Consider the following 57,278-nt stretch of genomic DNA (forward strand, 5'->3'; position numbering starts at 1 on the left):
CCCATCTCTGCGAAGCGACGCACGGTCGCGGCTCCAAACCCGCCCCCTCCACCAACAACAAGAGCGGCTCCGCCTTTTAGTTCCATTTCAAGCCCTTTCTTTCGTTTGTCCGGCCTATACTATGAATGGGATATAGTTCAATTATATTAACAAATCGGAAGCCTGCCGAGAATTTTAGAGGGTTCTATTTTAACGTTTATATCCGGCCGACCAAAATGAGAGGAAGTTTTGATACATAGCGAACAATTGAAAGGTGCATTCCATGCAGCTGGTTGTTCATGCCCGCTGACAGCTAGATAGCGTCGCGAAAGCATTTTCGTCCAAAAGCGATGCATTGACCTGGAAGATGCCGTCGCTCCTGAAAAAAAACGGCCGGAAGCGCGCCGCAGTCTGGCTGGCGTGTTGGGCTCGAACGATACTGCCCGCTTAGCCACTCGTATCAATTCGCCCTCTACGATAGGCGGTCTTGCGGACCTTCAGGCGATCGTGTTGGCGGATGCCTATCCGACATTCCTTATCTTGCCGAAATCGGAGTCGGCTGGCGTACTGCGGCAAAATCAATGCGCTGATGAGAAGCCAACGGCTCTCGTCGCACTTGTGGAAAGTGCTTGGGGTCTGAGGCATGTGGAAGCTGTCGCCGAGGCGACGCCAAGGCTGCGCGCGATCATTTTCGGTGCTGCGGGCATGGCCTCCGATCTAGGATGCGAGCGAGGAGGGGGGTTACTGCATGCCGCGCGATGCCACATTGCGATTGCATGTGCCGCCGGAGGCATTGCTGCAATCGATCCGCCTTCCTTTAACCTCAACGATCTTGAAGCGATGGCCGCAGAAGCCGACCGGGCCTGCAAATTGGGTTTTGCGGGAAAAGCCGCCATTCACCGAAGCCAAATTGCGCCCATAGATGCGAGCTTTCGACCGGATGCGAAGGCATTGGACCGTGCCCGCCGGATAGTGGAACTGGCAAAGAAGGGCGTAGGCGTAGATGATTGACGAAGCAATGGATAGATCGGCAAGGGCGCTGATGGCCAGATGGAGCTGACCAGCTCCGCTTGGTTATTTGTTCAGGCGCGAACGAAGGCCCGCCGGAGACGATCAGCGTCTCGCCGGTGATGAAGCTGGCGTCTTGTGAACAGAGGAACCGAGCTGCATTGGCGATGTCCGGTAGGCGGCCGAGGCGGTTTATTAACTGCACATCTTCGATATAGTGTCGCGTCAGCTCTTCGCCCATTTCCGCCATAGCGCGTTGCGAGTCTACGAGGCCAGGCGCGATACCCACGACGCGGATTCCATCGGCCGAAAATTCCCTTGCTAGAGCGACAGTAAGGCCATTCACGGTCTGCTTAGAGATGCCGTAGGCGCTCTCTGCCTTAAACCCCGCCATTGAGGATATGTTTACGATCACGCCCCCTTCGCGCCCACATGGACTCCCTGCATGCCTTGGCGCAGGAGACAATGCCAAGCCCATTCACCTGGAGCAGGCGGCACCATGCGTCGTACGCCGGTTCGCTCACACGCTTTGTGTAATGGGGTAGATGCAATCCGGCAATGTTGACCAGTATATCTATGCCGCCGAATTGCCGACAGGTCATTGTCACGGCCAGTTCGACACTTTCCGGCTCGCCGACGTCGCATGCTATGGCTGCGGCAGTTCTCCCTGCCTCGATAAGCACTCGGGCAGCTTTTTCACCCGCCATTGCATCCATGTCCGCGATCATTATCGTCGCGCCTCTGGCAGCAAGTGTCTCGGCAATGGCATAGCCTATTCCCGAGCCGGCCCCAGTTATGAACGCCACTTTGCCGTCGAAATCCATTCTCTTTCCGATTTATCGCGGGCACCGTCCTGTTCTCGGACGTCCTGATGCATCTCATTGGTGGCTGTTACAACCGGGAGACGCTGTGGATAGAGCGGGGCTCCATCTTCCTCCGCCAAAGCCTGCCAGTGCGACAGTTGCTCAGTCGAGCACAGGCCGAGACTCATGGCATGGCGCATAGTTCCGCAAAGCGAGATATCGACCAGCGCGCTCACCCCTTGAGACCAAAAATGCCAGGTCGCCAAGGCGGCATGAATGCCGGTCATAGGATCCGCTATGGCGTCACCGGCAAATAAAGCGGTGTCCCAGCCAAGCTTCATTGCATGCACCAGTCCGGCTTCGACAGCCGCGTCGTCACCAAAGGCCACACGCCGGTCATGAGGGGGCAGCCGACCATGGCCTGTAATGCCGATCCAAAGACCCCCTTGGGCGATGAACTGTTCCGCCAGTATACCGATCCGGCGTAATGCGTTGGGGCGGCTGGCCTCAATGATAATATCCGCTGAAAAGACCAGATCGCGCAGGCGTTCGCGATCCTGGAAATCAATCGTCCCCTGCTGCTTCATTCCGTTCAACAGGTTGAAAAAATCTTCATTGGCTAATCGGCCGCCGTCGGGTCGTGTCAAGCTCTCGACCTTCACAACTTCCGCTCCCATCATGGCGAGCAGCGATCCGGCCAAAGGCCCGGCCCAAAGCGAGGAAAAGTCGAGCACGCGCGGTGAGTGCGCCGGCTTGGCTCGGTATCTCCTACAAGACGCCGCGAACCACTGGTGGACACCGGTCACGGGTACGTCAGCGGCTATTGCCATGCCGAGTTCCACGCCACGGGCAAGCATGTCCGCTCGATAATGCCGGGCGAAAAGCGAGGAGAGGGCGGCCTCGTCAGTTTCGGGCTCGCAATGCAGCAGTGCAGGCAGAAGTTCGCGGTCGTCTTCGCGCGCCAGGTTTATGGCGATGCGGCCGTCGAGGCATTCGAATAGGTGGCAGCTACCATTCGCTGAGACTGCGCCCTTGCGCCGAAGCCGCAGGATACGGGCCCGTTCGCCCAGCAGCAGGGCACCCGACGTGGGGAGATCGGTTGCATCCGGCGCGATGAAGCCCAGCGCCATAAGAGCGCCATCGGCAGCAGCGGCCAGCGGGGCGGGATGGACGAGGCCTTTGCCGCCCGGTAAGCCAGTAATGGCCATCAGCCCGGCCCGGCGCCAGGCCAAAGCGGGGTGATCCGCTTCGCCGCTTACTGGAGCTTCAATACCCAGTGTGGAGAGCAGGCAGCGGGCATAATATGCCGCGAGTTTGTCTTCGTTACCGGGCAGGCATGGTTGAGAGGCCGTGTCCACCGGCGAATTCAATCATTGGCCAAGGCTTTGGCCATCTCAACCTTGAGAGTTCTACGCAGAACCTTGCCGGTGTCGTTATAAGGTAAGGCATCTCGAAAATCCCACGTTTCGGGCGTCTTGGTCGAACGCAGTCGCGCCTGAACCCATTGCTTCAGCTCGTCCTGACTTGCCGCTTTACCCGGCTTGAGTACGATGGCCGCTGCAACACGTTCACCCCATTGATTGTCAGGCAAACCAAGGATGGCGACATCGTCTATAGCTTCGTGCTCCCGCAGAACATCCTCGATCTCCCCAGGAGAAATATTCTCGCCGCCGCGCACGATCACGTCATCGAGGCGACCCTCGATGAACAGATAACCCGCTCCGTCGAGCCAGCCGGCATCGTTGGTCGGGAACCATCCGTCGGCAGTCAGCGCGGATCTGCCGAGATACTCACCCGAAACCTGTTCACCCCGGACAAAGACTTCGCCGGGTACTCCCGCCGCGCATACGATTCCTGCCTCGTCGCGAATTTCGAGTTCGAGAGTCGGTAACGGGCGGCCGACCGAGCTCAGGCGCCTGCGTACCATGGGGTCGTCGGATGCGATGGCGGCGCGATGATCGTCCGGGTCCAGAATGGCGATGGTCGAGCTGGTTTCGGTAAGTCCATACGCATTGACGAAATCGACTTCCGGCAGAATTTCAAGCGCCTTTTTGATGGTCGGAAGCGGCATTCGTCCGCCACCATAGGACAGGGCGCGCAGAGCGGGCAAGGCTTCCCCGCGTTCTTGCAGCACATCGAGAATGCGCCCCAGCATGGTCGGAACCACCATGGCATGGGTGACGCCTTGCTGCTTGGCCAGTTGGATCCAAGCTTCCGGCGTAAAAGTTGGCAAATAGGCGAGACGTCTACCGCCATAGATGTTGGTCAATGCAGCCGAGATGCCGGCGATATGATAGGGCGGTACGCTGATGAGTGTGGCGTCGCGCTCGCCCGCTCCCATATATTCCACAGTGGAGATGACATAGGAGGTGAGATTGGAATGGCGCAGGATCGCCGCTTTGGGTTCGCCTGTGGTGCCGCTGGTGAAAAGCAGGATCGCCGTGTCGTTCACTTCAGCGGAAGAGAATTGCGCATCGCTATGTTCGGACGCATGCAATGAAAATTGCTCGGGGGTGATCGCCATGATACCTTCAATCCCGGCGACACGCGGCATCATGTCCGCATCCACGACGGCCACAGCAGGCGCGGTTCGGGCCAGAAGGCGCCGCAAATCGTCGTCCGGGAGCCGATAATTAAGCGGAACGAAGGGCCGACCGGCAAGGCCGGACGAAAACAAGCAAAGCGGAAACGCCGGGCCGTTAAGCCCGATGTAGACGAGCTTGTCTCCTGCCTGCCGCATCAACCAGCTGGCGGAGCCTTTGGCACTCCGATGTAACTCATCCAATGTTACCGATCCGGCCGGACCTGCAATGGCGATGCGATCTGGAAAGGCGTCGGCCCCCATCTCGAGAAGAAGCGGCAATTCCATGTCGAACCCCTTGCCGTTAATCAGAACTTGGAAGTGCTTTGGCTTCTTTAACGGGCATGGGCCTACCATCGGCAGAAAGAGAGCCTTGACCCGCCTTCGTGACGAGAACCTCCAGAGCACTTTCCTCGTCGAAATACCGTTTGCCCGTCATCGTTCCGCCGGAATGGGCCGGAAGCAATTCCGCGGTCGTCAGCGTTTCGCCCGCAGGCACCATGGCGTGCCCCCCGCATTCTAGCGTAACGGACGTTTTGGGCGGACGAACGACTATGATTTCGGTGCTGCAAGATGCACTTTTCCAGCGCGATCCGGGTTTTAGTTCCATTGCAGTGTCTTCCCCTTGGGTAATTTCTTCGATTGTCTACAGCACATGTTGCGGTCGCTTCTAAACCGCTCTCGCTGATCGGGATAATGCATTCCAACTCTATAGCTCGTCTCGCGCAAAAGCGCGAATGACTTCATTCAGCGCCGGATCATGCATCTTGTCTCGATTGTAGCTGTCACCCACTTGTCTCATAGCAAAATCCTATATACAATTAAACGGTATATAAGGTGTGGACGAAGAAATTGAAGGCATTTTTTTCCCGAGGATGGTTCTCACTTTTTGTGGCGACCCGCCGCATTGTGGTCAGTGCGAGGCGCAAGGTAACTGAATATGATGGCTTTCTCGTCGTCGAGCAAAGGCATGGGGAGCGGAATTCGAATGAACTCTTGTGATGGGTCGGTTAGCGCCACAACTTCCGCCTCCGAGGAGGAGCTGGAGGCGATTCGGGTTAGCTCCAGGCGTGCGCTGGACGACGCGAACTGTCATGAGATGATGCGCAATCTGCTGGACAGGTCTGGCGAATTCGATCGCTCATTATGGTCTACTGCGGCAGAACTGGGTTGGCTGGGTATTGGCATCCCAGAGGAGGCGGGCGGTTTCGGCTTCGATATATCGGCCCAATGCGTGATCGCCGAAGAGCTTGGTTCCTCGCTTGGCTCCATACCCTATGCCGCGCATTGCGCGGCCACGGCGGCTCTGGCACGGTCGGGTATTTCGTCCTTTCGCGAACTGGTCGAAGCGGCAGCGAGCGGTGCAGCTTTGTTGACGGTGATGGCGACGACCGTCGGGTCCCCCGACAGGCTGCCAGTTGCCGGCGAAGGCTGTTTGACCGGCATTTGCAAGGCCGTTCCCGCAGGCGCATTTGCCGACCATCTGCTGGTGACTAGCTGTGACGATCAGCTGTTTTCGGTGGCGCTTAATCAAGGAGCTGTCAAACGACAGATCATTGAATCAATCGATAATTCACGCGGTTACGCCCACATTACGTTGAATTGCGCGCAGGCGACACTAGTAGGCGGCCGCTCTGCCGCTGAGCGTCTTACCGACGAGCTGGCGGTGTTGACAGTATTTGAGCAGGTGGGTGTGGCGCAGGCTTCGCTCGATGCCGCCCGCGACTATGCGCTGGAGCGTAGGGCTTTTGGCCAGCCAATCGGCGCCTTGCAGGCAATAAAGCACATGTTGGCCGATTTCTTTGTCCTGATCCAGGTCGCGCGCGGTGCGGGACTTGCCGCGCTGGAAGCACCTCCTAGTCGCTTTTCCTACGCCGTTGCCTGTGCACGACTGGCGGCGATGCGTGCGGCGGATTACTGCGCGCAGGAGTCGATCCAGCTGCATGGCGGCATTGGCGGTACCTGGGAGGCCGCGCCACACCTTTATCTGAAACGCGCCCGTTGCATGTCAGTCGACTTGGGAAATCAGGAGGCGTGGCGCCATCGTATTCTCTCGCTGGCGCAAGGAGCACGGGCAGCCGCGCGCGCCGAGGGCGGCGACAATTCCGACATCGCGGTCTATCGTACGAAGGCAAGAGCGTTTCTCGCCGAGCATGCAGGAAATTTCTCCGGGGATGCGCGTAAGGGGCTTACGGAGGAGGAAGATCTGGCGCTCGGCCGTAGATGGCAGGCGCTGAAGGCGGATCATGGTTATGCCGCGATTTCCATGCCGACCGAATATGGCGGGGGGGGCGGCACAGACATGCAAAAGATCGTCTTCAGTCAGGAAGAAGCGCAATACGACCTGCCGACGAGCTATTTTGCAATCACGATGGGCATGCCGGTCCCGATCATGATCGCCCATGCGAACGAAGATCAGAAACGTGAACTGATGCCTAAGGCGATCCGTGGCCAAGAGCTATGGTGTCAGCTTTTCTCAGAGCCGGCCGCCGGTTCGGACCTCGCCGCGCTTCGGTTGACGGCTCGGCGGGAAGGCAGCAATTGGGTATTGAACGGCCAGAAATTATGGACCAGTTGGGCGCAATATTGCGACTGGGGCATCATCGTGGCCCGGCACGACGCGACCTTGCCGAAGCACCAGGGCCTGACTTTTTTTTTCGTCAATATGAAGGCCCCGGGTGTGACCGTGAGGCCGGTTCGCATGCTCGCTCCCAATCATGTCAACGAAGTCTTTTTCGACGAGGTACTGGTGCCCGACAGCCAGCGTCTCGGCAGAGTCGGGGACGGCTTCAAGGTTGCGATACAGACACTGATGATAGAGCGTTATTCAGTCACTGACTCCTGGGGATACGGACCCGATCCTCTGATATTGCTTGGCGAAGGAAACGGGCTGTTTGGCAAGAACGCCGATCCCGATCTGCGCGATGCGACGGCACGCGTGCTTTATGAAGCCGAGGCACTGGGCGCGATTAATCGACGTGCTTTCAAAGCAATTGTAGAGGGGCAGGAACCTGGCCCGGAAGGATCTATCGCGAAGCTGGTCCTGATGGCGTCGCGACAGAAATTCGCGCGCGTTGCAATGGACGCGGCCGGCCCAGAATCGATCGAGCGCAAGCCTGGATGCCGAACCTACGAACGATTTACCGAATCCTGGCTATTAGTCCCGTTGAGCCGGATTGCAGGGGGAACCGATCAGATTCTGCGCAACACAATTGCCGAACGGATATTGGGCCTGCCTCAGGATTATCGCCCCGATAAAGGGATTCCGTTCAAGGATATACCGCGATGAACCTCGCGGCAGCCATTAGGCGGGGCGGGATATGCTAATAAACGCGCACAAGGCACCAAAGAAAGTCGGCGTGCTGACCGACGCTGCGGTCGACAAGCTGCGCGAGCGGCTTGGCGTTCAGTATAATCAAAATCGCGCAGTGCATAATATGGAGGTGACTTGGGACGGCTCCCGGCACTTCGCAAACGGGTATGGCGACGACAATCCGCTCTTTTGCAATCCTGTATATGGTCAGAGAACGCGATGGGGCGGGCTGGTTGCGCCGCCGACCTTCCATTACACCATGGGAGAACCCGATTCGGTTCCCCGCTCACCGGAAATCAGCGCGCTACTCAAAGGAGACCCGCTGGCGGGGCTGGGTTCTTACCAGGCGGTAATGGAGTTCGAGTGGTGGCGCCCCCTGATGATCGGCGATCGCATCCGGCGCCGTTGTGCCCTGATAGGTGTGGTGCCCCGGGACAAAAGCGAATTCAGCGGCCGCAGTGTCGCGGAAGTGCAAGCCTTTATCTATCGCAATCAGGACGATGAACTTGTGCATATTCGTCGGGGAACATGGATACGGGCCGAGCGCCATGCTTCAAAGGAAAAGAAGAAAAAATACGAGCTGCCTGAGCCATATTCCGACGAGCAGCTGGCGAAGATCGACGCCGCCTATGATGCGGAGACGATCCGCGGGGCCGAGATGCGTTACTTCGAGGATGTTGAAATCGGCAACGAGCTCGGAACGATTGTCCGCGGGCCGCTACGCACCTCCGACCTTATCGCTTGGCATATGGGATGGGGACTGCAGCTTACACCGCCCGGCGGCTTCAAGATTTCATACCAAATTCGCAAAAAGGCCGGCGGCATGTTCACGCGCAATGCGCTCAACATTCCCGATACGGTACAGCGTCTCCACTGGGAGAAGGAATGGGCGAACGAACTCGGCGTGCCGCTCAGCTATGACTACGGCGCGATGCGCGAAACCTTCCTCGCAAATCTCATTACCAACTGGATGGGCGATGACGGGTGGCTGTGGAAGATGAGCTGCGAGCATCGCAAGTTCGTCTACACCGGCGACACATATTGGATCAGCGGCGAGGTCGTCGAGAAGAAGCGGACCGATGTCGGCGCCGAAGTGCATCTGAAGATGCGGGTCGAAAATCAATGGGGCACCATGGTTTCTCCAGCTGACGCGATTGTATTGCTGCCGACGCGCGAGAAGCCGGTCGAGCTGCCGCGTCCGGCCGAAGAAGACATCGACAAGATGATCGAGCATGAGGTGGAGCGCTATCGGGCGCTCGACACCGGCGTGACCTTCGACAGCTAGGGAGAGGGCATAATATATGCAGATCGAACAGCTGCTCCAGGAAATTTCAAAGCTCGAACCCAAAGCGCCGGCTGTCGAATCGCAGAAGGTCTGGTGGACTTGGGGGCAACTTGACGAGCTTGTTCAAGCGCTCGTGAAGATGGTCGGCCGATCCGGGGTTCCCCAGGACGGCAGGGTCGGTCTGTTGCTACGTAATCGTGCTGGGCCGATTGCCGCGCTGCTGACGTGCGTTGTTTCGGGGCGCTGCGCGGTCGGGTTCAATCCGCTTATTCCTGCAGCAAAGCTTGCCAATGATATCGAGCGACAATGTCCAACTCTGCTGATCGGGCTCGACACGGATATGTCGGCCGAGGTTTGCGATGTTGCCGACGCTCTCGCCATTCCGACTATACGGCTTTCAGACGAGGTCGGCGTCATGCCCCAGTGGGGCAATCGATTTCGCAAACCGCCGCCCGCTTCACTTGAGAGGCTTGCACCCGAGACGATGTTCGAGATGTTGAGCAGCGGCACGACCGGCGCGCCGAAAAGAATTCCGCTGTTACGGAGCAATTTCAACAAAAGCCTTGAATCGGTGCAGTCGCTCGACCGCAAAAGAGGCGAAATGGGTTTGCGCTTGCGATCGGGTACGCGTCTCCAGACCGCACCGCTCACGCATATGAGCGGGTTATTCACTGTGCTCATGACGCTGGCCGAAGGGCGCAAGCTCGCGCTGATGGAGAAGTTTTCCGTTGGAGAATGGGTCGATGCGGTGGAGCGCACGCTACCCCGCGTGGTGAACCTTCCTCCCGCCGCTTTGCAGATGATCCTGGACGCGGATATTCCCAAAGAGCGGCTGTCCAGCCTGGTCGCAATTCGTTCAGGTACCGCACCGGTCGATCCCTCGCTGATCGACGAATTTCGCGAGCGTTACGGTCTGCCGGTGCTCGTCCAGTATGGCGCAACCGAATTTTCCGGTAGTGTTGCCGGTTGGGAAATCTCCGCCTTCCGCGAACTATATGACCAGAAGCGCGGGAGCGTCGGCAAGATCCAGCCCGGTATCGAGGCGCGCATTGTTGATGGCGACAGCCAAGCGCCGCTTCCTTTAGGTGAAAAGGGAATACTGGAGCTTCGCGGACGCCAAGTGGGCGATGCAACGGACTGGGTGCGCACGACAGATCTGGCGTCGCTTGATGAGGATTATTATCTGTGGGTCCATGGGCGTGCCGATGGCGCGATCAATCGGGGCGGCTTCAAGGTCCATCCCGACGAGGTCGTAGCGGCGTTGCAAAAGCACCCGGCAGTACGGGAGGCCGTTGTGGTAGGCATGGACGATGCGCGGTTGGGTACGGTTCCAGTCGCCGCGATCATAGCGGCGGCGGGAAAGGTGCCGCCGACAGCGGAGGAATTGAAAATATTCCTTTCGGAGATGTTATCACCATATCAAATGCCGGTGAAATACGTGTTTGTCGGGGACCTGCCGCGGACTCCGTCGATGAAGCCGGCCCTGCCTGCCGTCAAGGAAATGCTCACCGAGCATGCCACCTGAGATAGGTACTCGCTTCGTAAAGCAAATGAATTTCGAGGAATGAACCAGATGCGCAGAGCAGCTATTGTTTCCCCCATAAGGACGGCCGTCGGTAAGTTCATGGGGTCACTGTCTTCTCTGCAGGCGGGAGAACTGGGTGCTATTGTGATACGCGCGCTCATGGAACGGACGAAGCTGGACCCCGAGCGGATTGACGACGTCGTGTTCGCCCAGGGCTACGGCAACGGCGAAGCGCCGTGCATCGCACGCTGGTCGGCCCTGGCCGCCGATCTGCCGCTTTCGGTTCCGGGCGTTCAACTTGACCGGCGCTGTGGCAGCGGGCTTCAGGCGGTTATCGACGCGGCGATGCGCATTCAGACCGGTGCTGCCGATGTTGTGATCGCGGGCGGTGTGGAAAGCATGTCCAACGTCGAATATTATTCGATCGACCATCGGGGTGGGGCGCGTTCGGGCTCCACCACGATGCACGACCGGCTCACGCGTGGCCGAGTAATGTCTCAGCCGGTCTCGCGTTTTGGCGTGATCAGCGGCATGATCGAGACGGCCAACAACCTCGCCAGCGATTATGGCATCACACGCGAAGAGTGCGACGAATATGCGGCGCGCAGCCATCGCCGTGCAACCCAGGCGTGGAACGAGGGTAAGTTCGATGACGAGCTGATCCGTGTGGCGGTGCCCCAGCGGCGCGGCGATGCCGTCGTTGTCGTACGGGACGAGGGCATTCGCGAAGACGCCACGGCAGAATCGCTGGCCCATTTGCGCCCCATTGAAAAAGACGGTGTCGTTACGGCGGGCAATGCCAGCCAACAGAACGACGCGGGCGCCGTGTGTCTGGTGGTGGCCGAAGATAAGCTTGAAGAACTCGGTCTCGAACCGATCGCCTGGTTTCATAGCTGGGCCGCGGCCGGTTGCGATCCTTCGCGCATGGGCATCGGGCCGGTCCCGGCGGTCGAGCGGCTGTTCGCGCGGAGCGGGATGGGTTGGAAAGACATTGATCTCGTCGAACTGAACGAAGCGTTCGCTCCGCAGGTGCTTGCCTGCCTCAAGGGCTGGAACTGGAACGATCCCGACAAGCTCAATGTCAATGGTTCGGGCATATCGCTGGGGCATCCGATTGGCGCCACCGGTGGGCGTATATTGTGCAACCTTACTCGGGAGCTGGTCCGGCGCGAGGGGCGATATGGGCTGGAGACGATGTGCATCGGGGGCGGGCAGGGGCTAGCCGCCATATTCGAACGGGCGAGTTGATCGAGCTGGGGCTTGCGGCCTTCTGAAATGACGAGGTAATTATGGTCGAGGCTATTTTGACGAACGATGTAAGTGTTGCGGACCAGACGCGTCTTCCCGACTTGCTGAAAAAAGCTGCGGGCGCGGTTTCCGTGTTTGTCGCTGCTGTAACCTTGGACCTGAAGGGAGGGAGCGGCTGTTTCAGTCGCGAGAGGCTCGATGCGGAACAACATGTGGTGCATGGTTTTGCCTGGTACGCGACCTACGCTGCAATTCTCCACCAAACTGCGGAATGGGCCGCTCGGCTCTCCGATGCCGGAGAGTTCACGCCGACCGACAAAGCCCTTGTTCAGCTGCTTTTCGTAGAATATGCGGCGCAGCTTCGCGCCGGCATCTCCATGACCCAGAATGAAGTTATCCGGCCATTTCAGTTGACCCGCCGTGCAGAAACGCTCGCTTTACTGGATCATCCGGCGCTGGTTGAATTGGCGCGCCAAAGCGGCAACCAGGAGCTCTTGTCAGAAGTCGGCGCGTATCTGGTCGAGGCGCGGGCGCGCGCAACGCTTGAGACCGACGGCCTCGATGAAACCATGGCCATGGTGCGCGAACAATTTTTTGCCTTCTCGCGCGACAAGGTCGCTCCCTATGCGCATGATTGGCACCTAGCGGACAAACTGATCCCTATCGAGCTTGTCGAGGAGCTCTCCGCGATGGGGGTGTTCGGGATGACGGTTCCCGAGGAGTTTGGCGGACTGGGTATGGGAAAGATCGCCATGTGCGTGGTGTCCGAGGAGCTGTCGCGGGGCTGGATCGGCGTAGGTTCTCTAGGCACGCGCTCAGAGATTGCCGCGGAACTCATCCTAACGGGCGGCACGGATGAGCAGCGGGCGCATTTTCTCCCGAAGATTTCGAGTGGCGAAATTCTGCCTACTGCGGTTTTCACCGAACCTGACACCGGCTCTGATTTGGGTTCGTTGCGCACGCACGCGACTCAGGATGGCGACCACTATGTCGTCAACGGTAACAAGACCTGGATCACCCATGGCGCGCGGGCCGACCTGATGACGTTGCTGGTTCGCACCCACTCGGAAAGCAAGGATTATCGCGGGCTTTCGATGTTTTTGGCATCCAAACAGCGCGGCACCGATGACGATCCTTTTCCTTCGGAGGGAATGTCCGGTGGCGAGATCGAGGTGATCGGCTATCGCGGAATGAAGGAATATGAGATCGGCTTTGAGAACTTCTCCGTTCCCGCCGCAAACCTTCTCGGCGGCGTGGAAGGGCAGGGGTTCAAACACCTCATGGCCACGTTCGAGAGCGCCCGTATACAGACGGCCGCACGCGCCATCGGTGTGGGACAGGCGGCGCTCGACGTCGCACTGAGCTATGCGCTGGAGCGTAAGCAGTTTGGCCGTCCGATTTTTGAGTTCCCGCGCGTTCAGAACAAGCTGGCGATGGTCGCAGCCGAACTGCTGGGCGCACGCCAACTAACCTACCATGCCGCATGGAAGAAGGATCAAGGTAAGCGTTGCGACCTGGAAGCTGGGATGGCCAAGCTGCTCGGTGCGCGTGTGGCTTGGTCGGCGGCGGATAACGGGCTTCAGATCCATGGCGGCAACGGGTTTGCGATGGAATATCGGATCAGCCGTTTACTGGCGGACGCGCGCATTCTGAACATTTTCGAGGGCGCCGGCGAAATTCAGGCGCATGTTATCGCCCGGCGGTTGCTCGATGCTTGACTTTGCGCTCGCGGATTCTCCGTTCGGGGCAACGGCATTACCAATTATTGCGGCGCCGATGTTCCTTATTTCGGGGCCGGATCTGGTTGTCGCGGCATGTCGTTCGGGCATCATCGGCGCCTTCCCCGCCGCGAATGCGCGCACCCCGGAGCAGCTACAGTATTGGCTAGCGACTATTGAGGAGAGATTGGCCGGACGGGACGCAGCCAGCTACGCCGTGAACATCAACGTCTGGCCGGGCCGCTATCGCGATTTCGATGCCGTGGTCGCGGCGATGGAGAAAGCGCATGCGCCACTGGTCATCACTAGCGTCGGCGATCCGACCGATACGGTGCGGCGCGTCCATGGCTGGGGCGGCAAGGTGTTGCACGACGTAACGACGATACGTCATGCCGAAAAGGCGATCGCGGCGGGTGTGGACGGCCTCATCCTCATATGCGCAGGGGCGGGCGGGCATGCGGGCGCAGCGTCCCCGTTCAGCTTCCTTCGCGCGGTCCGCAAATTCTACGATGGACCTGTCGTGTTGGGTGGCGGCATCGGCGATGGCCATGGCGTTGCCGCCGCGATCGCGCTGGGTGCGGACATGGTGTATATGGGCACTCGCTTCATTGCTTCGGCGGAATCGATGGCCGGCGACGCGTACAAGCGCAGCGTCGTGGACGCCGAACTTTCGGACATTGTTTATACGAACGCAATTTCCGGTCTGCCTGCAAATTTTCTCAGCTCGTCCCTAGTCGCGGCGGGATTGAACCTGGCGCATATGCCTGACCTGGAATCCGGCGAACGAGCGCGTTTGCCCGCAGGCATTAAAGCGTGGAAAGATATTCTCAGCGCTGGCCATGCTTCTTCCCTCGTCGACAGCGTATTGCCGGTCGACGAAATCGTGCGCAGGATCGGGCGTGAGTTGGAGCAAGCGGTGGAAGGATTAAACGGAAAGATGGGTCGCAATCGGGTCCTTACGACCTGAAACATAAGGCCCATCATATTGAGCTGCTGCACGCTGGGCAGCTGCGAGTTGATATTGCGCCGGAAGCCCAGCTACTTGAATTCGTGACGGAGGAACTATGGTGAACGTTAATTTCGTGGCGGCAGACGGTAAGACCTGGACGGTAGAGGCCGACGAGGGAATGTCCGTTATGAAAATCGCTATGAAGAACAATATTCCCGGGATCGTCGCCGATTGCGGTGGCGAAATGTCATGTGCGACTTGTCACATCTATATCCCTGAACTGTGGCTGGATCAGGTTGGCTGCGCTTCCCGCGACGAAGTGGATATGCTGGAGATGGCCATAGATCCGCAGGATAATAGCCGTCTTTCCTGCCAAGTCATCGTGGACGACTCTCTGGATGGTTTGACGGTCGAAATACCCGCGACTCAGTTCTGAAAATCCGGCATTTGACGTTATACAAGCCCGATTGATTAAGCTGCCCCTTGCGCGAGATTTAGGCCTGCTTGTAAAGACGCGGTTTGCATGTAAATAGGTAGATAATTATAAGGAGTTCAGGATGAGTGGTGTGGGTTCGTTTGCGATAGACGGCGAAATCGGGATAATCTTTATCAATTCGCCGCCAGTCAACGCGCTCAGCGTCGACGTTCGAAAGGCGCTTTTTACAGGATTTGAAAGATATTTGTCCGACGATGCTGTGAAAGGTATCGTCGTCATGTGCGAAGGACGCACCTTCTTCGCCGGTGCTGACATCACCTCCTTTGGGCGACCCCCCGAGGAGCCCATACTGCGTACCCTCCTCGCCAAGGTCGAGGAGGGGCCCAAGCCGGTCCTCGCCGCCATCCATGGCTTCGCGCTGGGCGGCGGTTATGAATTGGCTCTCCATTGCCATTATCGCATTGCATTGCCGTCGGTTGAACTGGGATTGCCAGAAGTCAATTTGGGCCTTCTGCCCGGCGCGGGCGGAACACAGCGACTGCCTCGCGTCGTCGGACCGAAGCTCGCGCTCGATCTGATCACCAGCGGTCGCAGGGTTTCGGCCGAGGAGGCGGTAGAATTGGGTATGATTGATGGCTTGGCCAGGGAAGGCCATTTGCGTGAGGATGCGGTTGCATTCCTGCGTCAGGTGATCGTCGAGGGGAGGCCGCTTTGCCGCGTGCGCGATCGGCAGGAAAAGGTCGATCCTTTTAAAGGCGACCGCCAGCTGTTCGATGATTTCCGGGCGACGCACGCCCGGTCCTTCCGCGGTTTTACAGCGCCAGAAAACATCATCAAGGCAATTGAGGCCGCTGTAGAATTGCCGTTCGACGAGGGGATGGCGCGCGAATCGGAACTTTTCTTCGAGTTACGTGGATCGCCCAGAAGCGAAGCACTGCGCCATCTGTTCTTTGCCGAGCGTCAGGCGGCGAAGATTCCCGATGTGCCGAAGGATACGCCTTCTAGACCGATAAGGTCAGTCGGCGTGATCGGAGCGGGAACGATGGGTGGCGGGATCACCATGAACTTCCTGAATGCTGGAATCCCCGTGACTCTGGTGGAAATGAAGCAGGAAGCACTTGATCACGGTATTGCCGTTATCGGCAAGAATTATGAACGAACTGCGAAAAAAGGCCGTCTGACCGCGGAAGAACTCGAACAACGCATGGAGCTGCTCACGCCCGCCTTGGATTTGTCTGCGTTGTCAGATGTCGATCTTATAGTCGAAGCGGTGTTCGAGGACATTGCCGTCAAAAAGGATATTTTTGGCAAGCTGGACAAAATCGCTAAGCCGGGTGCTATCCTGGCGTCCAACACCTCCTATCTGGATCTCGATGAGATCGCGGCAGCCACTGGCCGTCCCGAAGACGTAGTCGGTCTGCACTTTTTCTCCCCGGCAAATGTGATGCGACTGTTGGAAGTCGTGCGCGGCGAAAAGACCTCCAAAGAGGTGATTGCAGCCGCAATGAAGCTCGGAAAGACGATAGGCAAAGTCGCGGTCCTTAGCCGGGTGTGCTATGGATTCATCGCCAATCGCATCATGTCCAAACGCGGCGAGCAATCTTATCGGCTGGTGCTTGAAGGCCCAAGCCCCGAACAGATTGACAAGGCAATCTATGACTATGGGTTCGCCATGGGGCCGTTCCAGATGGCGGATCTGGTGGGGCTTGACGTCATCAAAAGCTCGGAACGTAACCTCCGCGGCGACTTCGTGGCCGCCGGCCGTCTAGGTCAGAAGAACGGCAAAGGCTTCTATGATTATGATGAGAACCGGAAAATTTCCTCCTCGCCCGAGGCTGCACGTCTGATCACGGCCTTTGCGGACTATAAGCAGGCGAAGAACAAGGGTAAGAAAACGGAAGAAGACATTGTTGCCCGGCTATTATATCCGGTGGTCAATGAAGGTGCGAAGCTGCTGGAGGAAGGCATTGCATTGCGCGCTTCCGACATCGATATCGCAGCGGTGTTGGGGTATAACTGGCCGGCCTATATGGGGGGGCCGATGTTCTGGGCCGATACGGTCGGCCTCCCCAAAGTCGTTGAGGTCTTAAAAGCACTCGAGGCCGAGCACGGCGCGGCCTTCCGGCCGGCGAAGCTGCTCGAAGAAAAAGCGGAAAGAGGTGAGACCTTCTGTGAGTGAAATGTCGCACTATTTATAATTGATCCCAAAAGGAACGATTGATGGCCGAGGCCTATATTATCGATGCATGCCGCACACCGCGCGGAACCGGTAAGTCGGACAAGAGCAAGCTTGCCTCGCTGCATCCGCAGCAACTTGCCGCGACAGTCCTGCGTGCATTAGCAAAACGCACCAAAATCGATACCGCCGATATCGACGACGTAATCTGGTCGGTGGGTATCCCGCTTGGCAAACAGAGCAAGAACCTGGGACGGATGGCTGCGATGGACGCAGGTTATAACATCGGCGTCAGCGGAGTAACGCTTGCCCGCGCCTGCGGCGGCGGTATCACGACTGTGAACTTCGCTACGGCGTCGATCATGGCAGGAATGGAGCATTTGATTGTGGCCGGCGGTTCGGAAATGATGTCCTACACCAATACGCTTCCCCCCGATACGCTCGGCATCGGCTGTGGCAATCCCAGCTTGCGTCATCATCATCCTCAGCCCCATCAGGGTGTAGCTGCCGATGCGATTGCCGCAATGGAGGGTATAGACCGCGAAGCACTGGACCGGCTGGCAGTGGAAAGTCAGCGGCGGGCGGCGATCGCAATCCAAGAAGGCTGGTTTGAAAAGAGCATCGTTCCGATCTCTGCGGAGGACGGAACCGTGCTGCTCGCCCAGGACGAACATCCGCGTCCCCAAACCACCTATGAGAGCCTGGCCGGGCTGCGGCCTGCATTCGAGGAGGCAGCCGACTCTCCGGGTGGACCGGATGGTACGACCAATCGTGAACTGATCAACGAAGTCTATCGGGACCTCCAATGGACAGGTGCCCATCACGCCGGCACCTCGTCGGGCGTAGTAGACGGCGCGGCCGCTTTACTGATTGCTTCGGGCGACTATATCGAGAAGCACCGTCTGAAGCCGCGCGCGCGCATTGTCTCCTATGTCAATCATGGCGACTGTCCGACGCTGATGCTCAATGGCCCGGTTCCGGCAGCAAAAAAGCTGTTGGAGAAAGTCGGCTTGACCAAGGATAAAATTGATCTTTGGGAAGTGAATGAAGCGTTTGCGGTGGTCTTGGAAAAATTCATCCGCGACCTCGACATCGACCGGGATAAGATCAACGTCAATGGTGGCGCTTTGGCGCTCGGCCACCCGATCGGAGCAACGGGCTCGATACTGATAGGTACTCTGCTGGACGAACTGGAGCGCCGAGATCTCAAGCGCGGCGTTGTGACAATGTGCGCCGCTGGGGGGATGGCGCCCGCCATCCTCATCGAACGGGCTTGACACAGGACCACAAGCGCGGCCAGCCATGAAGTGCTGGTCGAGAAGACCTGTCCCGATCTCTCCAGCTTGGTCTCTTTCGAGAGAAAATCAACTGATACGATCAGCGAAAATCGCCGGTGTGCCCATACTCTCTGATAAAGGTTCGTAAACGGCTAAGGGGCAACCAAGGTCTTCGCGGCGATCAGGGCTTGCATCCCGGCAAGATTTTGACGTCCTGCGATGGTGTCGTGGCTGCGCTGGCCACTGGCGAAGTACGCTCCGCGACATTCCGACGCCATTGCGGCAGCCGGCGCGCCTCTGTGCCGGTTTGCGCTTCTTGACGCGAGGCGGATAATATCTGGCGTGCTCCGACGTGCTTTGCATGATGTCGTCGTTGTCCCTTCAGCGTCCGGTAAAGCGCGGCGGACGTTTCTCCTTGAAAGATGCTATGCCTTCACGAAAGTCTTCGGTCTGCATACAGGCGCGCGTTTCGTCCATTGAGTCTGCCAGCGCGTCGGCATAACTGGTAGCGCGCGCACGCCAGAGCTGGCGCTTGATGATGCCTCCGGTGCGTGGCGATGTCAGTCGCGCCATCTCATCGGCATAGGCCACCGCTTTTTCGACCAATGTAGATTGGTCATGAACTTGTTGAGCCAGACCGATCCGCAACGCTTCCTCAATGAATATTTTGCGCGCGGAGAGCAGCATGTCGGTAGCCGCCGCGAACCCTACGACCGCCGCAAGGCTAGACGCGAGGCCGGTCTCTGCCACCAACCCGCGATTCGCAAAGGGCGCAAGAAAATAGGCGTTTCTCGAGGCGAGGCGGATATCGCACATCACCGCGAGCGCCAACCCAACTCCGGCGCAGGGTCCGTTGATCGCCGCGATCACTGGCTTGGGTATCGCTTGGGGCGCGCTGTAGCGGTTCAGCAATTCGGGCGGCGCTATGCCTTCAAGCGCCTGATACTTGCCTTGAGCCTTCCCCCGCTCCGGTAGTGTCGGCCCTTCGCCCGATTGCGAGAAGTCGGACAGTCGCTGCATGTCCGCACCGGCACAGAAGGCCCGCCCAGCGCCGGTCAGGACGACGGCTCGTACTTGGTCATCCAGTGCGACTTCAACCATCACCCGGTCGAAGAGACGCCCCATTTCGCTGTCCATGGCATTAAGCCGATCGGGGCGGCTCAGAGTGACCAACGCTACTCTATCGTGCATCTCTAATACGACATGCATCTTTAATCCCCCAGCCTTTCCCCAAACGCCCGATGTGATCCCGCCAATACGTTCAAACGCATTTCATCATCATAATAATATAGATGTAAGGAATGTAAAATGATAGGGGAAGTCGATCAGGCTGCTTCGAGTTCGCACAGCTTGATCCCCAAAAGGATGTCTTTGTACGTGCCATTTGCTTGAAGGGATGTAGAGAGTGTTTCTACGGAATATGCCTAATAGTTTCCGCGTCATCGTCGACAGCCAGAATTCCGACTTGGTCTGGGATCGCCACGAGAGATGTGCCAAAGGCAGAGTAATGGATCGGTTCATTGGGACGACTGAGTCTTCGTGTCGTACCGTAAGACCTGAAAGCGTGGGCCTGGGCTTCTGCTCTATGCCTTTTGCCTTGTTCTAGACGGCGGCAGCTCTAAGCCAACTGGGTATGGCCTCAGGCGATTTCTGTCGAGCCACGATTCATCCGTTCACTGAGGTCCAGAGAGGAATGGTGGCGCTGCACGAGGTGTCGAAGGTTGATAAAGCTGGCAATTCGGCGCCTGCCTTGCAAGCCACGGCATTCCATAGGTGCAGACTGTCGTCAGGGGAGGGTACGGGGATGCGAGTTTTCACGATACAGCCGCCCCTCGCCTGTTCCTAAAGAGAATATGTTGAGAGGATGACATGAAAAACTCTGAGCTGCTTGCCGGGAAGCGTGCCTTAGTGACTGGCGCATCGAGCGGGATTGGCCACTATTTTGCACGGCTCCTCGCCGATCATGGCGCTCAAGTCATTGCGGGCGCGCGCAGAGTAGCCATGCTGGATACGCTTGCTGCTGAGATCAAGGCAGCTGGCGGGCAGTGCAAGATCGTTTTGCTCGACGTCGCGGACAAAGCTTCGGTGACTGCGGCCGTCGAGCAGATCGGGGTCTGCGACATACTGGTCAACAACGCAGGTATAGTGCGGGACGGCTCGGCGTTATTACAGACTGAAGAAGATTGGGACGCAGTGCTGGACACCAATCTAAAGGGCATGTTCATAATGTCGCAGGCCATAGCGAAGGGCATGAAGGAGAGAGGGCAAGGAACGATTATCAACATCGCGTCAGTTCTTGGCCTGCGACAGGCAGGTGGAGTATCGAGCTATGCGGTTTCCAAGGCCGGCGCCATACAATTGACCAAAACACTGGCATTGGAATGGGCGCGTTTTGGGATCAGGGTCAATGCTCTGGCTCCCGGCTATCTCGCGACCGAAATCAACGCAAATCTGTGGAAGAGCGACCCGGGCAAAGCGCTCATCAACCGTATTCCGCAGCGGCGCCTGGGCCAATTGGAAGACCTTGCCGGGCCGATGCTCCTACTAGCGTCTGAGCAGTCGGCATATATGACTGGCTCAGTTATTACGGTGGATGGCGGCCATCTCGTGAGCAGTCTTTGAGGAGTACCAGATGGCGAGAAAAATATATGACGATGCCGCCGAAGCCCTAGCCGGTCTGTTGTTTGATGGAATGGCCATTGCGGCGGGCGGTTTTGGTTTGTGCGGCATACCCGAGACGCTGATTGAAGCGATCAAGCGGAGCGGCACCAAGGGCATTACTGCGGTATCAAACAATGCAGGGGTGGATGATTTCGGGTTGGGCAAATTGCTCAGAACCCATCAGATCAATAAAATGATATCGTCATATGTCGGCGAAAATGCCGAATTCGAGCGTCAATACCTATCCGGCGAACTGGAGATCGAGTTTTCACCGCAAGGGACACTGGCTGAGCGCATGCGGGCAGGGGGGGCAGGGATCCCGGCGTTTTACACTCGGACAGGTGTTGGGACGCCGATCGCCGAAGGCAAGGAACTGCGCGAATTTTCGGGCGAGAAATATGTCATGGAAAAAGGGATCGTTGCCGACCTCGCAATCGTGAAAGCCTGGAAGGGCGACGAATTCGGCAATTTGGTCTACCGCAAATCGGCGCGCAACTTCAATCCCATGGTTGCAACGTGCGGCCGTGTAACAGTGGCGGAGGTCGAACATATTGTGCCTACAGGGTCGCTTGATCCTGATACCATTCATACCCCGGGAATTTTTGTTCAGCGGCTTATCCTCGCCACGATGAACGAGAAACGGATCGAGCAGCGCACGATTCGTCAGGAGGTCAGGTGATGAACGAAGCGAGATCCGGCTGGGACCGTGAGGGCATGGCGGCGCGCGCGGCACGCGAGATGCAGGATGGGTTCTGTGTGAACCTCGGCATCGGCATTCCCACTTTGGTCGCCAACCATATCGCACCGGGGATCGACGTGACCTTCCAATCTGAGAATGGCATTCTTGGTATCGGGCCCTTTCCAACCGAACCTGAGGTGGACCCGGACCTCATCAATGCAGGCAAGCAAACCATCACCGAAATCGACAGGACAAGCTATGCATCCTCTGCGGAAAGCTTTGGCATGATCCGTGGTGGTCATATCGATCTTTCGGTACTCGGAGCAATGGAAGTGGCCCAGAATGGCGATTTGGCAAACTGGATGGTACCGGGCCGAGTGGTGAAGGGGCCGGGCGGAGCTATGGATCTGGTGGCCGGTGTTCGAAAAATCATAGTGTTGATGGACCACTTGGCCAAGGACGGCACCATGAAATTCCGGAAGACCTGCACCTTGCCGCTTACCGGAACCAATGTGGTCGACGTGCTCATCACCAGCCTGGCCGTGTTCAGTCGGATGGACCGGCAAGCGCCATTCCAGATGATCGAATTGGCGCCGGGCATCAGCGCCGCACAAGTCCGCGCATCGACCGAGGCATATTTTGAGGAGAAGTTGTGATGCCGAGTGATCGCGCAAGGAACATCGCCGATCGAGTGGAAGCTTTCGTTCGTGAGGTCGTCATCCCCTTCGAAGGAGATTTGCGTTGCGGAAGTCATGGCCCTGCCGAGGCCTTGGTGCTGGAAATGCGTGCAAAAGCGCGCGAAGCGAAGGTGATGACGCCGCACATCCTGGAGGATGGGTCGCACCTGAAGCAGCGAGAAACTGCTCTCGTGCTCCAGAAGTCCGGTCTTTCCCCGCTCGGTCCGGTTGCAGTCAACACCATGGTGCCGGACGAAGGCAATATGTTCCTTCTCGGCAAGATGGCCAACCAAGCGCAGAAAGAACGATCCCTGCGTCCGTTCGTCGCAGGCGAGGCACGGTCCGCCTTTTTTACGACGGAACCGGCCATTGAAGGCGGCGCCGGGTCGGATTCCTCGATGATGAAGACAATATGTTATCGGGACGGCGACCATTGGGTCGTGAACGGGCGCAAAACCTTCATCACGGGCGCCGATGGTGCGAAAGTAGGCATCGTAATGGCCAAGTCAGAGGATGGCGCTTGCATGTTCCTGGTCGACCTGCCCGATCCCGCGATCCGTATCGAGCGGGTTCTCAACACGATCAACAGCTCCATGCCGGGGGGCACTCCGTCGTGAAGATCGACAATTTGCGTATTGCGGCCGATCAAATGCTGGGAAAGAGCGGCGAGGGTTTCAAATATGCGCAGGTGCGCCTCGCTCCGGCGCGGCTGTCCCATTGCATGCGCTGGCAGGGTGCCGCCACCCGCGCTCATGAGATCGCAACGGCTTATGCCTGCAAGCGGGAGGCATTTGGCAAGCTGTTGGTCGATCATGAAGGGGTCGGCTTCATGCTGGCCGAGAACATGATCGACTTGAAGCAATCGGAGCTGATGATTGACTGGTGCGCGGACGTGCTGGACAGCGGCGTAGCGGGAACGGCTGAAAGCTCGATGGCCAAGGTGGCTGTATCCGAAGCGCTGATGCGCGTAGCCGATCGCTGCGTCCAGGTGTTGGGCGGCACGGGAGTTTCCGGCGACACGGTGGTCGAACAGATATTTCGCGAAATCCGCGCCTTTCGGATCTATGATGGGCCGACAGAGGTCCACAAATGGAGCCTCGCCAAAAGAATCAAGCGCAATTACGGCGAAACCGTGGAGGCGGCATGAGCGCGCCCGCAGACGAAAATCAGGGCCGACAGAGGTTCGCGCGGGATATGGCTTCGATGGCCGAGCCCTCGACGTCTGGATGCGTGATAATGTCGAAGGCTATGAGGGGCCGCTGAATGTAGAGCAATTTCGCGGGGTCAATCCAATCCGACGTACAAGCTCATCACGCCGAAGCGCAATTATGTCTTGCGGCGCAAACCGCCTGGTCAGATACTAAAAGGCGCGCACGCGGTCGAGCGCGAGGCCAAGGTAATGGGTGCATTGGGCCGCCAGGGATTTCCCGTGCCTCCCAGCGGCGGCAATAGGTTGATCCTGAATGAGCTAGCTCGGCCCGGCGATGGCACTAGGACAAGGACCGACTCAATTGAGATCGAGCATAACTTTAATAGGGCGCGCGGTCGTAGGCCTGCATTAAGATTTCGAACCGTCTCTGCGTTCTTGGCCGGAAGTTGCGGTGCGAGATCCAGTAGGGATATTGTTCTTCACCGCATCGACTATGCCTTGTGCCACGACGGAGGCGCTGAGTACCCGAGGGGCGTCGGATGGCTGAAGGTTTCGATCGGGTCGGCTGCTTCCGGCCGCTCTCGTCGTCTCGTCGATACGGGTTGGGACCGGACCGGGACAGGCCGAAGTTACGCCCATCTCATAAGGCATCGTTTCCTCGCGCAACACGTCCGCCAGTGCGACGACTCCTGCCTTCGCGGCGGAATAGCCCCGATGCGCGCGAGCGGCTCGATTCCTGCCAGGGAAGCCGTGATCACGGCATAGCGCGCCCACGGTCGGTCGTGCCGGCGACGAAGCAATGGATGCCGTTATATACTGCGGTAAGGTGGATGCGGATCATGCGACCGAAATGCTCGGGCGGCATGTCTGCGAGTGTGTTGCCGCAAGCGCCGATACCGGCATTGTTGCACAGGATGTCGACCGGGCCGAAGCGGTTTTCGACGTCAATCTTGACCTGCGCCCATGCTTCTCGATTCGAGATGTCAAGCGGCGACGTTATCACTTCCCCTGCGATTTCTCCGACAACCTTTTGCAGGCGGTCTTCGTCGATATCGGCCAGTATGACTTTGCAGCCTTGGGCGGCGAACCCTTCGCCCATCGGACCGGCCCCGGCAATCCGGAGATAGTAGCGTGGATCCATGTCGCCGCCACGGTCTGCCAGATAGCCGCCCAGTAGATTGCCAAGGACCAGCGCGCTGGCCACTGTGATACCGAACGAGAGGCCGATATCCGCCAATGTCATGCCATGAATGCGGACCAACAGCGTCGGCCCCCATGCCAACATACCATATCCCGGGAACGATCCGGCAGCGACGATCAGCACGAGGTTACGATAGGTTTTGAGGCGCTAGAGCGTCTTGAATGTTTCCTTGAAACTCATGTTCTCTATCGCCTCGGCGATTCTGTCCGACTTGCCGCGCGGTATATCCTTCATAAACAATAGCGGCAGAGCTAGAAGAAGGCCCGGAACGCCGACCAGAATAAACGTCAACCGCCAGTCGAATGCCTGTGAAAGCCATCCACCCAGGGCGAAGCCCAGCCCCATAACGATCGATTGGGCGCCAGAAAGGACCGCGATGGCGCGCGCCTGCAAATTGGGCTCATACATCTCCGATGTGATCAAGTGACTGGCTGGAATGCCGCCGCTTTCGGAAACGGCCACGCCCACGCGCGTGAAGGCAAGTTGCCAGAATGTCTGTGCCAGTCCGCCTAGGCCGGTCAGAAGGCACCAGACAATAACGCAGCCTGCAAGCACTTTGCTGCGCGGTTTTCGTTCAGACAACCATGCGAGCGGAATGGCGGCAGCCGCATAAAAGCCAGCGAACCTCAGTCCGGTCAGGAAACCCATGGCGGTGTCGGACACCCCGAACTCTCGCTTTATCGGTTCGAGCAGGATACCCACAATTTGCCGGTCAATATAATTTGCGACTGCGACGAGGCAGAGCACAGCCATTATGCAGTTGCGCGCAAAGGGGCGGGTGGCTGGGGTCACTGCTCTTCCCGTCGAACTAGTTTCGCGCATCCACCTCTCCATCCGCAGATGAGGCTAGAAAATTCAGCTATTATCGTTCGATATCAATCATATGGCAGCGCTCATCGGGTCAAATGAGGTCCGATGGTTCCTTCTTGCTTTCGGTTTTAATTAGTTTAATCATAGTACCTGTTAGGGTGCAATTGGAGTTAGTGTCAGGCGTTCTGGGGGACATGCTTCAACGGCGAATCTGCGCTCGTGAGGCAGCCGACCACTAAGTCCAATTGCACAACCTTTTGGGAAGCCGCGTAACAAGGCTGCGGCGTAATGATGGGCAAACGCCATCATGCGCTGAATATAGAGGGAGGAGTGTGAATATGCAGAAATTCATGAAATTTGCCTTGTGTTCCACTGCGCTGTGCGGCGTGAGCGCTCCTGCGTTCGCTCAAGGTGCCGGCGCAGGTGATAATCCGAGCCAAGGGGGACTTGCGGATATCGTCGTGACGGCGCGCAAGATCTCCGAAAGCCTTCAAGATGTCCCGATCGCGATCACTGCGGTTTCCGACGAGACAATGCGCAATTTGCAGATTGCAAACTATTCGGACCTGTCGCGGATCACGCCTAGCCTGTTCATTACGCGTTACAATTCCAATCCGGCTTCGCCGCTCATTACGATCCGTGGTGTTGCGCAGCAGGATGTTATCCTGAACATCGACACGCCAATCGGGGTATATGTTGACGGGGTTTATTATCCCCACTCGTTCGGCCTGGACGCGTCAATGATCGATATCCAGCGCGTTGAGGTTCTCAAGGGCCCTCAGGGAACGTTGTTCGGCAGAAACACGACCGGGGGCGCGATTAGCGTCACTTCGCGCGATCCCGATCTGAATGAATTGGGCGGCTTCATCGACGCCAGGGCTGGCAACTACGGAGCGGTCAACCTCAACGCTGCGGTCAATGTGCCATTGATCAAGGACAAGCTTGCTCTGCGTATGGTCGGGTCGCAGGTCGCGCGCGACGGCTATGGCCACGACAGCTCGGGTCGCTCGCTCAATGATGAGCGGTCGCAGTTCATTCGTGCCAAATTGCGATGGGAGCCAAGCGACTCTTTGAGGGTTGTGTTGTCCGGCGATTATCAGAAGCTGACCAACCATGGTTCGGCCACGCATCTGACAGGCGTGAACGACATGCCTTCCACCGTCGCCAACACGCCTGCTATCGCGGGTGCTTTCCGGCAAGTCGCGGCCCAATCGGGCCTGACACAGTCCAATGCCGATCTGCTGACCGCCCGTAATATCCTGGCGAGCTACATATATGGTGCGGCGAATGGACCGACGAACTTCTATGATTCGGTTAGTGCTACACCTCAGTCGAACTTTTTCGCAGGCCGGGGGCAGCGCGGCTATTTCTCTGGCGGCGGCGTCGGGCTCGACATCAATTATGACTTCTCGGACAGCATGACACTCCGGTCGATCACGTCGTTCCGCAGCTTTAAGCGTGAGGATTTGAACGAGCTTGACGGCACGCCTTTTAACATTCTGTTCGCGGACAGCTACAGCAATTCGGACTACTACGCACAGGAACTGCAGCTTGTGGGGAAGATGGAGCGGTTTGACTGGATCGTCGGCGCCTATGCCAATATCGAGAATGCTTTCGAGGGATCGCAATCTGAGTCCGTGCCAGCCGTAAACCCGAACAACCCCAACAATAATATCGCCGAACTAAAGCAGACGAGCGAGGCACTGTTTGCACAGGCAACATATAGCTTTACCGACGAGCTACGGTTTACCGGGGGTGCGCGCTATACTTGGGAAAGTAAGGACAACGTCTCGGGCAACAACGTCGGACTCGCCCGTACCTGCTCGATTCCCGTGTCACTTCTGGATACTCCGAGCGTTTGCAAGGCGACGTTCAAAAACAACTTCTCCGACTGGTCGTACCTCGCCACCCTTGATTTCAAGCCGAGCGAGCGGGTCCTGCTCTACGCGAAGACCTCCCGTGGCTTCAAAGGCGGCGGCCAGAACATCCGGGGTTCGGGTAACATTGCTTCCTTCGCGCCATTTGCCCCCGAGACAGTGACCGACTACGAATTAGGGTTCAAGACGGACATGCTCAACCGCCGGCTTCGGGTTAACGGCGCCGTCTATTATTCCGACTATAACGACATTCAGCGCAGCGCCCGCATATTGGCTCCAGGTGGCGCGGTTGTCTCGCTCGTCACCAATGCTGCCAAGGCCCGCATCAAAGGTGCAGAGCTGGAAGTAACGGCGCAGCCTGTGCCGGAACTGACGCTCGGATTTTCCGGTTCGGTAACAGATGCCAAGTACAAAACGTTCAATGATGCGCAGTTTGGCGACCGTTCCAGAGAAGTGTTCCCGATCCCCAAATATATGTATGCGGTAACAGGCGTATACGAGATCCCAACTTCTAACGGGACGGTAAAGCTCGCGGCTGATTGGTCTTGGCGCAGTCGAGTGGTTTTCGCACCGGCAGCGATTTTCAACAGTCAGGTCGCTCAGGCAAGTTATGGCCTGCTAAATAGCCGGGTTTCCTACGAGATTGAGGCTATGGGTGTTGAAATTGCCGGGTTCGTAAAGAACCTGACCAAGAAGGAATATTACGCGGCCAGTGGGTCCTTCGACAATTCACTGGGCTTCAACGTCAACTATGTCGGTTCCCCACGCACCTATGGGATCCAAGTCATCAAAAGGTTTGGAGGCGGCTGAGTTTGCTCCGGGCGCGGCATGGCGCTGCCCCTTGGAAACTGCAATCGTGCGTAGCATGAGGCGTTTAAAATAGGGGTATTCCGACGCAGAAAGACGCTGCCTTGTTTTCGGTCAGTTGAGACGATGACTGGCTGATCTCGATAGGATTAATCTGGAAATCGACGCAGGTGTTGGAGGTTTAACGTGGGCACTTTGGAACGGCCGGCTTTCGGCACTCCCAATTATGAAACCTTTATATATGAAAAATCGAATGATGGCGTCGCAACGATCACCCTTAATCGGCCAGATCGCCTTAACTCCTTCAGCCGCCCGATGGGTGTCGAATTCAAGCACGTCTGGGAGCGCGTCAAGTGGGATGACGACGTAAAGGTCGTCGTCCTCCAGGCGGCAGGCGACCGCGCATTCAGCACCGGGGCGGACGTCAAAGAAGGGGGTTGGGCAGATCCGACGATCAGCCCTTTCGACTGGGACGATCCGGGCGAATCGCTCGGCCCGAAGCAGAATAAGATGTGGAAGCCTATGATCTGCGCCGTGCATGGCATGTGTGCGGCGGGCGCTTTTTACTGGGTCAACGAGGCCGATATCGTAATATGTTCCGAAGACGCGCAGTTCTTCGATCCTCATGTGACATTTGGCATGGTTGCAGCAGTTGAACCGACAGGGTTGCTTGGCCGTATACCTTATGCTGAGATCATGCGGATGGCCTTGCTTGGCAATGATGAACGCATCGGCGCGGAAACGGCGCTTCGCATCGGGCTTGTTAGCGAAATTACAACGCGTCAGGGACTTTGGCCGCGCGCCCATGAACTGGCGGCCATCGTTGCACAAAAGCCCCTGGTGGCACTGCAAGGCACGGTGAAGGCGGTCTGGGAAGCACGGGATCTGCCGCCATCAATCGCGACGAAGATGACGCTCAGTTACCCGCAGATCGGCAATCGCGTTGCGCAGGAAGGACTTGAGCGTAGCACCGTGCCCAAAGCGAAGTGGAAACTGCGCTGATGGGCATGACCGACCAAGCCTGAGAGAGGGGCAGAATGGATTTCGGGATCGCGGGGAAAGTCGCACTGAGCGGGGGTGGTAGCAAGGGAATGGGCCGTTGCATTTCCGAAGAGCTAGCACGCGAGGGCGCCATGGTCGTAGTCGCGGCACGCGGCCTTGAGGCCGTTGAGGAGACCATCAGGGCTATCCACAAGGCCGGAGGCAAAGCCACTGGCGTCTCTGCCGATATGAGCACGAAAGACGGCATATCGAAAGCTGTCGCCCATGCAAAGGCTGAATATGGTTCGCCCGATATCGTCGTTTCCAACGTATATGGCCCCACCCACGGCCGCTGGGAAGAGACGAAGGACGAGGATTTCTTCGACGCCTACAAAAGCATAGTGATGAGCCAGCTCTACCTTAGCCGGATGGTGCTGCCGCATATGAAGGCGCAGCGCTGGGGACGGATCGTCTGTATCAACTCAATTGCCTCGAAGGAGCCGCATCGGGAACTCCCCCTGGTGACAGCCAATGTCAGCCGCGTCGCCGCGACGGCCCTCAACAAATCCATCTCCGATGAATTGTGCCGCTATGGCATCACGATCAATACCATCGGTACGGGCAGCTTCGCGACCGAACGGCACATTTCCTACATGCGTAAGCAGGCGTTGGCAGGCGTTGGCAATTTTGATCCCGACGATCCGAATAAGCGCGACGACATCCCCGCTGGCCGGATCGGCGATCCTGAGGAAATGGCGGCAATGGTCGCGTTTCTGTGCTCGGCGCGGGCCAGTTATGTGACAGGGCAGTTCATAGTTGTGGACGGCGGCCGCGTGCGCTCGCTCGTTTGAGCCCGGCAGCCGCGTGGCGAGATTTTAAAAGAAGGCAGTTATGAGTAGAAAGCGCGCGTTGGTAACCGGTGCAAGCCGGGGCATTGGCAAGGCGATTAGTTTGGCTCTGGCCGCAGCGGGTTATGACGTCGTCATATCCGCGCGAACGGTAAAAAGCGGAACCAACTACGACAATTCGTTGACGGTGCACAAAACCGATATGCGCCCGCTTCCCGGAAGTCTGGAAGAGACGGCTGGCGAAATCCAGAAGCTCGGCGGTCGGGCGCTGACGGTCGCTGCGGACCTTACCGACCGGGTTTCTGTCGGAGCATGCGCGCAGCGTGTTCTTGATGAGTGGGGCGGCGTAGATCTGGTAGTGCATAATGGCCGCTATATCGGTCCGGGCATCATGGACGTCTTCCTCGACACGCCCTTGGACGCCTATCCCAAGTTCTTCGAGGCGCACTGCATGGCCCCGATCATCCTGACGCGCGCGCTCCTGCCCGGAATGCTGGAGCGCGGGCAGGGGGACTTCGTCAATATCACCTCATCCTCTGCCTATAACACGCCGCCCGCACCGGCAGGGAAAGGCGGTTGGGGGCTGGGCTATGCCGTCGGCAAGGCTTCGGGTCACCCCTTGATGGGCACATTGCACGCTGAATTCAGCGGGAAGGGCATTCGCGCCTTCAATGTCCAGCCGGGCTTCGTTGGCACGGAACGCAACGAGATCATAATAGCCGACATCGGCAGGGAGCTGAAAAACGCCGCACCGCCTGCCGCCATTGGCGCCGTTGTGGTGTGGCTTCTGCAAAGCGGGGAAAGCGCGCAATATTCAGGAACTTCCGTCGAGGCACAGGACATCTGCCTTGAGAGAAAACTCTACCCCAGCTGGAAGTGACGATCGATTGTCGGGCCGTATGCAACCTGGAAAGGAACAGAGGTGATCGTTCAACTTAAGGGACTGGATGATGGCGAGAAGCCCGCCCTGCTAGTGGTGGAGTGCCAGAACCGGATGACAAACCCTGACTACGCCGACCCCAATCGCAAGGGATTGATGGAGCAAGTCGTGTCACGTGAAATCATCGGCAAGATCAACATACTGGCCGATGCATTTCGCGCGGCGGGGCACCCAGTCATATTTGCGACGATCGTCTTACGTTCCGGTTTCGAAGGTTTTCGGGTGAACTGCCGGTTGTCCGCGCAGTTAGTCGAGAACGGTCAGTTGGTGGATGGCAATCCGGCTGCTCGACTAAACGATCATCTGCGGATTAGGCGTAGCGACATCGTTGCGAATCGGCGTCACGGCATGGCGATTTTCACAGGCACAGATATGGATGCAACGCTGCGCGGCTTCGGTGTCGATACGGTGGTACTTGCAGGCGTTTCGACCAATATTGCGCTCCCCTCCAGCACTGCGGAGGCCATTGGTCTTGGTTATAATGTGGTATTGGCCGAGGATTGTTCTGCGGGCGGCTCAGCTGAGACGCATGAGATGCAGATCACCAAGCATCTTCCCTTTCTGGCCACTATTGCGTCGAGCAGAGACATCATGGCGGCAATTGGGCAATAACGGCTTACTAGGTAAGTTCGATCGCGCCAAAGTGGCGGAAGCGGCAAGCGCAGCTTGATCTGACTTGAGCGATAACGATCATAATCGCCTGATATGCTCTTGTCATTCCTCCACTATAAGCCAATCAAGACCGGAGCTTGATCCTGCCCTTATTTCCTCCTCGATCGTCAAGCGAATCTGTCTGATGGTGTCGGCGGCGACGGCAAGTTGGTCGCGTGATATGTTGCGCATCAGCGATGCGCTCCATTTCTCGCGCCGCTCCTTCGCACCTTCATAAAGTTCACGGCCGTGATCGGTGAGTACGAGTAGGCAGGCCCTGGCATGATCGGGAATTTCCCGGCTGTCGACATAGTCAAGTTCGGTCAGACGGTCGACGATGCGCTGAATGGCCTGCCGCGAATAGCCTAGGCTCCGCGCAATATTTCGACACCGTGGGAGGCGTTCTTGCTGCGACGATCGAGGTGAGAACGATGCTTTGCGCGCCGGTGATGCGGTTGTCTCCCAAGGATCGTTATTATGAAGGCGACCCAGGCTGATCTAGAGACATTGGCAAGCCTCGCGCCCCGTGAACGGCTGGATCCCTGGCTAGCGGATAATGTGCGGGAGCTTGGCGATGGCCCTCTTATCATCAATTTTCTGCACGGAGGAACAAGCAATACCGTTTTCACCGTGAGCCGCGGCGGATCTCAGGGCGTCTTGCGCCGAACGCCGTTGACGCCACCCCCCTGGCAGCGCCAAGAGCATAATGCGCGAGGCGCGGGTCCTGAAAGCGCTGCAGCGGTCGGATGTACCGCATCCGCATGTCTATGCAGTTGCGACGATCCGAGCGTCATTGGCTCACCCTTCTTCGTGATGGAACGGGTCAAAGGGTGGGCGCCCGGACTGACTGAGGGCGATACGGTCAATATGGCGCCGTTCGACTGCTTGCCGTACAAATATGGTGTACCATTCGCGATGGTTGATGCCCTCGTGCGGCTGGCACGCATCGACTATAAGGCAATAGGCCACGCGGACTTCGGCAGGCCAGATAGGTTTCTCGACCGGCAAGTCGACCGCTGGCTGAGCCAGCTGGATAGCGACCCCGAACTATATGACTACCCCGGTCGAAGAATCCCGGGCTTCGACTACGTCACCGACTGGTTGCGCGCCAATCAGCCGAACAGCTTCGTTCCGGGGATCATGCATGGGGATGTCGGCCTGCCCAATGCTCTTTTTGCGCCAGGGCCGCCAGCACAGGTTACAGCACTTATCGATTGGGAACTGGCGACAATTGGCGATCCGCTGCTCGATCTGGGCGGTTTCGTTCACTCTATGTGCGATGAACGAGAACCGTGCCGGGTGCCGCAACATGGAAGTCTGCGGGTAGATGACTATCCGACGCGTCAGGCACTCGCGCCCTATTATGCCGCGGGCACGGGTGCCGATCCTGCAGCACTCGACTATTATATGGTGTTGGCAACTTATGAATGTCTGCATCGTGGAATACAAGGTGCACAGGCGGCGATAGGCCTGTTGCCCGCGTCGAGCGGATGCTTCTTCAGTGGTCTGGGGCTCCGGCGCGTTGCCGAGGCGCAACGCATCGCTCGATTGGTCGAGGGCCTCCCGGTGCCGGATTGATCATGACGGACGCGCGAAGGAGCAAGCTGCTGGCGGTCCTAGCGGAGGATTATGATCCGCCTGAAACCTTCGTGTTGCGCCCGTTCAATCCGGGTGTCCCGGAGGTGGGGCAGGTGCGTGTGCGCGTGCGCGTGCACGCCGCAGGACTGAGTTTCGTCGATGTTCTTACGGCCGCGGGGAAATATCAGACGCGGCCGCCTCTTCTGTTCGTTCCGGGCGGGGAAATAGCCGGCATAGTGGAAGCAGTCGCCGGGTGGTGATCGGACGATAATTGGCATGCGGGTGCTGGCAGTTTCGGCGTCCGGGGCTCTCACTTCCTATGCCAGTGCCAATGTCGATGTCGAGCGGCTATGGGTAATGCCAGACCTGATGGATTTCGTCACTGGGCAGCCTTCCGTGTCGGTTTCGTCACAGCCTATGAGGCTCTGGTGCGGTTGGGCCGGATTCGCGCTGGGGGATGCGTCGTCGTGTTGGGGGCAAGCGGCACGGTCGGACTTGCTGCCGTGCAGCTGGCGAGCACGCTTGGCGCCAGGGTCATTGCATCCGCGTCAACCGAGGAGAAGCGGGTTCTTGCCATCGCGCATGGGGCAGATGCAGCCGTCGAAACGCATGATCCTGAATGGCGCAGGCGCGTAAGCGACGCTAATGGTGGGCGGCCAGTCGATATCGTCTTCGATCCCGTGGGGGGCGATGCGACCGAACCGGCCTTTCGCAATTTGGGTTGGAACGGGCGCCATCTGATGGTCGGCTTCGCATCGGGGGCTCTATCGCGAACCTTCCGCTTCTCAAGGGTTCGTCGCTGATCGGGGTGAACATAGGGCAAGCGCTCGCCCGAAATCCTTCGGCCTATGCGGCAAACTTAACGGCCCTGTTCGAACTCTATGAAACCAAGGGCCTGTCGCCTGTAACTGCAATTATTTGTCCTCTCCACGATTTTGCAACGGCTATGAACGTGGCGCGTAGCGGGAAGGGGCTGGGGCGGATAGTGGTAACGATGGACGCCGACGGCGACTAGCATGTCAGATATTGATGGGCACGGAGCGCCCCCGTGGAACGATCAGGTCGACATTAACATCGGACGGCAGCTTAAGTAATGCGATAAGCATCTGCGTCATCGTCGTGCGCGATACAGCTTCTCCCGTATGCGACGCCAGGTATCCGCCATCGTGCAAAGCTCCGACGAACTTCTCCACCACTTGCGGATCGTTAGCTGCGCGCAGGCTGCTACCTTCGGTTCTGCCCAGCCTTACCGCGGTCACGCGGGTACGCTGATCACGCAATTCCTCCCGCAAGCCTGCGGCTAAGCCTTCGATCGCGGCTTTGGTCGCGGCATACATAGAGAGATAGGGGAAGGCCGTCTTCGCGCTCTCCGACCCGATGAAAACGATGTCCCCACCGCCTGCTACGCGCAAATAGGGTATGGCTGCGCGTGCGCAGAAGATCGCGCCTGCGACGTTTACATTAAGCTGTCGCGCGACCTGCGCGTCGGAGACCTCCTCGACGCGCGAAATGACCATGGTTGCTGCATTGGACACGAGCACGTCGACACGTCCAAAATGCCTAGCCAGTTTGTCGAAGGCAGCATTAACGCTGGCCGGATCGGAGACATCACAGGGAACCGCAAGGGCGGCGTCGCCGAGCGTGCTTGCGGCCTCCCTTAAATGGGCGGAGTCGCGCGCCACCATGGCGACCACGGCGCCTTCGGCGATCAGCGCTTCGCAGAAGGCGCGGCCCAATCCTTTCGATGCGCCGGTTACCACACAGGCCTTGCCCGCCAGGTCGGTCATGGTCGCATGACCTTATTTGCCCTTGAACAATTCGGGCTGTTTGAATGCGCCTACCGCGGTACCGCCGGTGAACCCGCCATCAACGGGCAGGCAGATCGCGTTTATGAAGCCGGCCAGATCGCTGTTGAGGAGGAGGAGGGCGTCGGCCTGTTCCTGCGCGGTTGAACGACGTCCTGCCGGGCCATAGAACATTGCAAGCCGTTCTTCGCCTGCAAGTTCCTCAAAGGCGGCGATCATGGGGGTATCGGTCGGACTTGGCATGGTGATATTGGCGCGAATATGGCGCGGCGCGAGCTCCACCGCAAGAACTTGGGTCCAGCAGTTCAGCAATTCCTTGGCGAAGCTGTAAGTGTCGCCGACCGTCTCGGGAGTGGCGGCGGCCCAGTCGAGAAACTCCTGCCGCCCCTTCGCCATGACTTCTTTCAGCAGATCTAGTCGGGAGAGATAGCGCATTCCGGCCAGCGAGGAAATGGTCGCGATCGCGCCGCCCTCCTTGATCTTGGGCACCCACTGTTCCGTCCAGTAGCGCAGGCCCAGAAAGTTCACGGCAAGGACGTCTTGGCCGGGGAAGGTTTGCGGCAGGCCCGCGCAATTGAAAAGCGCATCGATTCTCCCCCCGATCGCTTCGACGACCTGGTCGATCGCATTCCAGTCCTTGAGGTCGAGTTCGCTAAACGAGGCCATCTCGACGCTCGACGCGCGGATGTCGGCGCCATGGACTTCGGCGCCCATTTCGACCAGCGAACGGGCGCAGGCTTCTCCCATGCCCGAAGCGCAACCAACGATGGCAACACGTTTGCCGATATATGAGATTTGTTTAGTCACGATTTTCTCCTCGCCATTCCCGCCTAGCCTTGCCGATATTATTAGACTTCAAGATCGAGGAGGGGAGCAAATTGCTGGACGCCATCGAAGTCGCGCTCCTCGATCCCGCCTGAACTTCCCGCGCGCGGAATTGTTATTTTGACAATGAGAGCTGGTTGATAGGCGAAAACTGCCACATCGTCGGCGTCGAGGTTAAAGCAGGGCGCAATCGCAGCAGCGGACAATCCGGGAGATTTACGTACCCGGTCGAACTGGTCTTCATTTTCGAAACCGATGTCAAAAGTGATGAACGAAGCGCCGGCGTTGCCGCTCTTGATATAGGTCGCTACCGTGTCGAGACGCGCCATCATACATCCTCCATTTCAATCGGAAACAGGCTTGTGAGTTCTCCGGGTTCAATGCCCATGATGTGCCACAAGCTCCATTCATAGACCGCGCCCATATCAATGATGCTCGGAGAAAAGGGGTAAGCGAAGTTCCCTCCACCACCCATCCGCCCATGAATGTCGAGACGCGATCCTGTCGGTCCGAGGCGTGAGGCAAGTGCATTGGTGACGGCTTCGGTCTTGCCGACCAAGTCGACGACGAACCCAATTTCATGTCCCACCTGATCGCGCAGCGGCTCTAGCGGTCCCATTACGGCGTCACGCCCGTAGGCGCGGAAATTTAGTATATAGTCGTCAGGCTGGAACCCCAGGCTACGCGCTGCACGAGCGATCGCAGCACGATAGGCGTCCATATACTCGTCCAGCCTTTCGAGAAGGCGTGGATCTCTCAGGCCTGCGATCAGCAACTTACGGAACCCAACCCTGCGCGCGCCCTCGAGCTTGAGCGTGGGATGTTCGGTGGCGATATAGCGGCTTCCCGTGACCCGGACGGACCGATCGTCGATCTGTTCGTAGCGCGACAATTCTGTGTCGATCATCCCTGTCGGCTGCACGACCCGGAACGGGTCGCTGTTCTCGTGCAGAGTGATGCCTGCCACGGTCTTGACCGTGCAGACCGACCCTTCACGGGTCGGCACAATGGTAAAGCCGCTTTCGTCGATAGTCGCGAGCACGGGCGAACCATCCTGTGGTCGGGTGGTCGCAAGATAACCCTTATCGATGCATTTTGCCGCATGCCATACCGCTCCCGCTGGCAAGCCGGCGCGGATAGCCACGGCAGAGAATATCGATGGATCAGTCGCCCGCCCCGCAATGATGACATCCGCCCCGGCTTCCAGCGCTGCCTGAAAAGGTTCCACCCCCATCATGGCGACAGCCGCACTGGTCGCAGCAAGGAGTTCATCGTTCAGTGGCGTGACTGAGCCGACCGGGGCCAGATGCCCACTGTGCAGCGCATTTCTGATCCGCTCCCTGGAGACTTCTGCTGGGATGACCGCCATTCGGAAATTCAAACCATCTTCGCGCGCGACTTCGCGTACCAGATCGGCCAGCGCGTCGAGTTGCGGGCGGGCGCCCGCACCGCCGGCCGAACCAGTGATGAACGGTATGGCTAGTTCGCGCGCGCCCTGCAGCAGCAGCCGCAAATCGCGCTTCAGTGTTTCCTTACTTTTCTGTAGCTTCCCGGTACCCAGAAAATAGGGTCCGAAATCGGCGCTTCCAGCATCGCAGGCGATCAGGTCAGGCGCGAGATCCAGGCCGTTGCGAAACCCGTTGTACGAGAATCCCAAACCGAGTGTACACGTTGCGAGAATCTTGCTTTCACGCATCACGCCGCACCTGCGTTGCCTGGCGCCGTCTGGCTCCCCTCCACCAAAAACAATCAGTGCTGCCAATGCATAATCTGCTGGTCGGCATTTCTCGTCCTCATACCTTTGTCTGAAATCAACTCGGTGGATCGTCCATCGTACCGGCAACGCTAACTAATAAGTTATAGGATTACAATAATTGTGTTGAAAATGACTGGCGGGGCAGGCACAGTTTTATGGCACAATAGGTGATCTGGGAATCGGGGAGAGGTGCGCGATAATGGCGAAGGTGATGCAGGGTATCCGGGTTCTGGAGGTGGCGCAGTTCACTTATGTTCCAGCGGCAGGTGCCGTCCTTTCCGACTGGGGCGCCGATGTGATCAAGATCGAGCATCCAGTGCGCGGCGATGCTCAGCGCGGCCTCAAGGTTCTGCAGCGCTTCAAGCTCGACATGAACCGGAACGTGTTCATGCAGCACCCCAATCGCGGGAAGCGCAGCGTTGGGCTTGATCTTTCTTGCGACGAAGGGCTGACACTCCTTTATCAAATGGTCAGGCACTGCGACGTGTTCCTGACCAATTATCTGCCCAGTGTGCGGCGTAAGCTTCGGATCGAAGTCGAAGACATCCGCAAGCACAATCCCAACATCATTTATGCGCGGGGTTCCGCCTTGGGAGACAAGGGTGACGAACGCGAAATGGGCGGGTTCGACTCCACAGCGTTCTGGGCGCGCGCCGGTTCCGCGACCCTGGTCACGCCCAAGGCGCTTGGAGGGCCTTTGACTCAACCTGGGCCGGCTTATGGCGATACGATTGGCGGTATGAACCTGGCTGGAGGGGTCGCCGCGGCGCTGTTTCACCGGGAGCGCACGGGGGAAGCCACGGAAGTCGATGTTTCGCTGCTCGGTACGGGCATGTGGGCCGCAGCGTGCGCCATCGATGTCTGCATGGAAGCGGAAGATGTTCCGTTTGACAACGTTATGCCCGGCGCTAACCAGACCCTTGGCGGCAATCCGCTCGCTAACGTCTTTGAGACCTCCGATGGTCGCCATGTCAACCTCAGCACGCTAACGCCGGATCGCTACCTTGCCGATGTGTTCATCCATCTCGGACTGGAAGATCTAATAGAGGACGAACGTTTCAACAGCTACGAAGCGCTTATGGCAAATTCGGCGGAGGTAACGAGGCTTCTGACCAAAGCGTTCAAGGCCAAGCCGCTCTCCTACTGGAGAGAGCATTTGCGCACCATGCAGGGGCAATGGGCTCCCTATCAAACCGCGTTGGAAGTTGCGGAAGATCCGCAGGCACTTGCCAACGACCTCATCTTCGAGGTGGAATCGCCGGATGGCGGTCGGAAGATCAAGCTGGTTGCTAGCCCCGTTCAGTTCGATCATGTGCCAATAGCCAATACCCGCGCACCAGAAGCGTCCGAGCATACCGAGTTCGTTCTTGCGGAAATGGGAATTGACTGGGACGAGATCGATCGCCTGAAGTCGATGGGCGTCATAGCATGATTCTGCATGTCGGCCGCGACGGTCGGCAGGCAAATCGGTCATTCGGTGTGAAATTATCCTCGCGATGAATGGTCTGAATCCTATTCGAAAGCCCCTACCTTTCGAGCACATGTTTGCGTTTGAAGAGTGCGGCCCGGATCATTTCCGTTCGGCCCATACCGACGGACGACGCCGCCGTGTTTTTGGCGGACAGTTGTTAGCCCAAGCCCTGGCCGCCGGCCTGCAAACAGTGGAAAGTGATCGACCTGCCCACGCCTTTCAGGTGCAGTTCGGACACGCTGGCGACAGCGCCACACCGTTCGATTTTCTGGTGGAGCGAACAGCTAACGGACGCAGCTTTTCAAGCCGTCATATCAAGGGCATGCAAGGCGACAAAATAGTTCTTTCGGCCATGGCGTCGTTTCATAAATCCGAAGGAGGCATGGCTTTTCAGCACGCAATGCCCGATGCGCCGCCGCCCGAGACATTGCGGCCAATGCAGGACTGGCGGGCCGAGGCGATTTTGGCGGCGGGCGGCAGCGAAAGTGAGGCCCAAGGCATGCGGCATCTGGGTTTCGAGGTGCGCCCGACGATCGTCGTGAACGTGATGTGGCCCGAAGTGCAGCCGCCCGTCCAACAATTCTGGGCTCGCCCTTATGGGCCGACTCCGGCAGATCCGATCAAGCGGCAGGCGATGCTCGCCTATCTTAGCGACATCATGTTCCTGTCGACTGCGTTGCAGCCGCACGGCAAGCATTGGTTGAGCACGCCGATGCACTGGGCTTCGCTTAATCATACCTTCCGATTGCATGCTCCGACGGATTTCAGCGACTGGATCTTATGGAGCATGCAAGTGGTCTGGACCGGCGGAGGAAGGGGGGTCGTCAGTGGCCGCATGCACGATCGGGGCGGGCGCCTGCTTGCTTCCGCTTCCCAAGAGGGACTGATGCGGCTGGCGGACAGGGAAGAGCGTCATGGATGATCTTCACGCCATAGGCAGGCTCATCCGGCGTTATAACGTCGATGGCGACCGCGGAAGGATCGAAGCGTTGAGCGCCTGTTTTCTGGAAGACGGAGTTCTGGACGCAGCAGGCGGAGTGATGGAGGGTCGCAAGGCGATCATCGACAACCTGTCTAAGCCGCGCGGTTCCGACCGTTTGGAGGTGGTGCGACATCATCTATCGACTCATAGTGCCGAAATCGGGCAAGATGGCATCAGCGCCACCGGGCGGACATATTTTTCGGTCCTCACCAACATCGGCCTTGATCATCATGGCGTCTATGTCGATCGTTACCGCAAGCTGGATAAGAACTGGTTCATCCAACATAGGCAGGTCCGGATCGACTGGCAGTCGCCCGATTCACTGTTTCGCGCACTGCCGGTCCGGGATCGAGGCCTTTAGAAAGACCTCAATGGGTTCCACGAGCGTCATCGCAGATGCGACCAGTGCTAGGAGCGGGGTCGAAGGATCGGAATGGTTCCGCACCGCTCCTGCCGACCAACCGCTGCGTCGCATGGTAGAAGTAGAAGGCGCGTTGATCGAAGTTCTGGAATGGGGGAACCGGAATGCGCCCGGGATTCAGTTGCTGGACGTGGGGCTGGGCCCGAACGTCAGAACGCCTCCCGTGGACCCGCGCCGACGAGTTTTCAGTACGCGCGAAGAGGGAGTCGAACGCTATCGCCTGACGCCTGCTCAAGATGCGGAGCCTTATATTTCGCGGCATATAGCCGCCGCCAGTCTCACCGAAGCCGGGGAAGGATGGGAATGGTGTTTCGATCTCAACATCGCTGCGAAACTTGAGCGACCGCATCATTGGGATCTCGTTCCTCAGGCGAAGTGGGCCATTGCCTTCGTACGGGGACAAAATTCGCGCGTCGTGCGCGAGGAGCTTCAGGAGCAACAGCGGGCATGGGCAAGTTCCGGGACGCCTTTTGCGACTGTTCCTCTCGCCGTTGATCATCTGATGCTGGATCAACCGATCGCGCTTGCCGCCACTTTGCGCGCGTTCGCCGCAATTTGGGAAGGCGGAGGGGAGACGATGTAGCGGGCGGACATAACCGTTAAAAAGATAAGGATTGATAGCAGCATGAAAACACTCGTGATCGGCGCGACCGGTTATCTTGGTGCGCATGTCGGCAAGGCCCTTTCCAGCGCCGGAATGGACGTTACGGGTCTCACGCGCCATGTGGACGAGGACCGCATCGCCTTTATCGGGAAAAACGGCATGAAAGTGCTGGCAGGCGATATGGTGGAAGAAGGGGCGTTCCCGAACGTCGTGCCTTTCGACGCCATCGTCTTTGCGCCGCAGCTGCTGATGAACCCCGAGCAGGCAGCGGTTCGCCGCATTCTCGACGCATTGGAGGGCACCGGGAAGGTCTTCATCTTCACATCGGGCACAGGTGTGCTGGGGCAGCGCACGATGGGGGCATGGAGCCAGGACAGCTTTGCCGAAGACGATCCGTTCGTGCCTCTCCGGGCGATTGCCAAACGGGCGGAGACGGAAAATATTGTGCGCGCCGCCGAAAGGCGGGGTGTCCGTGCAATGGTGATCCGTCCCCCTCGGGTTTGGGGATATGGTGCGCGTGGCCCTGTGTCGATGACGTATGAGTCGGTCGCCCGAACGGGTGCGGCATGCTTCGTCGGCGAGGGGCTGAACCTCTATTCCAGCGTTCATGTCGATGACCTTTGCGATCTATATGTAAAGGCTGTGCTGTCTGGAACGGCCGGCGCATTATATCATGCCGTGGGAGGCGAGATCCCCAACCGCTGGATAGCAGAGTGCGTTGCACGCGACATGGGCTGCCAAACGCGCAGCGTGGACATGGACGAAGCCATGAAGATATGGGGACGTTACCAGACGCTGATCGTGCTTAGCGTATCCAGTCGGTCACGCGCTGTGCGGTCACGGCATGAGCTCGACTGGTCCCCCCACCATACCGACATGCTGACCGAAGTCGGCCTGATGGAATTTCGCGAACTGGCGTATAAAGCGCCGCAAAGCATCGTGGAAGGCCGCATGTCGACAGCTCTCGATCGCGTTACCGCACAATATTGAGATCATCATTCTCCTCCACGAAAATCCGCAAACGAGCCAAAAAGTGAAAGGGTGTTGATTATCATCGTATCGACAGGTATACGGCCATTGGCAATGGTGTGATTGACCAACAAGTTCAAAGGAGATGGACCTATGGAGATGAAAGATATGGTGTTGATCAGCGTGGATGACCACGTGATCGAGCCTCCTGACGCCTTTCTTAGGCACTATCCGGCCCATGCCAGGGCTAAGGCTCCCCATATGGAGACCAAGGATGGCAAGGATTTCTGGGTGTGGCAGGACAGGCGCTATCCCACATTCGGTCTAAACGCGGTCGTCGGACGTCCGCGCAGCGAGTATGGCATGGAACCATCGCAATTCGAGCAGCTCAGGGAGGGGACACATAATCTCGAAAAGCGCATCGATGACATGAACGTCAACGGTATGCTTGGTGGGCTTAACTTTCCGACTATGCCGACATCTGCCGGTAAGATCTTTATCGACGAGCCGGATCGTGCCGAGGGTTTGATGGCGGTCCGCGCTTATAATGATTGGCATCTGCACGAATGGTGCGAACCCGCAAAAGGCCGCATGATTCCCATGATTCTTCTACCTTTGTGGAGCATGCAAGAGACGCTGGAAGAGATTAAGCGTATGTCGAAGCTCGGCGTCCACGCCATTACTTTCCCCGATAACCCTTCTCGCATAGGTTTGCCCAGCATCCATAATGAGTATTGGGAGCCGCTTTGGAAAGCATGCGCCGATTACAACATTGTGATCAACGCGCATATCGGCACTGGCGCGCGTGCTGAACATGCTTCTGACGAATCCCCGATTGACGCCTGGATCACGACCATGCCGATGTCGATCGCCAATTCGGCGGCGGACTGGTTGTTCGCCGATTTCTGGAATCGCTATCCCAACTTGAAAATTGCACTATCCGAGGGGGGAATAGGATGGATCCCGTATTTCCTTGAACGCGCAGATTTCACCTACGAGCACCATCATGAATGGACCTTCACCGATCTCGGAAAGAAGCGGCCAAGCGAAAGATTTAAGCAACATTTCATCACCTGCTTTATCGATGACCAGTTCGGCGTCGCCAATCTCGACTACATGAACGAAGAGATGGTTATGTGGGAGTGCGACTATCCGCATTCCGATACCGTATGGCCGAACAGCCCTGAATATCTCTGGGCCTGCGTGAATCAGCTAGATGCGAAGATTATCGACAAGATCACGCATCGGAACGCGATGGAGCATTACAGCTTCGATGCCTATGGATTGAATGGCGGGCGCGAGAATTGCACCGTCGGTGCGCTGCGCGAAAGGGGCAAGCATGTCGATGTCTCGCCGCGTCAGGGACTTGGTGGTTTGAATGCAGGCGCCGAACGAAACGTGGTGGATGCGCGGCGTCCCATCACTTCAGGTGAGATTCAGCAGATGTTCGAATCTGCCTGATCAGGCCCAGCTTGCCCTGAAACATGGACCGGAAGGATGTTTCCTTCCGGTCCATGTTTCGAGAATTTAGTTGGGACGAACGATTGTCTGCTGGCACTCCGGCAGATCAAGCTGCGTCAACCACCTTTGGCGAGGGGGATCAGCGCGCCCGTGATTGCGCGCGCTGCAGGCGAGGCAAGGAACAGAATCGCATCCGCGACAGCCTGGGGTTGAACCCATTTGCTAAAATCCGCATCAGGCATGTCGGCGCGATTTGTGGGCGTATCAATGATAGTCGGTAATATCGCATTGACGGTTATGTCTTGAGAGAAAAGTTCCGCGGCAAGACTTTCAGTGAGCTTGTGAACCGCGCTTTTCGAGGCGGCATAGCTGCCCATTCCGGCAGCCGCGTTTATTGCACCGCTTGCGCCGATGTTGACGATCCGGGCGCTTTGTGCCCTCAGCAATGGGGGAAGTGCCGCCTTGGTCATGTTCAAACAGGTCAGGCTGTTGATGGCAAACATGCGCTGCCAGGTTGTGCTGTCTCCTTCTTCTAGCGTTTCCCAGGTAAAGCCGCCCGCAACATTGGCAAGCACGTCGATCCGCCCGGTCGCGGCCAGGATGTTCGCGACAGCTTCATCCGCTGCTGCCTGGCTCGTGAGGTCCACACCACCTAAATCGATGCCTTTGGGAAGTGCTTCTTCCGGTGCAGGCGCATAATCGACCCGAACCACTATCTCACCCTGTGCGGCGAAAGCATTGGCAACGGCGCGACCCAAAATTCCAAACCCGCCGGTTACGATCACTGTACGTGAAATCATTTAATTGGCCTTTCAGCATCTGCCTTTGAGGAGAGTTTAATCCAATTTGCGGCTAAAAACGTCGGTGCGTTAGTTGGGTGCCAGAGATGCAGCGGCACGAAGCCTCTGCTCCTTTCTTGGAGCTAAGAAAAAAGCGCATGAGAGCACAAGAAGGCCTTTACGAAGACCCCGGGGCTCAATTCGGTATGGCTGTATATGCATGCTGTAGTCGCCATGGCCAATGCCGATGTGGCAGCGTGAAGCCTGTGTTGCTGGCGTGACTTTCTGTGGGTTCTGCATAGGTTCATTGCGGGCCTCCGGTGCGGCCGATATTGGATTGGGCCGTGACCGTATCGGAATGTCTCTTGGCGGCACCGAACTGCATTGGTGCAATTTCGATTCATCGTTGCGGCCGCTCCGCTAATGACCTCAGGCCCAGCCGACCAGCTGTGCAGGAAGAGCGCGAACCTCTGCCGCAGGGGTTCCGCATGCATCGGCTGCAACGGCGACGCAGTTCCCCACCAGCCCTGTCTTCACTTATTCGCTGCTCGTTCGCATGCTCGTGTGGCGTCAACAACGTTGTTTTGTGAAGCGAAGCGCGTGCCGTGCATCAGGCCCAAAGGGTATCAAACGATTCAATGTACTTCAACATTGCCGCGGGCGCGACAGTGAGCGCACCCTCCAAAGTTACCACCGCACATACTTCTATTTCTCGCTGTCCAGATGCGCCATGGCTGCCTCGACGTACCGGTCGCCGGCCGCAGCATCCTTCGGAATTGCCGCTTCAATCGCCGCTAGGTTTTTAACGGATAGTACAAAGTCGGTAGCGCCAAGGGCTTCCGCAAGCTGGTCCGGCCGTCGCGATCCAAGCATCGGCACGATGTCATCTCCCTGCGCCGCGACCCAAGCGATGGCGACTTGTGCAACCGTTGCGCCGCGACTATCCGCGATTTCCCGCAAAGCCTCGACCAGTTCCAAGTTGCGATCGATATTGCCTTGCTGAAACCGAGGATTGTTGCGGCGCCAGTCGTTGCGATCCAATGGCTGATCTTTTTGCCAGCCCCCGCTCAGCAGGCCGCGACAGAGCAGGCTGTATGCGGTAATTCCAATTCCCAGCTCGCGCAATGTTGGCAGTATGTCGGCTTCGATGCCACGTGAGAGCAGTGAGTATTCGATCTGGAGATCTACGATCGGATGCACGGCCGCTGCGCGGCGGATTGTATCGGAGCCGACTTCGGATAACCCGACATACCGAACATATCCCGCCTTCACCATGTCGGCCATGGCGCCCATCGTTTCCTCGATCGGCACCTTAGGATCAAGCCGCGCCGGGCGATAAACATCTAGATAGTCTACACTCAGCCGTTGTAGTGAATAAGTAAGCGCAGTTTTGAGTGCAGCCGGGCTATTATCCATGCCGATGACTGCTCCTGAAGGATCCCGCTGCGATCCGAATTTGACGCTTAGCTGAAAGGCATCGCGCGATACACCTTTCAACGCTTCGGCGATCAGTAGCTCGTTATGGCCCATGCCATAGAAGTCGGCAGTGTCGAACAACGTAATTCCTGCGTCGAGCGCTGCACGAATGGTTTTAATGCCATCCTCACGGTCCGGTGTACCATATATAGGGGACATGCTCATGCAACCAAGCGCAAATGTCCCGACGGTCGGGCCGGATACTCCAAGTTGTCGTGACCGCATTATTTGTTCCTGATTCAACAAGTTCGGAGTGCTGGCTCAACGGAGCGTCATTTTCTGCGAAAGACGATTTTTACCCATCGGCAAGGGACGAATTGTTACTTTGAAGTGCTATCCGCCTCGTCACTGAGTACGTAGGCAGCATCGTCTTGCGAAGATGCTGCCTACTATAAGTATGGTTCAGCTTCTTGTTTATTCTGCGCCGAATTTTTTGGTGATGCTGAACACGATCATGCGGGGTTCCGCAGCATTGGCCGTTCCGATGCCTAGGGACTTGTTGAAAAATGGACCAAACTGATATTTGTCGTTGAGCAGATTGGTTCCGGACACCGCGAAAATCAATTCATGGTCGGCAAGATTATAGTCAATTCGACCGCTCAGTAAGCCGCGCGCCGCTGTAAGCCGTTCAATTTCGGAGATCGGGAAAGAGCCATCAAGCGGGAACTGAAGCCGTGTAAGACGGCCACGGCTTTGCCAAGCCCAGGTCAGTGATGCAGAAGCAAGGCCAGCGCCGATCTGGTTTTCGTACCGCGCGCTAAGAGTATAGGTATATTTGGGCTCACGGAACGGGAGACCGGCAGCGTTGAACGTGCCGCCGGTATTCTGGTCGGGCGCATTAGCCCAGCTGGTGTATTTGCTGTCGACCATCGCTGCCGAAGCATTCAGCGTCAGACCTCGGACCAAGACAGCCGTTGCTTCTGCTTCGAACCCGTTTACTCGGGCGTCGGCAGCATTGAAGATGATAGTCCTCGTGGAACTGCACGTGTCGCAAGATGGAACCGTGATTGATTCCTGCTTGCTCTTGAGCTTGGTGTGGTAAGCTGCAAGGTTTAATCGCAAATGTCTGTCGAGGAAATCGCCCTTGAGGCCAAGTTCGTAGTCAGTAGCGAATTCCGGGTTCGCGCCAGGCAGAAATGCGCTGCGCAACTGCAGACTGCCGCCACGAAAACCTCGTGATGTCTTAGCGTACACCAGGATGCCCGGCGTTGCCTGGAAATTGACGCTGGCCAAATAGGACCAACCGCCAGCCTGAATGCTGTTGCTGACAATCGGGCAGGCAGTGGGATCGTTAGAAGGCGCTAGGGTATTTGCTGCGGGGGGAACACCAGTACATGTGTAAACTCCGGTTACCGCATTGAAGTTCAGAGGCTGGGAGTCGAGATTCTGATAGTCCCTGCTATAGCGGAGACCGCCCGTTACCGAGAACTGATCAGTGAACTGGAAGTCGTTCTGCGTATATATGCCCCAGCTCTTGCTCGCGATCTTGGTGGTGTTCGATCCTGCGTCGACGCCGCCTCCGGTTGCCGCCGAGAAGGCGACATTCGGCTCGGAGCCAAAGCCTTTATCATAGGATCCGAACGCGCCGACCAGCCAGTTCAACTTGCCGTCTACAGCCTTGCCTCCAAGGTTAAATTCCTGCGACCATTGATAATAGGATTGGGTGGGTCCTTGGGGGAGGCCATATTCGAAAGGAAATCCTACCACGGTGCCGTTGGGCAAGACGCTCGTCCCGCCCGGAATGGGATTGACGCCATCCGAGACGTAGCGAACTTCAGGTTGCACACCGCCACCGGTACCCGCAAAAAATTCGAGGATCTGAAAGGGAGATCCATCGAAGTCAGCCGTCTGAATATAGCTTGCTTTGTGATACGAAGTGATCGACCGTACCCGAACGTCGTCGGACAGGTCGAACGTCATATCCTGAACTGCATGCCATGTTTCCGCTATCTCGGTATTATTGGCATTAGCGTTGTTCTTGAATATGCTGCCTGTGTTAAGGGCATTGTTGAGGGCCGCAGACGAACATCCTCCAAAAGCCAACGCCGTACGCAGATTAAAGGACGGGCTTGTGGGCGTGATGTTGCCGACACTTGTGGCGCAGCCGGATTCAAGCCCGATTTCGGTCCTGCTCGCCTGACCCGCTATAGCGACCAACTGATTGAAGTAGCCTCCGCGGTCCATTTTGACATATTCCAGCTTTGATGTGCTTGTCACCGTTTCGCTAGGGGTGAACAACAGGGAGCCACGAAGAACCACGTCGTTCCGGTCGCCACCATATTTCTGGCCCGTCACAAGAGAAGTGCCGAAGCCTTCGCGCGACCAGTATTGGCCTGCGACGCGTAGCGCCAGTATGTTCTCGGCAAGGGCGGTATTGAGCGCAGCGGACAATCTGCGCGATTCATGGTTCCCAAGTTCGATCGCCACATAGCCATGGTCGCTTCCGAAGTCCGCGCCACGGGTAAGTATGTTGATGGCGCCGCCCGTCGTGTTGCGGCCATAAAGAGTGCCCTGCGGTCCCTTCAGAACCTCGACGCGGGCGATATCGAACATGGCACCATTGAGACCTATAGGGTGGGGAACGTTACCATTATCCACATAGACACCGACGGCGGGGGCGATTGTCAGCAGATTGTCACTGCTTACCTGACCACGGAGCGAAAAGCGCACCGATGTGTCGGATGCAGAACTACGGAAGACCAGGCCCGGCACATAGGTGGCCAACTGTTCAGGCCTGGTGATGCCCAGGCCAGAAAGCTGTTCGGCGTTGATGTTGCTGATCGCAATTGGAACCCTCTGAGAACTTTCTTCGCGTTTACGCGCCGTAACGATAATATCAACAAGACCGTATGCCTGACGGCCAGCCTCCTGTGGTGCTGCATCGGCGCTTTGCGCCAACGCCGTTGCGCTGACAGAAAGCCCTAAGACTGAGCCCGCAGTGGATATTAATAGCAATTTCCAAGTGATCATTTTTCCTCCCCCTTATGACGGCGTTTCTCGCCGATTCGTACGCCGTCAAACAATGGCATGACAGCATTTTTGTCAACATAATTCCCTTTATAAGGGAAATATGACCGAAATTCGCAGTAGGAGTTCGGCTCCACGGTGACCAAGGCCGCAGCTCGGGCTAGCCCAGAGGCGCCACCTTATGCAGCTCAATCAGAATGGGCCTTGCCAAAAAAGATCGAGATCCTGAGCAAGAAGTTGATCTCTCCTGCCTACCATTAATCTCAATTTATCCGGTACGGAGCCGCGACTTCGAATGTCCCCTAAAAAGGGAGAGGAATGGAATCGGCTCTCAGTTTGAAGCTGACGGATGGCGTCGGATAAGCCGTGTGTTCTTTCGACGAGGTAAGAATCAGCCAGAACACGTCCAAAATGTAATTAACACGTTGGTTCGCTGAACACCCTAAGCATTATCTGCAGCAGCGGTGTCGTCGTCTGCCGTGCGGCTGGCGACCCAGAAGAAAAAGGCGGACACGATGAGCAAGACAGGTGAGAGAAGTAAGGTATACCGTACTGCTTCGCTTCCCAAACTTGGCGTCAGTGCATCGTTGATTAAGCCAAAGATTAGGGGTGCTGTTCCGGAGCCAAAAAGCGCGCCGCACAAATAAATGATCGCTGCAATAAAAGCCCTCTTCGTTGGTGGTGAGAAAGACGAATATGCCGCGGTCGCGACCGGTACAAGACAGCCGGACAGCAGTGCATAGGTGATATTCAATATCAAAGTCATTGTGAGGGTCGGCACCAAGGTGGATGCGAACAGAAAGGGTATTGAGATCGAAGTCACGATCATAAGGAAATAGACCCGCCACCGTGCGCCACGCCGCGCGATAATGTCGCTGACGGGCCCGCCCCACATAGCGGAGACGACACTGCACAAAATGATAACACCGAAAACGGCGCCCATCTTTGAACTACTAAGACCATGTACGCGCATCAAAAAGGCAGGAAACCAGACGATCCATCCCACATAGGATGCCATCATGGCGACGTAAGCGACGATGAACGGGGGCAGGGTTGGAATAGCAAAGCACTGCTTCATCTGTTGACGTATCGAAGCGCTTTGGATCACACTGGCATTGATATTCTGGCTCCCCGTGCGCAGCGGCTCCGAGACAGTCAGAAACATAAGTGCAGCGACCAGCAATCCAGGCAGCCCGACCACGAGGAGAGCCACGTGCCAGTCATATCGATCAGCGATAATCCCTGCTGCGTAAGAGCCGAAGGCGAAACCCAGGGCCGTGCCAACGCCCCCGAACATGAAAGCAGTACCTCTCCGGGTTTTACTGAATAGATCGGACACTAAACTGACCGTCGCTGGTGTTTGTGCAGCTTCAGCTGCACCGACAACCAAGCGCGCGAGTAGAAGCGTGAGAAAGGCGCCCATCAATCCGCTAACTGCGGTTGCCAGACTCCAGATGGCAACAGCGGCAGCGAGAAGATTGCGGCGATTGGTACGATCCGCCAGCCACGCCAAGGGAATTGCAAAGACTGCTTGGGCCACAGCAAAGGCGCTACCGCTTAACAGCCCCATAGCGCTATCACTGACTTGGAGATGCTCCTGCATGGGCACGAGAAGAACAGTAAACGCCTGTCGATCAACGGCTGCGAGAAAACCAACTATCGTTAAGACAGCCAAGGTCCAATACCGCCCAAATCGCGCCTGCGGAGTGGCGCTTGGTGCGTTCGTGTTTGCAACGGCCGAATGGGGCATAGTGGTTTCGCTCTCTGTCTTGCTCGCTATACGGACATGCTCAAAGTGGTCGGCTTCCCACATGTGTTAACCAACGCATATTCTTTGTTCTATGCGCATTATTCTCCATATGAGGGATTAGATTAAGTGGCAATCGCTAGTTAAAGCGGAAACTTCTTCGCTCAAATGCGGCGATCTATAGCGTTATATGGCTCCTGTATGGCGGCATCTTGCCTGCACATCACTGGCCTCAGTTGTGCCGCTGCTGGACATATCATCAGCGATTGCCATCCAAAGAATTAAGTTATATCTCTAAATGAGAGAATAATGCCATCTAATGACCGAGTTTCAGCGTGGTCAGGTGCACGCGGTCCTGCGGGACCATCGACAGACGATACAAGAGGGATGTATGGCAGAGCTAGCGGAAAAACACCGCCGATCACGAACGGTTAACGTTGAACTAAATTACTGCGGTGCAATGGATGTCAAGCCTCAATTATATCTAAAATCAAAGCGCCACGAAGATAAAGAATCCGATCTTGAGCGCTCACTCAATGCTTTGAACATTCAGCCTCGCACGGTTTCTATATTGGATGGCAGCAGCATTGCAACTAAACCTCAACTAGACTGCGAGGGTTTCAGCCTTCTTCATCATCCGAGCACAGTGACTGATTTCAAAGACAAAGAACAGATAAAAGACATCTACTTTCCCGAAGTTTCGTTGCTTCTTAAAAAGATCTTAGGCGCTGACCTTGTAGAATTTCCCTATAGTACAGGAGCTTACCGCAGTAGCCGGCCTGCAGAAGGCGAAGTCGGAGGTGCTCTTATGCCACATATCGACTTCAGCACGACCGGCGCTGTCGAAACGATTTCTCGTCTGATTCCCAACAGACTAGAAGGCGTTCGTCGCTGGGGCATCTACCAGATCTGGCGAGCTTTGTCACCAAAAGCACCGGTAGACATGCCGCTCGCTTTTCTTGACGGGCAGTCGGTAGATCTGGCGGATTACATCCCCGTCGATACCAATTCTGATCATGTTGGAAAATATGAAACGCTCGTGCTTCGGTATAATCCCGGCCATCGTTGGATTTATTTCAGCGAGATGACGCGTGACGATGTCGTGGTGTTTAAGACCTATGATTCCGACGCCGCCAAGAATGTCCCCATAGGCCATACAGCCTTTACGGATCCTTCGGCACCAGCGGACGCTGCTCGGCGCACAAGCCATGAGCTGCGTGCCTTTGTAGGCTGGTATGACTAGGCCCTGGCCCTGATAATTGCGGAGCAATACATTGTCGGGAGAAGATATATGGCACCAGTTCTTGAACAGATTCCTCTTTTCCGAGTAGTTGAAATCGAGATGAATTTCTGTGGTGCGACGCAAGAAAAGGGCGAGCCCACCGTAGTTCACAAGGCTTCAAACATTAATGGGCGTAACCCGAACAGGAACGCCATGAAATCACTTCAGGTCGAGCCGCACATCGTGACTTTGCTGGACGGCAGCAGCATTTCTCCCGATCTTGACCTCGACCGCGAGGGGTTCATATGTCGGCATCATCCGAGCGCGGTGACTGATTTCAAAGATAAGCAACAAGTCCGGGACGTGTATCAGAAGGAACTCCGCGCCTTTTTTCAGTCCTTGACCGGGGCCGACATAGTGGAATTCCCGGAAGCCGCGGGGAACTTCCGGAGCAGCGAACCACAAGAGAGCGAAGGCGGCGCAGCCTTTATGGCGCACTTGGATTTTACTGAAAATGGTGCCCTGTATGCCGTTGAGCAGGAGCTTCCCGACAGGACAAAGGATATTAGCCGTTGGGCATTCATAAAGGTATGGCGTTCCCTTTCGCCTGCAGCGCCGGTAGACGCTCCGCTCGCGGTCCTCGACGCGCGCACTCTGATGCCCGAGGATATTTTCCCTACTGATGTACGATACCCGCATATCCCGGGAGTTACTGAATCAGCAGCACTGCACTTTAATCCGGATCACAGGTGGGTTTACTTTAGTGATATGAAGCGCGACGATGTGATTATATTTAAAACCTTCGATTCAGATCCACACAAAGCAAGAATGGTAGGTCACGGGGCATTTCTGGATAAGACTGCTCCGGCTAACGCAACACGCCGCTCCAGTTTTGAGTTGCGGGCCTATGTTGCTTGGTCGACCTAGAGCGGAATTCGATCGAACCGCGTTCGCCGCCGCAACTCAGGAACGTTCCCCTGCCGCGCCTCGAGGCATGCCAGCATCAAGCGCTGCAATTACCCGTGAACGCAAATTCTCTGAGATGGACTTTGTCATGCCAAGGCCGGCATCCTCATCCATCTGACATGTCGAATCAGATTTTCCGCTCCAAGAACATCCAGGATTCCGTCTGATGGATTATGCGCTAGCAGAGGAGGGCCTGGAACTGGCGGTTGCGGCTATGAACCTCTTCTCGTCACGGCAATGAGAAAAAAACCAATGTATCAGGCTATGTTTTTGCGGTGACGGCCGTGCCGGCCAGCAGTAGCGCGAAGCCGATCACCCAAAACAGCGGCTGTTTATATTCTGAAAAGATGAGGATGATGGCAAACCAGCCGGCTGCTGCGATAGCGCACAGGGAAAGCGCAGGCCATGTTCCCAACAAGGGCAGGGCCTGTCGCACGATGAGAAGTCCCATCAGGCCAAACAGGATCTGGCCCAGCGAATAGGTACTGTGCAGCCCGTAAAACAGCGTAGTTGCAGCACCCGGCGCGCGCATGCCTCTCCAATAGAACGACACCACGTCTATAAGAAAGTGAATCACGCCGCCCGCAATCAACCAACCGAAAGTGACATGAGCCAAAATCTTGTGTGCCGTCATATCTATCCTTCTCTTCGCTTACTGACGAGGGCGTCCAATTTGTTCTCTCAACGATAACGGTCTGCTAGTTGCGGCGATTGTGCGGCAAACGCCGCAAGATTGGCGCTGACTACTGCCTCGAGCAGATCGGCTCGCTCGACGCCTGGAGCGCAGACGAGTTCGCCAAGGGCAAGACCTCGCAAGCTACCGGTGACCACGTCTTCCGCCGACATGCGCGGAAGTGCGCTAAGGTCCATTCCTTGGCGCTCATGGAATTCGGTTGCGACGATGCCGGGGCATAGCACCTGTATCCTAATGCCCTTGGACTTCAGCTCTTCGTCCAGGGCCTGCGAGAAGGCGACCATATGCGCTAGGGTTGCAACATATGTGGCTCGGCCCGCAGCAGGGCCAAGTTGCGCCGAGGCTCCGAACGCGAGCATGCCCGATACATTGATGATTGTCCCACGGCCTTTTGTGACCATGGCGGGCACCGCGGCTCTGGCGAGCATTGCCGGAGCAACTGCCTTCACGTGAAGCAACTCGCTTGCCTTGTCGGGCGGCAGATCGACGAACGACATATAGTGCGCTACCCCCGCATTGTTGATGAGCATGGTGAGCGATGCGCTCGCCGATATCGCCTTGGCGACCGCATCGATGCCTTCATTTGTGCCCAAGTCCGCTACCAACGGCGTGACCTCGTTGTTCGGGAATTCGGCGGCCAGTTCATCAAGCCGATCACGGCGACGGCCGACCGCTATGAGATCATATCCGTCGGTAGCGAGGCGCCGGGCGAAGGCCCGGCCGATACCCGAGGATGCGCCAGTAATGAGAGCCAAGCCTCTGACCGTGTCATGAACTTGACTTTTCGGACTTTCTGAAGTATTCATGTCGTTCTCTCCTGGATCAAAGTAACGCGTGTTCGGACAGCACCGACAGCGATGGCGCTTCTGGCGGAATCGACTAATGTCACCGCTACCGGGCGTGGCTTCCAACCCAATATGGTTTGAGCCTTGGCTGATGTGAAATCATGTCTGCGGCCGATCGTCGGTACTACAAAGCGCATCGGGCGCTGAAACAATGCGACTATGCGAAGCATGAAGTCCGGCATCTGCTTAGTGGGCACTTTTTTTGCGGTTTCCCCGAGTTCCGATCTTAATATTTTGGCCACATCGGCCAACCAGACGAATTCACTTGCAGCGATGAAACGCTCCCCTGCGGCTTCCGGAACGGTCATGGCACGGATATGCAGGTCCGCAACGTCGCGGACATCGACTATGCCAAAGCCGATGCGCGGGAACCTTGGCAAGCTGCCGTTCAACATGCGCTCTACCAGTGCTGTGGAGTGATGATTGTCGGGATTGAGAGTAGGGCCGGCGACGGCCACCGGCAAGACTGTGCTTAGGGTGGTTGGCCCACTCTGATTTGCCATGAATGCCCAGACCGCTCGTTCCGCTAATGTCTTGGCAATGCGGTACGGCCCGAGATCGGGATCGCTCACATCCGTCCATACCGTTTCATCGAAGATGCCGTCGGGACTGTTCATGAGAGGTCTGCAGGCTTCGACTGCAGAAGTCAGTACGACGCGTTCCACTTTGGCGGTGCAGGCCGCGCGAATTACGCGAAGGGCGCCGTCTCGAGTAGGAATAATCAGATCATCAGGATTGCGCGGAGCCTGGACGCCAACGGGAGCAGCGATATGAAGTACATAGTTGCAGCCGTTCACTGCGGCCTCCCATCCCACATCACTTGTTAGGTCAGCTGCAAAGAAAGATAGCCGGTCGGCCGGATCTACTTCAACGGCAATCCGCTCGCGAAGGCCCGCCTCTTTGTCCAAGCTGCGCACCGTGGTGCGGACGGAATAACCACGTTTTAGCAACTCCACGATGGTCCAGCTTCCAACGGAACCGGTGCCCCCGGTTACCAATACAGTCTTAGACATGTGTCGTTCCCCCTTATTCTATAGGTTAGCCGATCATCGCCAGTTTAGATTCAACTGAGAATACGCCAGAGGGCGTCGAAGGCAGCGACACTGTGTTTTTCGGCATTGGCCCGATCGCGGATCATGAAATCTATCGTCGTTTCGGCCAGAGCGCTCATAAGTGCTGTTACGAAAGCAAGTGGGACATCGCACATCGGCCCGGTTGCGCGGCTGCGTTCCAGAAGTTGCGCTACGCCGGCCATCATTTGGTGCGCGGCCTGACGGCTTTCTTCGGTAATATCGTCTGATACATCCAGATGCGCCAGCGTCCTGCGCTTTTCGGGGCAGGAAGTCGCCCAGTAAAGCCAGTCCAACCATGTCTGGAACATCTGCTGCCGAATATCCCCGTCGGCACGGAGATTGCCGACGGCAGCTGCCGCCATTTCCCTCTTAAGTTCGATGTAGAGCTGATTTAGCAGATCGGTTTTGGTGGGGAAGTAAGTAAACAACGAACCATTGGAGACCCCGGCTTCCTTCGCGATTGCCGCCGTCGCTGCACCAAGGCCTTCGGAGGCGATAATGCTGGTCGCCGCCGACATTATTGCATTCCGCTTCTCATCGCTCTTGGGTCGCGCCATGATCTCTCTTCTGCCTCGGCTATCTTTGTATAGAGTGACTACTCAGTCAACAAAAAAAGATGGCCCTAGGCATTTTTGCTAGCACCTGCAGCTTCCAGCCGGAGGATTAGTTGGGATCTCGGGGGATAGCCATGTTCCGTGCGTCTTTTCAGTCGTCTGCCTCGCCTAATTCCGACATTGCCTGTGGCGGATAGCGTTCTCCTTTCGCCGCTCCCAGTGGCGTAATCCTGTCGATCGCCGCCAGATCTTCTTGGGACAAGCAGGTTCGCAGCGCGTCAATCGCTTCGCCAAGGCGACTCCGCTTGGTCGTGCCGATAAGGGGTACGATATCCGGACCTTGCGCCACAACCCAGGCGATCGCAAGCTGCGCGATGCTGACCCGATGCGTGTCTGCTATTTCCTTCAAACCCGACACGAGCGAAAGATTATGGGCAATATTCTCGGCATGGAAGCGCGGCCCGGTGAGGCGCCAATCCCCCGGCTTAAGCTTATCGCCTTGGTAGCTGTTGGTAATTAGACCGCGAGACAGAACCCCATAGGCAGTAACCGAGATTCCCAGCTCACGCAGGACGGCAAGCTGATTTGCCTCCGGATTACGCGTCAGCAACGAATATTCGACCTGCACATCGACGATTGGATGAACATCTGCAGCCCGGCGGATGTTGGCGACGCCCACTTCAGAAAGTCCGATGTGGCGTACATATCCCGCTTTGACGAGATCGGCCACGGCACCAATAGTTTCTTCATAGGGGATCGCGGGGTCGGCACGGGCTGGACGATATATGTCGATATGATCAACGCCCAGTCTGCGAAGGCCGGCTATAACCGCGCCCTTTGCTTTCTTGCTCAAATTTTGGGTTGAGTCCGGGTCATTGATATCGCCGAATGTGCCGAACTTGACGCTTAATATGTAGCGGTCGCGCGATATGCCTTTCAGTGCTTCGCCTAACAAAAGCTCGTTATGGCCGTCGCCGTAAAAATGGCCAGTGTCGAACAAGTTGATGCCCTGGTCGAGTGCGGCATGAATGGTTGCGATGCTTTCGGCGCGATCGGCCGCGCCATAGCGGCCCGACATTCCCATGCAACCCAGACCAAGAGCAGATACGATTGGGCCCGTCGAGCCTAGTTGGCGACACAGCATGCAACAGGTATTCCTTCTATGGCGGACTGCAAAGGTGGTTGGTACCCGGTCGATCGTAAGCAGAAGGCCAGCCTTCCACTGACGTTGCAGTGCTATTGAGAGACGCGACGACTCAGTACCGTCCCGATGTTCATGGTTTTTAAATGCGGCGGAGGGCGCCGATCATCACGAGGTACAACCATGCGCTTCAAGCGCGTGATGGTCAGCAGTTCAGCTTTCGGATCAGGTCCGGCAACATTTTGGCGCCGTGATGGCCACGCGCCACAACAGCTTCGGCGTCGATACCCGCATTCGCCATGACCTTGGCAAAAATGTCCATATCCTCCGCTTCGACGGCCGCCATATGGGGCGCTGTCTCA

General features: G+C 57.3%; 52 protein-coding genes and 3 pseudogenes (2 of these 55 running past the window's edge). 31 read left to right on the forward strand and 24 right to left on the reverse strand.

Going from position 1 to position 57,278, the window contains the following annotated elements:
• Positions 1-86: the 5' portion of an SDR family NAD(P)-dependent oxidoreductase gene (locus C1T17_RS02545; RefSeq protein WP_104952071.1), read on the reverse strand. It extends 685 nt beyond the left edge of the window; the window shows 86 of its 771 coding nt (coding positions 1-86); the start codon lies at positions 84-86; its stop codon lies beyond the left edge, outside the window.
• Between the two features lie 253 nt (positions 87-339).
• On the opposite strand from C1T17_RS02545, the gene C1T17_RS21515 reads away from it, so the two are divergent.
• Positions 340-990, forward strand: coding sequence for an HpcH/HpaI aldolase/citrate lyase family protein (locus C1T17_RS21515; RefSeq protein ID WP_223262892.1), 651 nt, complete (start codon positions 340-342; stop codon positions 988-990).
• Between the two features lie 74 nt (positions 991-1,064).
• Here C1T17_RS21515 and C1T17_RS22060 read toward each other — a convergent pair.
• From C1T17_RS22060 to C1T17_RS21520, 4 genes and pseudogenes are all read right to left on the reverse strand, one after another.
• A pseudogene (locus C1T17_RS22060) lies at positions 1,065-1,811 on the reverse strand (SDR family NAD(P)-dependent oxidoreductase); the annotation flags it as partial.
• Positions 1,781-2,920, reverse strand: a complete 1,140-nt coding sequence (locus tag C1T17_RS02560; RefSeq protein ID WP_223262758.1) for a CoA transferase — start codon at positions 2,918-2,920, stop codon at positions 1,781-1,783. The gene C1T17_RS02560 and the pseudogene C1T17_RS22060, both read right to left, overlap by 31 nt.
• Positions 2,921-3,156: 236 nt before the next feature.
• Positions 3,157-4,659, reverse strand: coding sequence for a class I adenylate-forming enzyme family protein (locus tag C1T17_RS02565; RefSeq protein ID WP_104952073.1), 1,503 nt, complete (start codon positions 4,657-4,659; stop codon positions 3,157-3,159).
• 16 nt (positions 4,660-4,675) lie between these two features.
• A complete protein-coding gene (locus C1T17_RS21520) occupies positions 4,676-4,873 on the reverse strand; it encodes a hypothetical protein (RefSeq protein WP_223262759.1) in 198 nt (65 codons plus the stop codon).
• Between the two features lie 486 nt (positions 4,874-5,359).
• Here C1T17_RS21520 and C1T17_RS02575 point away from each other — a divergent pair, with 486 nt between their 5' ends.
• The 9 genes from C1T17_RS02575 (at position 5,360) to C1T17_RS02615 (ending at position 18,298) form a co-directional block, all read left to right on the forward strand.
• Entirely contained in the window at positions 5,360-7,660 is a 2,301-nt protein-coding gene (locus tag C1T17_RS02575) for an acyl-CoA dehydrogenase (RefSeq protein ID WP_189338468.1), read from the forward strand.
• 70 nt (positions 7,661-7,730) lie between these two features.
• Positions 7,731-8,969: a MaoC family dehydratase N-terminal domain-containing protein gene (locus C1T17_RS02580; protein ID WP_223262760.1), complete on the forward strand. Its 1,239-nt coding sequence runs from the start codon at positions 7,731-7,733 to the stop codon at positions 8,967-8,969.
• A 16-nt stretch (positions 8,970-8,985) separates the two neighbouring features.
• Entirely contained in the window at positions 8,986-10,494 is a 1,509-nt protein-coding gene (locus tag C1T17_RS02585; protein WP_104952077.1) for a class I adenylate-forming enzyme family protein, read from the forward strand.
• Positions 10,495-10,542: 48 nt separating this feature from the next.
• Positions 10,543-11,742, forward strand: coding sequence for an acetyl-CoA C-acetyltransferase (locus tag C1T17_RS02590; protein ID WP_104954958.1), 1,200 nt, complete (start codon positions 10,543-10,545; stop codon positions 11,740-11,742).
• Between the two features lie 41 nt (positions 11,743-11,783).
• The gene (locus tag C1T17_RS02595; protein ID WP_104952078.1) at positions 11,784-13,460 is read left to right on the forward strand and encodes an acyl-CoA dehydrogenase family protein; all 1,677 of its coding nucleotides are present in this window, start codon (positions 11,784-11,786) and stop codon (positions 13,458-13,460) included.
• Between the two features lie 58 nt (positions 13,461-13,518).
• The gene (locus C1T17_RS02600) at positions 13,519-14,427 is read left to right on the forward strand and encodes an NAD(P)H-dependent flavin oxidoreductase (protein WP_223262761.1); all 909 of its coding nucleotides are present in this window, start codon (positions 13,519-13,521) and stop codon (positions 14,425-14,427) included.
• A gap of 97 nt (positions 14,428-14,524) precedes the next feature.
• The gene (locus C1T17_RS02605) at positions 14,525-14,845 is read left to right on the forward strand and encodes a 2Fe-2S iron-sulfur cluster-binding protein (protein WP_104952080.1); all 321 of its coding nucleotides are present in this window, start codon (positions 14,525-14,527) and stop codon (positions 14,843-14,845) included.
• A 121-nt stretch (positions 14,846-14,966) separates the two neighbouring features.
• Complete coding sequence (locus tag C1T17_RS02610) at positions 14,967-17,024, forward strand: 3-hydroxyacyl-CoA dehydrogenase NAD-binding domain-containing protein (RefSeq protein ID WP_104952081.1); 2,058 nt, start codon at positions 14,967-14,969, stop codon at positions 17,022-17,024.
• A gap of 41 nt (positions 17,025-17,065) precedes the next feature.
• Positions 17,066-18,298 (forward strand): acetyl-CoA C-acetyltransferase, encoded by a 1,233-nt coding sequence (locus C1T17_RS02615; RefSeq protein WP_104952082.1) that lies wholly within the window; start codon positions 17,066-17,068, stop codon positions 18,296-18,298.
• A gap of 381 nt (positions 18,299-18,679) precedes the next feature.
• On the opposite strand, the gene C1T17_RS02620 is transcribed toward C1T17_RS02615, so the two are convergent.
• On the reverse strand, positions 18,680-19,507 hold the full coding sequence (locus C1T17_RS02620; RefSeq protein WP_104952083.1) for an enoyl-CoA hydratase-related protein: 828 nt from the start codon (positions 19,505-19,507) through the stop codon (positions 18,680-18,682).
• A gap of 660 nt (positions 19,508-20,167) precedes the next feature.
• On the opposite strand from C1T17_RS02620, the gene C1T17_RS02625 reads away from it, so the two are divergent.
• The 5 genes and pseudogenes from C1T17_RS02625 to C1T17_RS20925 all read left to right on the forward strand — a co-directional run.
• Positions 20,168-20,920 carry an SDR family NAD(P)-dependent oxidoreductase gene (locus tag C1T17_RS02625; RefSeq protein WP_104952084.1) on the forward strand — a complete coding sequence of 251 codons (753 nt, stop codon included), beginning with the start codon at positions 20,168-20,170 and terminating at the stop codon, positions 20,918-20,920.
• A gap of 10 nt (positions 20,921-20,930) precedes the next feature.
• On the forward strand, positions 20,931-21,638 hold the full coding sequence (locus tag C1T17_RS02630) for a CoA transferase subunit A (RefSeq protein WP_104952085.1): 708 nt from the start codon (positions 20,931-20,933) through the stop codon (positions 21,636-21,638).
• Positions 21,638-22,294 carry a 3-oxoacid CoA-transferase subunit B gene (locus C1T17_RS02635; RefSeq protein ID WP_104952086.1) on the forward strand — a complete coding sequence of 219 codons (657 nt, stop codon included), beginning with the start codon at positions 21,638-21,640 and terminating at the stop codon, positions 22,292-22,294. The genes C1T17_RS02630 and C1T17_RS02635 overlap by 1 nt, the downstream gene beginning before the upstream one ends.
• Positions 22,294-23,462, forward strand: a pseudogene (locus C1T17_RS02640) (acyl-CoA dehydrogenase family protein). The gene C1T17_RS02635 and the pseudogene C1T17_RS02640 overlap by 1 nt, the downstream one beginning before the upstream one ends.
• Positions 23,434-23,747, forward strand: a pseudogene (locus C1T17_RS20925) (phosphotransferase); the annotation flags it as partial. The pseudogenes C1T17_RS02640 and C1T17_RS20925, both read left to right, overlap by 29 nt.
• Before the next feature lie 126 nt (positions 23,748-23,873).
• Here C1T17_RS20925 and C1T17_RS22065 read toward each other — a convergent pair.
• From C1T17_RS22065 to C1T17_RS02655, 3 genes are read right to left on the reverse strand one after another with little or no spacing between them, the layout of a single operon-like run.
• Complete coding sequence (locus C1T17_RS22065) at positions 23,874-24,239, reverse strand: SDR family NAD(P)-dependent oxidoreductase (RefSeq protein WP_189338469.1); 366 nt, start codon at positions 24,237-24,239, stop codon at positions 23,874-23,876.
• Positions 24,220-24,789 (reverse strand): SDR family oxidoreductase, encoded by a 570-nt coding sequence (locus tag C1T17_RS21885; protein WP_104952087.1) that lies wholly within the window; start codon positions 24,787-24,789, stop codon positions 24,220-24,222. Before C1T17_RS21885 ends, C1T17_RS22065 begins: the two co-directional genes overlap by 20 nt.
• Positions 24,790-24,813: 24 nt before the next feature.
• On the reverse strand, positions 24,814-25,458 hold the full coding sequence (locus C1T17_RS02655) for an MFS transporter (protein ID WP_189338470.1): 645 nt from the start codon (positions 25,456-25,458) through the stop codon (positions 24,814-24,816).
• 356 nt (positions 25,459-25,814) lie between these two features.
• Between C1T17_RS02655 and C1T17_RS02660 the strand changes: the two genes are divergently transcribed.
• From C1T17_RS02660 to C1T17_RS02680, 5 genes are all read left to right on the forward strand, one after another.
• A complete protein-coding gene (locus C1T17_RS02660; protein ID WP_104952089.1) occupies positions 25,815-28,163 on the forward strand; it encodes a TonB-dependent receptor in 2,349 nt (782 codons plus the stop codon).
• Between the two features lie 183 nt (positions 28,164-28,346).
• Positions 28,347-29,162 carry an enoyl-CoA hydratase/isomerase family protein gene (locus C1T17_RS02665; protein ID WP_223262762.1) on the forward strand — a complete coding sequence of 272 codons (816 nt, stop codon included), beginning with the start codon at positions 28,347-28,349 and terminating at the stop codon, positions 29,160-29,162.
• A gap of 35 nt (positions 29,163-29,197) precedes the next feature.
• The gene (locus tag C1T17_RS02670) at positions 29,198-29,992 is read left to right on the forward strand and encodes an SDR family oxidoreductase (RefSeq protein ID WP_104952090.1); all 795 of its coding nucleotides are present in this window, start codon (positions 29,198-29,200) and stop codon (positions 29,990-29,992) included.
• A gap of 40 nt (positions 29,993-30,032) precedes the next feature.
• Positions 30,033-30,869 carry an SDR family NAD(P)-dependent oxidoreductase gene (locus C1T17_RS02675; protein WP_104952091.1) on the forward strand — a complete coding sequence of 279 codons (837 nt, stop codon included), beginning with the start codon at positions 30,033-30,035 and terminating at the stop codon, positions 30,867-30,869.
• Between the two features lie 42 nt (positions 30,870-30,911).
• A complete protein-coding gene (locus tag C1T17_RS02680) occupies positions 30,912-31,541 on the forward strand; it encodes a cysteine hydrolase family protein (RefSeq protein WP_104952092.1) in 630 nt (209 codons plus the stop codon).
• A 102-nt stretch (positions 31,542-31,643) separates the two neighbouring features.
• Here C1T17_RS02680 and C1T17_RS22070 read toward each other — a convergent pair whose 3' ends face one another.
• Entirely contained in the window at positions 31,644-32,078 is a 435-nt protein-coding gene (locus C1T17_RS22070) for a MarR family transcriptional regulator (RefSeq protein WP_145959041.1), read from the reverse strand.
• Between C1T17_RS22070 and C1T17_RS02685 the strand changes: the two genes are divergently transcribed.
• The 3 genes from C1T17_RS02685 (at position 32,058) to C1T17_RS02695 (ending at position 33,961) form a co-directional block, all read left to right on the forward strand.
• Positions 32,058-33,158, forward strand: a complete 1,101-nt coding sequence (locus tag C1T17_RS02685; RefSeq protein ID WP_104952093.1) for a phosphotransferase family protein — start codon at positions 32,058-32,060, stop codon at positions 33,156-33,158. The genes C1T17_RS22070 and C1T17_RS02685 overlap by 21 nt on opposite strands.
• A gap of 2 nt (positions 33,159-33,160) precedes the next feature.
• Positions 33,161-33,418 (forward strand): alcohol dehydrogenase catalytic domain-containing protein, encoded by a 258-nt coding sequence (locus C1T17_RS02690; protein WP_104952094.1) that lies wholly within the window; start codon positions 33,161-33,163, stop codon positions 33,416-33,418.
• Between the two features lie 90 nt (positions 33,419-33,508).
• A complete protein-coding gene (locus tag C1T17_RS02695) occupies positions 33,509-33,961 on the forward strand; it encodes a zinc-binding dehydrogenase (RefSeq protein ID WP_104952095.1) in 453 nt (150 codons plus the stop codon).
• 216 nt (positions 33,962-34,177) lie between these two features.
• On the opposite strand, the gene C1T17_RS02700 is transcribed toward C1T17_RS02695, so the two are convergent.
• The 4 genes from C1T17_RS02700 to C1T17_RS02715 are packed head-to-tail and all read right to left on the reverse strand — an operon-like array spanning position 34,178 to position 37,484.
• A complete protein-coding gene (locus C1T17_RS02700) occupies positions 34,178-34,945 on the reverse strand; it encodes an SDR family oxidoreductase (protein WP_104952096.1) in 768 nt (255 codons plus the stop codon).
• A gap of 12 nt (positions 34,946-34,957) precedes the next feature.
• Positions 34,958-35,770: a coniferyl-alcohol dehydrogenase gene (locus C1T17_RS02705; RefSeq protein ID WP_104952097.1), complete on the reverse strand. Its 813-nt coding sequence runs from the start codon at positions 35,768-35,770 to the stop codon at positions 34,958-34,960.
• A 41-nt stretch (positions 35,771-35,811) separates the two neighbouring features.
• Complete coding sequence (locus C1T17_RS02710; RefSeq protein ID WP_104952098.1) at positions 35,812-36,120, reverse strand: DUF4387 family protein; 309 nt, start codon at positions 36,118-36,120, stop codon at positions 35,812-35,814.
• Positions 36,117-37,484 carry an acyclic terpene utilization AtuA family protein gene (locus C1T17_RS02715; protein WP_104952099.1) on the reverse strand — a complete coding sequence of 456 codons (1,368 nt, stop codon included), beginning with the start codon at positions 37,482-37,484 and terminating at the stop codon, positions 36,117-36,119. Before C1T17_RS02715 ends, C1T17_RS02710 begins: the two co-directional genes overlap by 4 nt.
• Before the next feature lie 259 nt (positions 37,485-37,743).
• Here C1T17_RS02715 and C1T17_RS02720 point away from each other — a divergent pair, with 259 nt between their 5' ends.
• The 6 genes from C1T17_RS02720 (at position 37,744) to C1T17_RS02745 (ending at position 43,452) form a co-directional block, all read left to right on the forward strand.
• On the forward strand, positions 37,744-38,976 hold the full coding sequence (locus C1T17_RS02720; protein ID WP_104952100.1) for a CaiB/BaiF CoA transferase family protein: 1,233 nt from the start codon (positions 37,744-37,746) through the stop codon (positions 38,974-38,976).
• A 64-nt stretch (positions 38,977-39,040) separates the two neighbouring features.
• Positions 39,041-39,937, forward strand: a complete 897-nt coding sequence (locus tag C1T17_RS02725; RefSeq protein ID WP_104952101.1) for an acyl-CoA thioesterase — start codon at positions 39,041-39,043, stop codon at positions 39,935-39,937.
• Positions 39,930-40,358, forward strand: coding sequence for a nuclear transport factor 2 family protein (locus tag C1T17_RS02730; RefSeq protein WP_104952102.1), 429 nt, complete (start codon positions 39,930-39,932; stop codon positions 40,356-40,358). The genes C1T17_RS02725 and C1T17_RS02730 overlap by 8 nt, the downstream gene beginning before the upstream one ends.
• 10 nt (positions 40,359-40,368) lie before the next feature.
• Positions 40,369-41,001 carry a hypothetical protein gene (locus C1T17_RS02735; RefSeq protein WP_104952103.1) on the forward strand — a complete coding sequence of 211 codons (633 nt, stop codon included), beginning with the start codon at positions 40,369-40,371 and terminating at the stop codon, positions 40,999-41,001.
• Positions 41,002-41,043: 42 nt separating this feature from the next.
• Positions 41,044-42,012 (forward strand): NAD-dependent epimerase/dehydratase family protein, encoded by a 969-nt coding sequence (locus C1T17_RS02740; protein ID WP_104952104.1) that lies wholly within the window; start codon positions 41,044-41,046, stop codon positions 42,010-42,012.
• A 132-nt stretch (positions 42,013-42,144) separates the two neighbouring features.
• Positions 42,145-43,452: an amidohydrolase family protein gene (locus tag C1T17_RS02745; protein WP_104952105.1), complete on the forward strand. Its 1,308-nt coding sequence runs from the start codon at positions 42,145-42,147 to the stop codon at positions 43,450-43,452.
• 116 nt (positions 43,453-43,568) lie between these two features.
• On the opposite strand, the gene C1T17_RS02750 is transcribed toward C1T17_RS02745, so the two are convergent.
• From C1T17_RS02750 to C1T17_RS02765, 4 genes are all read right to left on the reverse strand, one after another.
• Positions 43,569-44,252 (reverse strand): SDR family NAD(P)-dependent oxidoreductase, encoded by a 684-nt coding sequence (locus tag C1T17_RS02750; protein ID WP_104952106.1) that lies wholly within the window; start codon positions 44,250-44,252, stop codon positions 43,569-43,571.
• Between the two features lie 684 nt (positions 44,253-44,936).
• Positions 44,937-45,932, reverse strand: coding sequence for an aldo/keto reductase (locus C1T17_RS02755; protein WP_104952107.1), 996 nt, complete (start codon positions 45,930-45,932; stop codon positions 44,937-44,939).
• 189 nt (positions 45,933-46,121) lie between these two features.
• Entirely contained in the window at positions 46,122-48,677 is a 2,556-nt protein-coding gene (locus C1T17_RS02760; protein WP_104952108.1) for a TonB-dependent receptor, read from the reverse strand.
• Between the two features lie 439 nt (positions 48,678-49,116).
• Positions 49,117-50,487 carry an MFS transporter gene (locus tag C1T17_RS02765; RefSeq protein WP_104952109.1) on the reverse strand — a complete coding sequence of 457 codons (1,371 nt, stop codon included), beginning with the start codon at positions 50,485-50,487 and terminating at the stop codon, positions 49,117-49,119.
• Between the two features lie 325 nt (positions 50,488-50,812).
• On the opposite strand from C1T17_RS02765, the gene C1T17_RS02770 reads away from it, so the two are divergent.
• Together C1T17_RS02770 and C1T17_RS02775 are read left to right on the forward strand one after the other, a co-directional pair.
• Positions 50,813-51,664 carry a CmcJ/NvfI family oxidoreductase gene (locus C1T17_RS02770; protein ID WP_145958940.1) on the forward strand — a complete coding sequence of 284 codons (852 nt, stop codon included), beginning with the start codon at positions 50,813-50,815 and terminating at the stop codon, positions 51,662-51,664.
• 48 nt (positions 51,665-51,712) lie between these two features.
• Positions 51,713-52,570 carry a CmcJ/NvfI family oxidoreductase gene (locus C1T17_RS02775; protein WP_104952111.1) on the forward strand — a complete coding sequence of 286 codons (858 nt, stop codon included), beginning with the start codon at positions 51,713-51,715 and terminating at the stop codon, positions 52,568-52,570.
• Positions 52,571-52,871: 301 nt separating this feature from the next.
• On the opposite strand, the gene C1T17_RS02780 is transcribed toward C1T17_RS02775, so the two are convergent.
• From C1T17_RS02780 to C1T17_RS02805, 6 genes are all read right to left on the reverse strand, one after another.
• Entirely contained in the window at positions 52,872-53,243 is a 372-nt protein-coding gene (locus tag C1T17_RS02780) for a hypothetical protein (RefSeq protein ID WP_104952112.1), read from the reverse strand.
• A 47-nt stretch (positions 53,244-53,290) separates the two neighbouring features.
• Positions 53,291-54,109, reverse strand: a complete 819-nt coding sequence (locus C1T17_RS02785) for an SDR family NAD(P)-dependent oxidoreductase (RefSeq protein ID WP_104952113.1) — start codon at positions 54,107-54,109, stop codon at positions 53,291-53,293.
• Entirely contained in the window at positions 54,106-55,161 is a 1,056-nt protein-coding gene (locus C1T17_RS02790; RefSeq protein ID WP_104952114.1) for an NAD-dependent epimerase/dehydratase family protein, read from the reverse strand. The genes C1T17_RS02785 and C1T17_RS02790 overlap by 4 nt, the downstream gene beginning before the upstream one ends.
• Positions 55,162-55,211: 50 nt before the next feature.
• Positions 55,212-55,739 carry a TetR/AcrR family transcriptional regulator gene (locus C1T17_RS02795; RefSeq protein ID WP_262982721.1) on the reverse strand — a complete coding sequence of 176 codons (528 nt, stop codon included), beginning with the start codon at positions 55,737-55,739 and terminating at the stop codon, positions 55,212-55,214.
• A gap of 187 nt (positions 55,740-55,926) precedes the next feature.
• The gene (locus C1T17_RS02800) at positions 55,927-56,919 is read right to left on the reverse strand and encodes an aldo/keto reductase (protein WP_104952116.1); all 993 of its coding nucleotides are present in this window, start codon (positions 56,917-56,919) and stop codon (positions 55,927-55,929) included.
• Between the two features lie 202 nt (positions 56,920-57,121).
• A protein-coding gene (locus C1T17_RS02805) for an NAD(P)-dependent oxidoreductase (protein ID WP_104952117.1) crosses the window boundary here: on the reverse strand, positions 57,122-57,278 show its final stretch. The gene runs 686 nt beyond the window's last position; 157 of the gene's 843 nt are visible here — the last part of the coding sequence; its start codon lies off the right edge, out of view; the stop codon is at positions 57,122-57,124.

This window comes from Sphingobium sp. SCG-1, assembly GCF_002953135.1.
Taxonomy (GTDB): domain Bacteria; phylum Pseudomonadota; class Alphaproteobacteria; order Sphingomonadales; family Sphingomonadaceae; genus Sphingobium.

Excerpts from the sequence above, each read along its gene's own strand:
- C1T17_RS02560 (WP_223262758.1), bottom strand. The coding sequence starts at position 2,920 with ATGGCGCTGGGCTTCATCGCGCCGGATGCAACCGATCTCCCCACGTCG.
- C1T17_RS02565 (WP_104952073.1), bottom strand. The coding sequence starts at position 4,659 with ATGGAATTGCCGCTTCTTCTCGAGATGGGGGCCGACGCCTTTCCAGAT.
- C1T17_RS21520 (WP_223262759.1), bottom strand. The coding sequence starts at position 4,873 with ATGGTGCCTGCGGGCGAAACGCTGACGACCGCGGAATTGCTTCCGGCC.
- C1T17_RS02575 (WP_189338468.1), top strand. The coding sequence starts at position 5,360 with ATGAACTCTTGTGATGGGTCGGTTAGCGCCACAACTTCCGCCTCCGAG.
- C1T17_RS02585 (WP_104952077.1), top strand. The coding sequence starts at position 8,986 with ATGCAGATCGAACAGCTGCTCCAGGAAATTTCAAAGCTCGAACCCAAA.
- C1T17_RS02590 (WP_104954958.1), top strand. The coding sequence starts at position 10,543 with ATGCGCAGAGCAGCTATTGTTTCCCCCATAAGGACGGCCGTCGGTAAG.
- C1T17_RS02595 (WP_104952078.1), top strand. The coding sequence starts at position 11,784 with ATGGTCGAGGCTATTTTGACGAACGATGTAAGTGTTGCGGACCAGACG.
- C1T17_RS02600 (WP_223262761.1), top strand. The coding sequence starts at position 13,519 with ATGTTCCTTATTTCGGGGCCGGATCTGGTTGTCGCGGCATGTCGTTCG.
- C1T17_RS02605 (WP_104952080.1), top strand. The coding sequence starts at position 14,525 with ATGGTGAACGTTAATTTCGTGGCGGCAGACGGTAAGACCTGGACGGTA.
- C1T17_RS02610 (WP_104952081.1), top strand. The coding sequence starts at position 14,967 with ATGAGTGGTGTGGGTTCGTTTGCGATAGACGGCGAAATCGGGATAATC.
- C1T17_RS02615 (WP_104952082.1), top strand. The coding sequence starts at position 17,066 with ATGGCCGAGGCCTATATTATCGATGCATGCCGCACACCGCGCGGAACC.
- C1T17_RS02620 (WP_104952083.1), bottom strand. The coding sequence starts at position 19,507 with ATGCATGTCGTATTAGAGATGCACGATAGAGTAGCGTTGGTCACTCTG.
- C1T17_RS02625 (WP_104952084.1), top strand. The coding sequence starts at position 20,168 with ATGAAAAACTCTGAGCTGCTTGCCGGGAAGCGTGCCTTAGTGACTGGC.
- C1T17_RS02630 (WP_104952085.1), top strand. The coding sequence starts at position 20,931 with ATGGCGAGAAAAATATATGACGATGCCGCCGAAGCCCTAGCCGGTCTG.
- C1T17_RS02635 (WP_104952086.1), top strand. The coding sequence starts at position 21,638 with ATGAACGAAGCGAGATCCGGCTGGGACCGTGAGGGCATGGCGGCGCGC.
- C1T17_RS02660 (WP_104952089.1), top strand. The coding sequence starts at position 25,815 with ATGCAGAAATTCATGAAATTTGCCTTGTGTTCCACTGCGCTGTGCGGC.
- C1T17_RS02670 (WP_104952090.1), top strand. The coding sequence starts at position 29,198 with ATGGATTTCGGGATCGCGGGGAAAGTCGCACTGAGCGGGGGTGGTAGC.
- C1T17_RS02675 (WP_104952091.1), top strand. The coding sequence starts at position 30,033 with ATGAGTAGAAAGCGCGCGTTGGTAACCGGTGCAAGCCGGGGCATTGGC.
- C1T17_RS02685 (WP_104952093.1), top strand. The coding sequence starts at position 32,058 with ATGAAGGCGACCCAGGCTGATCTAGAGACATTGGCAAGCCTCGCGCCC.
- C1T17_RS02690 (WP_104952094.1), top strand. The coding sequence starts at position 33,161 with ATGACGGACGCGCGAAGGAGCAAGCTGCTGGCGGTCCTAGCGGAGGAT.
- C1T17_RS02695 (WP_104952095.1), top strand. The coding sequence starts at position 33,509 with ATGGGTAATGCCAGACCTGATGGATTTCGTCACTGGGCAGCCTTCCGT.
- C1T17_RS02700 (WP_104952096.1), bottom strand. The coding sequence starts at position 34,945 with ATGACCGACCTGGCGGGCAAGGCCTGTGTGGTAACCGGCGCATCGAAA.
- C1T17_RS02710 (WP_104952098.1), bottom strand. The coding sequence starts at position 36,120 with ATGATGGCGCGTCTCGACACGGTAGCGACCTATATCAAGAGCGGCAAC.
- C1T17_RS02715 (WP_104952099.1), bottom strand. The coding sequence starts at position 37,484 with ATGCGTGAAAGCAAGATTCTCGCAACGTGTACACTCGGTTTGGGATTC.
- C1T17_RS02720 (WP_104952100.1), top strand. The coding sequence starts at position 37,744 with ATGGCGAAGGTGATGCAGGGTATCCGGGTTCTGGAGGTGGCGCAGTTC.
- C1T17_RS02725 (WP_104952101.1), top strand. The coding sequence starts at position 39,041 with ATGAATGGTCTGAATCCTATTCGAAAGCCCCTACCTTTCGAGCACATG.
- C1T17_RS02730 (WP_104952102.1), top strand. The coding sequence starts at position 39,930 with ATGGATGATCTTCACGCCATAGGCAGGCTCATCCGGCGTTATAACGTC.
- C1T17_RS02735 (WP_104952103.1), top strand. The coding sequence starts at position 40,369 with ATGGGTTCCACGAGCGTCATCGCAGATGCGACCAGTGCTAGGAGCGGG.
- C1T17_RS02740 (WP_104952104.1), top strand. The coding sequence starts at position 41,044 with ATGAAAACACTCGTGATCGGCGCGACCGGTTATCTTGGTGCGCATGTC.
- C1T17_RS02745 (WP_104952105.1), top strand. The coding sequence starts at position 42,145 with ATGGAGATGAAAGATATGGTGTTGATCAGCGTGGATGACCACGTGATC.
- C1T17_RS02750 (WP_104952106.1), bottom strand. The coding sequence starts at position 44,252 with ATGATTTCACGTACAGTGATCGTAACCGGCGGGTTTGGAATTTTGGGT.
- C1T17_RS02755 (WP_104952107.1), bottom strand. The coding sequence starts at position 45,932 with ATGCGGTCACGACAACTTGGAGTATCCGGCCCGACCGTCGGGACATTT.
- C1T17_RS02760 (WP_104952108.1), bottom strand. The coding sequence starts at position 48,677 with ATGATCACTTGGAAATTGCTATTAATATCCACTGCGGGCTCAGTCTTA.
- C1T17_RS02765 (WP_104952109.1), bottom strand. The coding sequence starts at position 50,487 with ATGTGGGAAGCCGACCACTTTGAGCATGTCCGTATAGCGAGCAAGACA.
- C1T17_RS02770 (WP_145958940.1), top strand. The coding sequence starts at position 50,813 with ATGGCAGAGCTAGCGGAAAAACACCGCCGATCACGAACGGTTAACGTT.
- C1T17_RS02775 (WP_104952111.1), top strand. The coding sequence starts at position 51,713 with ATGGCACCAGTTCTTGAACAGATTCCTCTTTTCCGAGTAGTTGAAATC.
- C1T17_RS02780 (WP_104952112.1), bottom strand. The coding sequence starts at position 53,243 with ATGACGGCACACAAGATTTTGGCTCATGTCACTTTCGGTTGGTTGATT.
- C1T17_RS02785 (WP_104952113.1), bottom strand. The coding sequence starts at position 54,109 with ATGAATACTTCAGAAAGTCCGAAAAGTCAAGTTCATGACACGGTCAGA.
- C1T17_RS02790 (WP_104952114.1), bottom strand. The coding sequence starts at position 55,161 with ATGTCTAAGACTGTATTGGTAACCGGGGGCACCGGTTCCGTTGGAAGC.
- C1T17_RS02795 (WP_262982721.1), bottom strand. The coding sequence starts at position 55,739 with ATGTCGGCGGCGACCAGCATTATCGCCTCCGAAGGCCTTGGTGCAGCG.
- C1T17_RS02800 (WP_104952116.1), bottom strand. The coding sequence starts at position 56,919 with ATGCTGTGTCGCCAACTAGGCTCGACGGGCCCAATCGTATCTGCTCTT.